The organism is Planobispora longispora, from assembly GCF_016863135.1.
GTDB classification, from domain to species: domain Bacteria; phylum Actinomycetota; class Actinomycetes; order Streptosporangiales; family Streptosporangiaceae; genus Planobispora; species Planobispora longispora.
This window is the reverse complement of record NZ_BOOH01000063.1, coordinates 57,672-111,355: the sequence shown is the minus strand read 5'-3', so window position 1 is coordinate 111,355 and position 53,684 is coordinate 57,672. Positions and strand designations below refer to the sequence as shown.

Genomic DNA, 53,684 nt, shown 5'->3' with positions numbered 1-53,684 from the left:
GCCGCTGACCGTACGACACGGGCAGCAGCCCGTCGCGCGGAACGGGCGCCACCTCGGCCGGGGCGGCGGCGCGAGCGGTGGTGCGGGCGGCGGCGACGCGCTCCGCCAGCCCGGCCACGGTCGGCGCCTCGAACAGGGCCCGGACCGGCAGCTCGACGCCGAACGCGGCGCGCAGACGGGTGACGATCTTCACGGCCAGCAGCGAGTGGCCGCCCAGTGCGAAGAAGCCGTCCTCCCGGCCGACCGGACCGGTCTCCAGCACCGCCTCGAACAACGTCGCGACCAGCTCCTCCACCGGGCCGCGCGGCGAGGTTCCCGAGGACTCCCGCCGCGCCTGACCGGGCTCGGGCAGGGCGGCGCGGTCGAGCTTGCCGTTGGCGTTGGTGGGGAGCTCGTCGAGGAAGGTGAACGAGGCCGGGACCATGTGCTCGGGCAGCCGCTCGCGCAGCAGGCCGGTGAGCGCCGCCGGGTCGGCCGCGCCGACCACGTAGGCGGCGAGCAGTCCCCGCACGGGCCGCACCACCGCGCTCCTGACCGAGGGGTGCGAGGCCAGGAGCGACTCGATCTCCCCCGGCTCGACGCGCATGCCGCGGATCTTGATCTGGCCGTCCATCCGGCCCAGGTAGTCGACCTCGCCGTCCGGCAGCCAGCGGGCCAGGTCGCCGGTGCGGTACATGCGCGCGCCGGCCGGGCCGTACGGGTCGGGCACGAACTGCCGGGCGGTCAGCCCCGGACGCCGCGCGTAGCCGTGGGCCACCCCGACGCCGGCGATGCACAGCTCTCCGGGGGTGCCGACGGGGACGCGGCGCAGGTCGGAGTCGAGGATCTCGATCCTGACGCCCCGGATGGGCGCGCCGATCGGCGTGCGGGGCTCGCCCGGCTCGGCCCTGTGCCAGGTCACCTCGATGGCGGCCTCGGTGGGACCGTAGAGGTTGTGCACCTCGACGCCCGGGAGCCGCTCGTGCGCCCGGGCGACCAGGGAGGACGGCAGCGCCTCGCCGGAGCAGTAGATCCGGCGCAGCGAGGGCAGGTCGAGGACCGGTTCGTCCAGGAGCGCGTCCAGCATCGACGGCACGAAGTGCACGGTGGTCACGCCGTGGTCCGCGAGCAGGCGGACCAGCGCGGCCGGGTCGCGGTGCGCGTCGGGGGCGGCGACCACGAGCCCGGCTCCGGCGATGAGGGGCCAGAACAGCTCCCACACCGACACGTCGAAGGTGAAGGTCGTCTTCAGCGGGACCCGGTCCCCGGCGGTGAGCCGGAAGGCGCGATCGGTCCAGGTCAGCCGGTTGACGATGGCCTCGTGGGAGTTGAGCACGCCCTTCGGCACGCCCGTCGACCCGGAGGTGTAGATCAGGTAGGCCGGGGCGGACGGCGGGATCGCGAGGTCGAGCGGCCCGTCCGCGGACGCGGTCGGGGCCACCGTGACGAGCCCCGGGAAGCGCTCGGGCTCCTCGGTGACCACCACGCCGGCGCGGGCGTCCTCGGCCATGAAGCGCAGCCGCCGGTCGGGGTGGCCGGGATCGAGCGGCAGGTAGGCGGCCCCGGCGGCCACGACCGCGTGGACGGCCACCACCAGGTCGGCGCTCCGCGGCAGGCAGACGCCGACCACGTCGCCCAGCCGTACGCCCCGCTCGCGGAGGGCCGAGGCCAGCCCGCGGACCCGCGCGCCGAACTCGGCGTAGGTCAGCCAGGAGCCGTCCCAGACGGCCGGAGCGTCCGGCGAGGCGGCCACCCGGCGAGCCAGCAGCTCGGCCAGGGAGGCGTACTCCTCCGGCGCGCCCGTGTCGTTCCACCGCTCCACCAGCGCCTCGTCGGCGGCGGTCAGCGCGGGCAGGGCCGACATCGGCTGCTCGGGCCCGGCCGCGACGGCGGCCAGCACCTCGGTGTAGAGCTCGGCGATGCGCCGGGCGGTGGCCTCGTCGAACAGGTCGGTGCGGTATTCCAGGATGCCGCCGACCCCGCCGGGCTCCCGGCGCAGGTACATGGTCAGGTCGAACTTGGCCGTCGAGGTGCCGGTCCCCCGCCACTCCATGGTCAGCCCGCCCGAGCTGACCGCCGGACGGTCGGCGTCCTCCAGGCTGAAGAGCACCTGGACCAGCGGCGTCGCGCCCAGGTCGCGCTCGGGCCGCAGCTCCTCGATGAGCGCCTCGAAGGGCACCTCCGAGTTGGCGAAGGCCTCCAGCACGGTGGTCCTGACCTGCCGGAGCAGATCCCGGAAGACCGGGTCGCCCGAGGTGTCGGCGCGCAGCACCAGCGTGTTGAGGAAGCAGCCGATCAGCGGCTCCAGCTCCGGCCGGGGCCGTTCGGCGGCGGGGGTGCCGACCACGATGTCCCGCTGCCCGGTCACGCGGGAGAGCGCGATCGAGAGGGCGGCGACCATGGTCATGAAGAGGGAGGCGTTCTCCTGCGCGCCCATGGCGCGCAGCCGCTCCACGACGGGACCGGGGATGGTGATCGGGACGTTCGCGCCCAGGTAGTCCCGGCGGGCGGGGCGCGGGCGGTCGGCCGGCAGTTCCAGGCGTTCCGGCATCCCGGCCAGCCGCTCGCGCCAGTAGGCCAGCTGCGTGCCGCGCAGCTCGCCCTCGACCCGCTCCCGCTGCCAGGCCGCGTAGTCGGCGTACTGCACGGCCAGGCCGGGCAGCTCGCGGCCCGCGTAGAGCTCGCCCAGCTCCCGGGCGAACATCACCGCCGACCACGCGTCGGTGACGACGTGGTGCAGCGTCACCAGCAGCTCGTGATCATCCGGTGCGTGCCGTGCCAGGGCGGCCCGGATCGGCGGCTCCGCCGTCAGGTCGAACCGGCGGGCGCCGCGGGCTTCCAGTTCGGCGGGCTCCACCGTCTCGAAGGGCACGGCGGCCTCGGCCGCCACCGACACGAACAGATCGTCGTCGCGCTGCACGAACCGCGATCGCAGCACCTCGTGCCGGGCGGCCACCGCCACCAGGGCGCGCTCCAGCGCCGCCACGTCCAGGACGCCGCGCAGCCGCAGCCGCACGTGCGTGTTGTAGACGGCCAGCTCCGGTTCCAGCTGGTCCAGGAACCACAGCCGGCGCTGCGCGTAGGAGGCGGGCAGCAGGCCGTCCCGGGGCACGGGGACGACCGGCGGGACCCGCTCGGCGTCGCGGCCCCGCGCCGCGGCCACCAGGGCGGCGATCCCGGCGACCGTGGGCGACTCGAACAGCGCCTTGGGCGAGAGGCCGACGCCGAACGCCTTGCGCAGGCGGCCCATGAGCTTGATGCCCAGCAGGGAGTGGCCGCCCAGCGCGAAGAAGCCGTCGTCCCGGCCGACAGGACCGGTCTCCAGCAACGTCTCGAACAGGCCGGCCACCAGCTCCTCCACCGGGCCGCGCGGGGGCACCCGCTCGGTGTGCGCGGCGTCGGGCGGGTCGGGCAGCCTGGACCGGTCGACCTTGCCGTGCGCGGCCAGCGGCAGCGCGGGCAGCTCGACCAGGTGCGCCGGGATCAGGTAGGCGGGCAGGCGCTCGGCCAGGTAGGCGGGCAGCTGCCGGGCGTCGCCGACGACGTAGGCCACCAGCTCGGGCTCGTCCTGCCCGCGCACGACCACCACGCAGTCGGTGACGGCGGGATGGGCGGCCAGGACGGCCTGCACCTCCCCGGGTTCGACCCGGTGCCCGCGGATCTTGACCTGGCCGTCCGCGCGGCCGAGGAACTCGATGGCTCCGTCCGGCAGCCGCCGTGCCCGGTCGCCGGTGCGGTAGAGGCGCGCGCCCGGCCGGCCGAAGGGATGGGGGACGAAGACGGCCGCAGTCTGCCCCGGCCGGCCCAGGTAGCCGCGGGCGACGGTGGCGCCGCCGACGCACAGCTCGCCGACCACCCCGTCGGGCACCGGGCGCAGGTCATCGTCGAGGATGTAGGCCTCGGCGTGGGGCAGCGGGAAGCCGAGGGGCGTGACCGCGCCCGCCCCGGCCGGTTCCCGGTCGCCCGCGAGGCCGAGCACGCCGACGGTCGTCTCGGTGGGACCGTAGTGGTTGACGACCGCGGGGCCGTCCGGGCGCGCGCGCAGCTGCCGTACCCAGTCCCAGCGGGACGCCTCGCCGCCGAGCACGAGCGTGCGCGCGGGAAGCCGGTCGAGCTGCAGGGCGGCCAGGTGCGAGGGCGTGATCTTCAGCAGGTCGATCCGGTCGCGCCGGAGGTGCTCGGCGATCCACGCGGCGTCGGTCGCGTGCTCCCGGGAAGCCAGGTGGAGCGTGCCGCCGGTGAGCAGCGAACCGTGGAAGACGGTGACGCCGAAGTCGAAGGTCAGCGGCTGCACCATCGAGTGGCGCAGTCCCGGGGCCAGGCCGAGCAGCCCGCTGACCCCGGCCACGTAGGCCGTGAGGTGCCGGTCGGCGACGCCGACCCCCTTGGGCAGGCCGGTCGAGCCGGAGGTGTAGATCACGTAGGCGAGCGTGTCCGGGTGGCGGGCGACCTCGGGGGCCGTCTCCGGCAGCCCGTCCGTCTCGCGCACGTCGATGACCGGGATGTCGGCGGCCGGGAGGCCGGTCGCGGATTCACCGTCGGTGAGCACGGCCGTCGCGCCGGAGTCGGCCAGCAGCCGGCGCAGCCGGCCCGCGGGGTGTTCCCGGTCCAGCACCAGGTAGGCGGCGCCCGCCTTGAGCACGGCGAGCACGGCCACGGCGAGCTCGACGCCGGTGTCCAGGAAGATCGCCACCGGGGTGTCCGGGCGGGCCGCCCCGGCCAGCCGGTGGGCCAGCCGGTTGGCCCTGCGGTCCAGCTCGGCGTAGGTCAGGCTGCGTCCCCGGGCGTCGGCCACCGCCACCTGGCCGGGGCGGGCGGCCACCTGGGCCGCGAAGGCCTCCGTCACGGTGGCGGGCTCGGCGCCGGACGGCGGCGGCGCCGCGGTGAGGCGCTCCTCCTCCCCGGGCAGCAGGAGCGGCAGGTCGGCCAGGGAGGTCTCCGGCGCGGCCAGCGCGGCGTCGAGCAGGTTGCGGTAGCGGGCGGCGAAATCCCGCACCCAGGCCTCGTCGAACAGCGCGGCCGCGTACTCCACGTGCCCGTCGATGCGCCCGTCCACCTCGGCGAGGTCGAGCAGCAGGTCCACCTTGGCGGTGCCGTTGCGCACCTGCCCGTTGGCCCCCAGGGAGGGCAGCAGGTTGAACACGACCTGGTGCAGCGGCACGCCGACGCCGCCCGACCGGTCCGGCCGCAGCTCCTCGACGAGCCGCTCGTAGGGCACCTCGGCGTGGTCGAGGGCGTCGAGGACCGCGGTCCGCACCCGGTCGACCAGCTCGTCGAAGCTCAGTCCCCGCTCGCACTCGGCGCGCAGCAGCAGGGTGTTGACGAAGTTGCCGATCAGCGGCTCCAGCTCGGGCAGCGACCGTCCGGTCACCGGGGAGCCCACCACCACGTCCGCCCGCCCGGCCAGGCGGGACAGCAGCGCCTTGAGCCCGGCCAGCAGCACCACGAAGGGCGTGGTCCGCCGCTCCCGCGCCATCCGGTGCACACCCTGCACGGTGGCGGCGGGCAGCTCGAAGCCGACGTCGCCGCCGGCGTTCCGGGGGAGGCCGGGGTCGGGCGCCCGGGGCGACAGGCGCAGCGGCTCGGGAAGGTCGGCGAGTTGCTTGCGCCAGTAGCCGAGCTGGCCGGTCAGCTCGCCGCTCTCCCACCGGCCGCGCTGCCAGGAGGCGAAGTCGCCGTACTGGATGGGCGGTTCGGGGAGGTCGGCCCCGCCGAGGCAGGCCAGGAAGTCCCGCTGGAAGATCGCCACGGAGGCGGCGTCGAAGGCGACGTGGTGCACGGTGAGGAAGAGGTGGTCGCGCTCGTCCCCGGTGCGGATCAGGCGCGCCCGCCACAGCGGGGCCTGATCGAGCGGGATGGACCGGGCGGCGTCGGCCTCGCGCACCCGGGCGAGCCGTACCCGCCGCTCCTCGGCGGGAAGCCCGCGCAGGTCGGTGACCGGAACCTCGATCGGGACCTCGGGCAGCACGATCTGGACCGGCACGCCGTCGCGGTTCTCCAGCGCGGTTCGCAGCACCTCGTGGCGGGCGACGACCCCGGCCAGGGCTGCGGTCACGGCCTCGGGTCCGGCGCCGGCCGGCAGGCTGGTGCCGAACGGGATGTTGTAAACGGCGTAGCCGGGTTCCAGCTGGTCCACAAACCAGAGCCGCTCCTGCGCGAAAGAGGCAGGAAGTGTGAAACCGGACGCCTGATCGGTAGGCGCGCTCACGCCCGCTCGGACTCCTGCATGGCCTCACGCAGGCTGCGGGGCCTCATGTCCGTCCACACCTTGTCTACATACTCAAGGCAGCTATTACGGTCGCCCGAAAACCCTTCATCCCGCCAGCCGGCCGGCGTGGGGCGGTCTGACGCCCAGATCGAGTATTGCTCCTCGTAGTTGATCACTACCTTGTAGTCGCCACTGGGCATGGGTACGCCTACTCCCTATTCGCCGTGTCAGGGGTCGCCGGACACGCCAAAGAACAATGTGGGACTTAGAGCCGCAAAACACGACAAATTACGGCAAACAACGGTCAGCAGGGCGCTTTGTCCGGCCCTGACAGCACCGGTAGTCGTCTTCAGACGAAGTGCCGCCGATTGAAGTCCACAGGAACCCGGCAAGTCAATACTTGTCGGGAGAACCGCATCCGTCGATCACTGACAGTGCTCATGACCGTAAACGGAGCATTGACAGCACCTGGGTGAACTGTGAAATATGGGCCGGGCCCAAACTCGTCACAACGGTTTGGGCCATTACGGGGAATCCATACACATTTTGTGGGTTCGTCCTTAATTCCGTGCTTACCAGCGTGGAGAGGGGCCCAGTTCAGCATGGCGGTGCACAGTTACCTCCCGTTACCGGCCAGCGCAGCATGACCGCACTCGTCGAGGTCACCGATAACCACGGTGATCCGATCACGGGGGATTCGACCACAGAGGAACCGGTCATGAGGCCGCCCGGGGAGGGCGCATGACCGAGCTGGCAGTCATCGGCACCGGTGGCCTGGCCAGAGCCGTCTGTTACGCCCTGGCCGTGACCGGCCCGCCGGTCCGGATCACCGTGATCGGGCGCGATCCGGCCAGGATCGCCGCGTTATGCCACATCGGCATGGCCAGAGCCGCGATCGCCGGCTCCGGCGTGACCTTCCGTCCCGCGCCGGTCCCCCTGCCCGAGGCCCTGCCGGAGGCCCTGGCGACCGCCGCTCCGGCGGGCGTGCTGCTGGCCGCCTCCAGCCAATCCCCCTGGGAGTCGCTCCGCTCCCCCTCGGCCTGGACCTCCCTGCTCCGGCGCGGCGGCTTCGGGCTCACCCTGCCCTTCCAGGCCGAGGCCGCCGTCCGCGCGGGCGCCGCACTCGCCTCGGCCGGCCCCGGCTCCTGGTTCGTCAACGCCTGCTTCCCCGACGCGGTCAACCCCGTGCTGGCCGCGTGCGGCGTCCCGGTGCTGTGCGGGATCGGCAACGCCGGCCTGCTGGCCGCGAGTCTCCAGAGCGCCCTCGGCCTGGCCGACCAGCGAGAGCTGCGGGTGCTCGCCCACCACGTCCACCTGCACGCGCCCGCCTCCCCCGGGGACGAGGCGCGGGTCTGGCACCGGGACCGCGAGCTCGCCGACGCCGGCGCGCTCCTCGCCGCCCAGCGGGCCGTCCCGCGCACCGAGCTCAACCACGTCACCGGCCTGACCGCCGCCCGGGTGCTCGGATGCCTGCTCACCGGCGGCGACCTCGACACCTCCCTGCCGGGCCCGCTCGGGCTGCCGGGCGGCTATCCGGTACGGCTCGCGGCCGGCCGGCTCAGCCTGCGCCTGCCGCCGGGCCTGGACCGGGACGAGGCCGTCGCCTTCAACCAGCGCTCAGCCGTACGGGACGGGGTGATCGTGGAGGGCGCACGCGTCACCTTCGGCCCCGCCGCCCGGGAGGAACTCTCCCGGGTCGCCCCCGACCTCGCCGACGGCTTCCCCGCCACGGATCTGGATCCCGCCGTCAAAGCCTTCACCCAGCTCAGAGATCGGCTCAGAGACCTCCCCGCCTACCCGTAGACAGAGGTGCGCCCGACGATGCACGCAGCGAACCTGCTAATCGACTACTACGACCGCCTCCCCGCCTCGATCGCCGCCTGCGTCGACGACCTCGAACCGGCCAGATCGGACATCGGCTTCTCCCCCGGCTACCACCTGCCCGCCCTCGACGCGGACGTGGAACGTTTCCTGTCGGTGGCCACCGCCCGCTGGGAACCGCTCGGCGAGTACGGCGAGCACCGGCTGACCCTGCTCGACCTCACCGGCAACCCCGCCACGGGCACCACCAAGACCTTCGCCTCACTGATGATCGTCGCCCGCGCGGTGGAGTACATCAGGCGGTACGGCGAGGCGATCACGATCTTCTCCCCCACCTCGGCCAACAAGGGCGTCGCCCTGCGCGACGCGGTGCTGCGCGCGATCGAGGCCGGGCTGGTCCGCCCCGACCAGCTGCGCACGGTGATCCTGGCGCCCGGCTCGTGCCTGGCCAAGCTCCGCTCCAGCCGGCTGTCCACCGACCCCGCGCTGCGCGAGCTGAACCCGATGCTCGTCTACGACGGCCCCGAACCGGAGCGGGTCAAAGCGCTCGGCCGGGCCTTCGCCGACAAGTACGCCGGCGACCTGCGGGCCAACGGCGAGAACCTGTGGTACTCGCTGGACCTGGCCAACTACCTCGTCGCCGACACCGCCAGGGCGTACTTCGAGCACGCCGCGTCCCCGGTCGCCGGGCCCCGGCTGCACGCGCACGCGGTCTCCAGCGCCTTCGGCCTGCTCGGCTACCACCGCGGCCGCGACGTGCTGGAGGAGTCCGGCGCCTCGGACCCGGAGCACCGGCCCGCCAGCCTGCTCGTGCAGCACCTCGGCACCCCCGACATGGTGCTCAACCTCCGCAACGGGTCCTTCGACCGGGCCGGTCTGCCCGAGTACGCCCCGGCGGACGGCCTCTACCGGCAGTCGGCCGACCCGCGCTTCCCCGCGGTGACCTACGACCCGGACGAGGTGCTCGACCCGACCTTCTACACCCACCGGCCCGCCACCTCGCCCTCGATGAACGCGATCATCGAGCGCTCGGGCGGCGACGGCATCGTGGTCTCGCTGGCCGAATGCGTGGCCCGCTACCCGCAGGTGCGCGGGCTGCTGGCCGGGACCGGCTGCGAACTGCCCGCCGACTTCCGGCAGCTGCGGGAATGGTCCCTGGTCATGGCCCTGACGGGCGTGCTCAACGCCGTCGACCGCGGCCTGGCCGACGACTGGCGCGACGTGGTGGTGCACGGGTCGGGCCGCTACACCTCGGCGGACTACGCGCCGCTCGAACCGGAGGCGATGACCGAGGTCGCGACCGTCGAGGACGTCGCCGCGGCGGTCTGCCGCTGATGTCCCCCCCGGAGGACGCGATCGCCGTCGTCGGCATGGCCGGGCGCTTCCCGGGCGCTCCCGACGTGCCCACGCTCTGGCGCAACCTGCTCGACGGCGTGGACGCCGTGCACGACTACACCGAGGCCGAGCTGCGCGCGCTCGGCGTGGGTGAGCGGCTGCTGGCCGATCCGGCGCACGTGCGGGCGGGCGGCCGCCTGCCCGGCGCGACCGCGTTCGACGCCGACTTCTTCGGCATGACGGCGGACGAGGCCGCCGCCATGGACCCCCAGCAACGGCTCTTCCTGGAGCAGTCCTGGGCCGCGCTGGAGGACGCGGGCTGCGACCCCGCGGCCTTCGACGGGCTGATCGGCGTCTTCTCCGGTTCCTCGGTCAACAGGCACTTCCTCTACCGGCAGTTCACCGGCGACCCGGACGAGCCGCTGGTCCCGGGCTTCGCGCCCGACTACGCGGCCGCCCAGACGGCCTACCGGCTGGGCCTGACCGGCCCCGCCATGGCCGTGCAGACCGCCTGCTCGAGCTCGCTCACCGCGGTCTGCGTGGCGGCCCAGCACCTGCTCGACTACCGCTGCGACCTGGCGCTCGCGGGCGGGGTGAGCGTCACCGAACCCCGCTTCCGGCACACGCCCGGTGGCCTGGTCTCCCCCGACGGCCGCTGCCGCGCCTTCGACGCCGCCGGTCAGGGCGGCGCCTACGGCAGCGGCGTGGCGGTCCTGGCGCTCAGACGCCTTCGGGACGCGGCCGAGAGCCGGGATCGGATCCTCGCCGTGCTCCGCGGCTGGGCGGTCGGCAACGACGGCGCCCGCCGGGCCGGGTTCGCCGCCCCCGGGCTCGACGGGCAGGCGGGCGTGGTGGCCGAGGCGCTGGCGGACGCCGGGCTGACGCCCGGCGCGATCGGCTTCGTCGAGGCGCACGGCAGCGGCACCGCGGTCGGGGACGCGATCGAGGTCGCCGCCCTGGTCCAGGCCTTCTCCGCCGACCCGCTGCCGCCGGGAACCGTCGCGCTCGGCTCGATCAAGACCAACCTCGGCAACCTCGACGCGGCGGCGGGCGCGGCGTCGCTGATCAAGGCCGTGCTGGCGGTACGGCACGGCGTCGTCCCGGCCAACCTCCACTTCGAGCGGGCGGCTCCGGACGTCGAGTTCGGCCCCTTCTCCGTGCCCGTCAAGAACGTGGCCTGGGAGACGGAGACCCGGCGGGCCGGGGTGAGCTCCTTCGGCCTGGGCGGGACCAACGCCCACGTGATCGTCGAGCAGGCCGCCGGCGGACCGCCGCGCCCGGCCTCCACCGGCTGGCACGTCCTGCCCGTCTCGGCCCGGACGCCCGAGGCCCTGCGCCAGGCCCGCACGCGGCTGGCCGACTGCCTGGAGGCGGCGCCCCGGACCGACCTGGACGACGTCGCCCACACGCTGACCGCCGGACGCCGGGCCTTCGCCCACCGGACGGCGATCGTCTGCCGGGACCTGGCCGAGGCCGTCGCCCGGCTGCGCGGCCTGCCCTACGGCGCGCCGTACGACGCGCCGGAGGACCTGACGCGGGCGGCCGAGGGCTGGGCGGCGGGCGGCGAGCCCGCCTGGCCGCCGGCGGACGGCCGCGTCGTCTCGCTGCCCGCCTACCCGTTCCAACGGCAGGAGGTCTGACCATGAGACCCGGCACCGGCTCGCTCGAGCACTGGTTCTCCGTCCCGCAACCCCGCCACGCGGCGCCCATGCAGCTGTTCTGCCTGCCGTGGGCGGGCGCCGGGGCGGGGGCCTTCCAGGGCTGGGCCGCCGCGGCGGGGCCCGGGATCGAGGTGCTGTCCATGGTCCTGCCGGGCCGGGAGGGCCGCTTCTCCGAGCCTTTCGGAGTCGACATCGGGGAGCTCGCCGACGCCGTCTCGGCCCGGGCCGACCGGCCGTACGCGATCTACGGGCACTCCATGGGCGGCACGCTGGGCTTCGAGGTGGTCCGCGAGCTGACCAGGCGGGGCGAGCGGCTGCCGCGGCGGCTGTACGTGGGCGCCTGCCGGCCGCCGGACCACGTGGAACCGCTCGCCGAGCTGGCGGAGGTGTCCGACGAGGAGATGCTCAGCCGGCTCATCGAGCTCGGCGGCCTGCCGGAGGAGCTGGTGGCCGAGCCGGAGCTGTGCGAGCTCGTCCTGCCGGTCCTGCGCGCGGACTTCACCTGGCTGCGCGAGTACGTCTACCGTCCGGGTCCGCCGATCGGGGTGCCGATCGAGGGCTTCGCCGGAGCCGACGACAGGTCGGTCCCCGCCGAGGTCATGCGGGACTGGGCCGGGCACACGAGCGCCGGGTTCACCCTCGGCGTCGAGCCGGGCGATCACTTCTTCCTGCGCGAGCGGCGTGACCACATCCTGGACCGGGTGCGCGCATGAGCGGCCACCGCATGCCGCTCGGCGACACCGGCTGGTGGGTGTGGCGCGAGGCGCTGCTGCGCAGCACCGGCTTCCCGGCCGACGGCCTGACGCGCCTGTCCGCCCCCGGCTGCGCGCGGGCGGCGGACGCGCTGCTCTCGGGCGAGCTCCCGGCGGAGGACTTCGACAAGATCCTCACGGAGACCGGTCAGGAGCTGGGCGACGAGCTGACCCGGATCGCCGCCGACCCGCTCTTCCGCGAGGCGATCACCTGGCAGAACCGGGGCGCCCTGGTCGCGCTGGACGCCCTGGCCCGCGGCGGCCGGCGCGACAGCAGGCGGCGCGAGCGGGAGCGCGTCGCCGTCAAGTACTGGCAGCGCTACAGCGCCAAGAACGAGACGGTGGGCTTCTTCGGGCCGGTGACCTGGGTCCGGTGCGCGGAGGACGGCCCGGCCCTGGAGGTACGGCCCGGCGGGCGGCCGCTGTCGGACCGCCGCGTGTTCTTCGAGGACTGGGCGGTGCGCGCGTACGCGGCGAAGCTGGCCGAGGACCCCGCGGTGCGCCGCTGGCTGCCGCCCGCCCTGCAGCCCCAGCTGACCCTGGACGGCCGCCGGGTGCTGCGGCCGGCGCAGCCGCCCGTCCCGGTGTCGGCCGCCGAGGCGCTGCTGCTGTCGCGATGCGACGGCAGGCGCAGGGCCGTCGACGTGGCCGCCGAGGTGACCGGGCAGGCGGGCATCCGCACCGAGGCCGACGCCTTCCTGCAGCTCGACCTCCTGGCCGGGCGCGGCCTGCTGACCTGGCAGGGCGACGTGCCGCAGAGCCCGCACGCCGAGGAACACCTCCGGCGGCTGCTGACCGGCATCGAGGACCCCGCCGTGCGCGGGCGGGCCCTGGCCGGGCTGGAGCGGCTGGCGTCCGCCCGAGGGGAGGTGGCGCGCGCCGCGGGCGACCCGGACGCCCTGCGCGCCGCGATGGAGGCGCTCAGCGCGGTGTTCGGCGAGGTCACCGGCGCCGACCCGGTCCGCAGGAGCGGCCGGACCTACGCCGGCCGCGGCCTGGTCTACGAGGACACCACGCGCGACGTGCGGGTGACCGTGGGCCGGCCGCTGATCGACGGCGTCGCCGAGCCGATGGCGCTCATGCTCCGGGCCGCCCGCTGGCTCACGGCCGAGCTGGCGACGGCCTACGGCCGGGCGCTGCGCGAGCTGTACGAGGAGCTGCGCGCGGACGGCCCGGTGCTCCTGTCCGACCTGTGGTACCTCGCCCAGGGCATGCTGTTCGGCGCCGGTCCCCGGCCCGTGGACGCCATCGCCGAGGAGTTCGCCCGCCGCTGGTCGGAGCTGTTCGGCCTGGACCGGGTCCCCCCGGACACCGCCGAGCTGACCTTCACCGCCCGCGGGCTGGCCGCCTCCGACGCGTTCGCCGCCGCCGGCCCCGGCTGGTCGGACGGCCGGCTGCACAGCCCCGACCTGCAGATCTGCGCCGACAGCGTCGAAGCGGTCAACCGCGGCGACTACCTGGTGGTCATGGGCGAGATGCACGCGGCCTGGGCGACCTTCGACTGCGCCGTCTTCACCCTCGCCCACCCCGATCCGGGCCCGCTGCGCGACGCGCTGGCCGAGGACCTGGGACCCGACCGGGTCAGGCCCCTCTACCCGGTGGAGTGGCCCCGTTACACCGGCCGGGTGACGCACGGGCTGGACCACCCGACCGACATCGAGCTGGGCTGGACGGCCGCCCCCGGGGCCGACCCCGACCGGCTGGTGCCCGCCACGGGCGTGCCGGTCGACGAGGTGGACGGGGAACTGGTGGCCACCATGCCGGACGGGAGGACCCGGCCGCTGCTGGAGGTCTTCTCGCAGCTGGTGTCGATCCACGCCGTGGACGGCTTCAAGCTCGTCGGAGGCGACGGGCACACCCCGAGGATCACCATCGACCGGCTGGTCGTCGCCCGCCGCACCTGGCGGACCACCGTGGACGCGACGGGGCTGGCCGACGCCGGCGGCGAGCGCGCGCGGTACCTGGCCGTGCGCCGCTGGCGGCGTGAGCTCGGCCTGCCCGAGCAGGTCTTCGTCAAGCTGTCCACGGAGATCAAACCGCTCTACGCCGACCTCACCAGCCCGGTCTTCGCCGACCTGCTCTGCTCGATGGTCCGCTCGGCCCGCCTCACCGCCGGGCGGGACGTGCGGCTGACGGTCTCCGAGATGCTCCCCGGCCCGGACCAGACCTGGCTGTCCGACGCCGAGGGCCGCCGCTACTTCACGGAATTGCGCATGCACATGGTCGATCCCCTTCCTGGAGGCGCGGGATGACGACGCTGCCCGATCTGGTGCTGGCCCAGGCCGAGCGCCGCCCGCAGGCGCCCGCTGTACGGCAGTGGCAGGAGACCCTCACCTACGGCGAGCTGGCCGCGCGGGCGGGCGGGCTGGCCGCCCGGCTGCCGGACGTGGGGCCGGAGCAACTGGTGGGGGTCTGCCTGCGACGCCGGCCGAGCATGGTCACCGGGGTGCTCGGCGTGCTTCTGGCCGGGGGCGCGTACGTGCCGCTCGACCCCGACGGCCCCGCCGCGCGCAGGGAGCAGATCATCCGGAACGCGGGGCTCCGCCTGATCGTGGTCGACGAGTCCACCGCGGAGCTGTTCGACGGGGTGCGGACCGTCCCGGTGGAGGGCCCGCCCGCCGCGCCCGGACGGTGCCCGGCGCTGCCCGGCAACGCGGCCTACGTGCTGCACACCTCGGGATCCACCGGCGCGCCCAAGGGCGTGGTGATCAGCCACCGCAGCGCCTGCGCCTACGTGCTCAGGAACATCGGACTGCTGGGCGTCGACGAGGACACGCGCGGCCTCGCCTTCTCCTCGCTCGGGTTCGACGTGTCGGTGCACGACCTGTTCGTGCACCTGGCCGCCGGGGCCGCGCTGATGCTGGCGGGCGAGGACGACCGGCGCGACCCCGTACGGCTCCAGCGTTTCTGCGCCGAGCACCGCGTCACCTGCGGTGACCTGCCGGTCGCCCTGCTGCCGATGCTCGATCCGGCGCGCCTGCCCGAGTGGCGGGTGCTGGCCACCGGCTCCGAGGCGCCCGGCCCCGAGCAGGTGGAGCGCTGGGCGGGCCGCCGGTTCGTCAACTACTACGGCCCGACCGAGACGACGGTGTCGGTCACCGCCTTCGAGGCCGCCGGGAGCTGGGACCGGCCGCTGCCGATCGGCACCGCCCAGCACGGGCACCGCGTCCACGTCGTCGACGGGGAGCTGCGCGAGGTCCCGGCGGGCGTGCCGGGCGAGCTGCTGGTCGGCGGGGTCGGGCTGGCCCGCGGATATCTGGGGCGGCCCGGCCTGACGGCCGAGAACTTCGTTCCCGACCCGTTCGGCGGCGACGGCGAGCGGCTCTACCGGACCGGCGACCTCGTGACGCTGCAGCCGGACGGGAACCTGATGTTCCTGGGCAGGATCGACCGGCAGATCAAGATCCGCGGGCAGCGGGTGGAGATCGGCGAGGTGGAGACCGTGCTGCGCGGGCACCCGCGGGTCGGGCACGCCGTGGTGGAGGCGGTCGAGGGTCCGGCGGGCGTCCGGCTCGTGGCCTTCTGCACCGCGGACGGCGTGAGCCCGGACCTGCTGCGGGAGCACTGCGCCCGGCGGCTGCCCGAGGTGATGGTCCCCGCCGAGGTGCTCATCCTGCCCGGCCTGCCGATGTCCTCCTCGGACAAGGTCGACGTCCGGGCGCTGCGCGCGCTGGTGCCCGACGCGCCGGCCCTGGGCGCGCCGCCGCGATCGCCGGCCGAGCGCGCCGTGGCCGGGGTGTGGGCCGAGGTGCTCGACCGCGTCCCCGGGCTGGAGGACGACTTCTTCGCCTCCGGCGGGCATTCCATCAGTGCCATGCGCCTGGTCAGCGGCCTGCGCGCGGCGCTGGGGCGCGAGGTGGCGGTGGAGGACGTCTACGCCGCGCGCACCCTCGGCGCGCTGGCGGCGCTGGTGGAGGCGGCGCCTCCCGTGGCCGGGGAGCTGCCCTCCGGCAGCCCGCCCGCGCTGACCGCGGCGCAGCGCCGGCTGTGGTTCCTGGAGCGGCTCTTCCCCGGCAGCGTCGCCTACAACATCGCGCTCGCCGAGCGCCTGCGCGGCCCGCTCGACGTGACGGCGCTGGAGCGGGCGCTGACCGCGGTGGCCGAGCGGCACGAGGTGCTCCGCTGGCGGGTGCCCGACGACGACGGCGTGCCCCGCGTGGAGGTGTCCGCACCCGAACCCGTGCGGGTGGCCGTCGAGACCCTGGACGGCGCGCCGGGCGGCGGGGCGGACGGGCCTGGCGGACCCACCGGACCCGGCGGCGCACCGGGCAGTGGGCCGGACGGGCCGGGCGCGTGGGCGGACGGGCTGAGCGCCGGATCCGGCGGCGGGGCGGACGACCTGCCGGACGGGGTCCGCGCCTGGCTGGACCGGGCCGGCGCCCAGCACTTCGATCTGGCGCGCGGCCCGCTCTGGCGGGCCAGGCTGCTCCGGCTGGGCCCGGACGACCACGTGCTGGCGGTGACCTTCCACCACGCCGTCTTCGACGGCTGGTCGGAGGGCCCGTTCTTCGACGACCTGGCCCGCGCCTACGCCGGCGAGGTCCTGGACCCGCCGGAGGCGACCTTCGCCGACTACGCCGCCTGGCGGGCGGCGCGGGACGGCAGGCGGGCCGGGGAGGACCTGGCCTGGTGGACCCGCTCGCTGGCCGGCGCCCCCACGACGCTCGACCTGCCCAGGGACCGCCCGCGACCGGCCGTGCAGAGCCACGCCGGCGCCCTGGTCACCGCCACGCTGAGCGCGGAGACCACGGCGGGCGTCCGCGAGCTGGCCGTACGGCTGGGCGCCACCGCGCCGAGCGTGTGGCTGGCCGCCTTCGCCGAGCTGGTCCGGCGCGTCACCGGCCGGGACGACATCGTGGTCGGCGTCCCCGCGGCGGACCGCAGGCACGAGGCGTTCCAGGACCTGATCGGCTTCTTCGTGGACATCGTGCCGATCCGCCTGCGCTCGGCCGGGGACGCCTCCTTCGCGGAGCGGGTGCGCGGCTGCGCCGACGCGATGATCGACGCGATGGCCAGGCCCGGCGCCGCCATCGAGGACATCGTCGGGGCGCTGGCGATACGCCGCGATCCCGGCCGGGCGCCGCTGGTGCAGGTGCTCTTCAACGTCTTCAACTTCCCGGAGCCGCGGCTGGAGCTGAAGGGGCTGAGCTCCGCCGGCATCGTGCCGGCGCCCGCGGGTTCCCCGTTCGACCTGACGGTCTACGTCGTCGAGCGGGACGGGAGGTACGCGGTCGACCTCGTCTACAACACCGACCTCTACACCGCCGAGCGCGTCGGGCTGCTGCTGCGGTCCTTCACCGACCTGCTCGGCCGGGCGGTGGCCGAGCCGGACGCCCCCGCGGCCGGCTTCGAGCTGAGGCACGCCGCCGCGCTCGCGCACGGCGTGGCGGACGAGCCGGAGCGGGCCGTACGGCCGGAATCCGGGCCCCGCGCGGAGCCCGCCACCGACACCGAGCGGCTGCTCGCCGGGATCTGGCGGGACGTGCTCGGCCGCGACGGTGTGCTCGCGACCGACAACTTCTTCGACGTCGGCGGCACCTCGATGGCCGTCGTCGTGGTCCGCGACCGGCTGGCCGCCCTGACCGGGCGCCAGGTGACGGTCGTGGACCTGTTCCGCTACCCGACCGTACGCGCGCTGGCCGCCCACCTCGACGGCGAGGCCGCGAATCCGGAACTGAGCCGCGCCGACCGGCGTGCCGACACACGCCGCCAGCAGCGGGACAAGCGCAGGAGGAGACAGTGACAGAGTTGTCCAACGACTCGGGCGCCGAGCCCATCGCCATCATCGGCATGAGCGCCCGCGTGCCGGGCGCGAACGATCTCGGCCGGTTCTGGCGCAACCTGGTCGACGGAGTGGAGTCGGTGACCTTCTTCACCGACGAGGAGCAGCTCGCCGGGGGCGCGACTCCGGAGGAGCTGGCCCGCCCCTCCTTCGTCAAGGCCGCGCCGGTCATGATCGACATGGAGGGCTTCGACAACCGCCTGTTCGGCATGAGCGCGCGCGAGGCGGAGCTCGCCGATCCGCAGCAGCGGATCTTCCTGGAGCAGTCGCACGCCGCGCTGCAGGACGCCGGCTACGACCCGGGCACCTACGAGGGCGCCATCGGCGTCTACGGCGGATCCGGGCCCAGCCAGTACCAGTGGCTCAACCTGCAGACCAACCCCGACCTGGACAGCAACGCGGTCAAGCTCGGCATGTCGATCGGCAACAACATCGACTACGTCGCCACCACGGTCTCCTACCGGCTCAACCTGCGTGGGCCGGCCATGACCGTCACCACCGCCTGCTCCTCCTCCCTGGTCGCCCTGCACCTGGCCTGCGAGTCGCTGCGCAACGGGGAGTGCGACATGGCGCTGGCCGGCGGGATCTGCGTGGAACTGCCGCACGGCGCCGGCTACCCGGCCATGGACGGCTTCACCAGCTCCGACGGGCACGTCAGGCCGTTCGACGCCCGCGCGGACGGCACCATCTGGGGCAGCGGCGTCGGCGTGCTCGTGGTCAAGCGCCTGGAGGACGCGCTGGCCGACGGCGACCACATCCGGGCCGTGGTGCTGGGGAACGCGATCAACAACGACGGCAGCAACAAGATCGGCTTCTCCGCGCCGAGCCACGCGGGCCAGACCGAGGTGATCGCCGAGGCGCTCGGCATGGCCGGGGTGGATGCGCGCACCATAGGCTACGTCGAGGCGCACGGCACCGGCACCGCCCTCGGCGACCCCATCGAGGTGGCCGCCCTGAGCGAGGTCTACCGGCGCAGCAGCGGCGATCGCGGCTGGTGCGGCATCGGCTCGGTGAAGTCCAACATCGGCCACCTCAGCCAGGCCTCCGGCGTCGTCGGCGTGATCAAGGCGGTGCTCGCCATGGAGCACGGCCTGATCCCGCCCAGCATCAACTTCGAGCGGCCCAACCCGGCGATCGACTTCGACTCCAGCCCCTTCTATGTGGTCTCCGCCCCCACCAAGTGGGAGGACGGCCCGCGCCGGGCGGCGGTGAGCTCCTTCGGCATCGGCGGCACCAACGCCCACGTGATCCTGGAGCAGGCGCCGCCCCCCGCCGCGGCCACGAGCGTGCGGGAGCCGCAGGTGCTGCGGCTCTCGGCCCGCACCGAGAGCGCGCTCGACACCATGCGGACCCAGCTCGCCGAGCACCTCGCCGAGCACCCCGAGCTCTCCGTCGCCGACGTGGCCCACACGCTGCGGGTGGGCCGGCCGGAGCTGCGGCACCGCGTCGCCGTCGTGGCCGCCGACCCGGCCGGCGCGGTCAGCGCGCTGACCGACCGCAGGCGGCACCCGTCCGGGGACGCGGGCGGCGCGCCGCCCAAGGTGGCCTTCCTCTTCTCCGGGCAGGGCGCGCAGTACGCCGGCATGGGCGCCGCGCTCTACGCGGCCCGGCCGTCCTTCGCCGCCGCCGTCGACGAGTGCGCGGAGCTCCTCCGCGCGGAGCTGGGCGAGGACATCAGGCAGCTGATGTTCGCCGAGGGCGGCGACGACAAGCTGCGCGAGACCCGCTTCACCCAGCCCGCGCTGTTCACCGTGGAGTACGCGCTGGCCAGGCTCTGGCAGGAGTCCGGCGCGCAGCCCGCAGGCATGATCGGCCACTCCGTCGGGGAGTACGTCGCCGCCACGCTCGCCGGGGTGTTCACCCTGCCCGACGCGCTGCGCCTGGTGGCGGCGCGCGGGCGGCTGATGCAGTCGATGCCCGCCGGCTCGATGCTCGCGGTGATGAAGGACGAGCGGGAGATCGCCGATCTGCTCGTCGACGGGGTGAGCGTGGCCACGGTGAACGGCCCGGGCACCTGCGTGGTGGCCGGGACGGAGGAGGCGATCACGGCCTTCGCCGAGCTGCTCGACGGCAAGGGCGTCAAGGCCACCTTGCTGCGCACCTCGCACGCCTTCCACTCGCCGATGATGGAGCCCGTCCTGGCGGAGTTCGAGTCCCTCGTGGCCGCCGTGCCGCGGCAGCGGCCCGCCCTGCCGTTCCTGTCCAACGTGACCGGCGACTGGATCACCCCCGAGCAGGCCGTCGACCCGGCCTACTGGGCCGGGCACATCCGCCGCCCGGTGCGCTTCGGCGACTGCGTGGCCCGGCTGCTGGCCGACAAGGACTGGGTGATGCTGGAGTGCGGGCCCGGCAAGCAGCTGGCCCAGCTCGCCCGCATGCAGCTGCGCGGAGCCAAGGACGTGCTGCCCCCGCTCGCCAGCCTGCCCGGCCCCGGCGAGAGCGCCGGCGACCTGGAGGTGCTGTACGGCTCCGCCGCCCGGCTGTGGTCCGCCGGGGTGCCGGTCGCCGTGGACGGCGGCCGGGGCCGCCGGGTGCCGTTGCCGGGCTACCCCTACGAGCGGGAGTACCGCTTCATCCCGCCGGGTGAGGCCGGGGCCGCACCGAAGGCGCGGCCCTCCGGCCCCCGGGCGCTGGAGGACTGGTTCGAGATCCCCGCGTGGCGGCAGCTCGCGCCCTCCCCGCTCGGCGAGCCGGTCACCCGCTGCCTCGCCTTCGTCAGCGGGGAGCGCGGCGAGGAACTGGTGGCGGCGCTCCGGGCGCAGGGCGCCCAGGTGACCGTGGTCCGCCCCGGCGCGGGCTACTCCGGCGAGTCCGGCGCGGACCACCCCGGCGCGGACCACTCGGGCGAGTCCGGCGCGGACCGCCCCGGCGGGTTCACCGTACGGCCCGGCGAGCGCGCCGACTACGACGCCCTGATCGGCGCGCTCGGCGACTCCCCGCCCCCGCGCGTCGTGCACGCCTGGGCGCTGGACAGCGACCCGGCCCAGGCGCAGGAGCACGGCTTCTTCAGCCTGCTCTCCCTGGTCCAGGCCCTGGCCGCGGCGCAGCGGGCCGACGGGGTCCGCCTCGACGTGCTCACCTGCGGCACCGAGGACCCCCTGGGCGGCCCCGACCTGACCCGGCCGGAGTACGCGCTCGTGGCGGGCATCGCCCGGGTCGTGCCGCTGGAGGTCGAGGGCCTGCGGGTGCGCCACCTCGACCTCGAGTCCGGCGGCACCCCCGCCGCGACCGTCCTGGCCGAGCTGCGCAGGGAACCGGCGGACGACGTGCTGGCCCTGCGCGGCAGGCGCCGCTGGGTCCGCGAGTTCCAGCCGGTGCGGCTGGGCGAGGGCGGGACCGGGCTGCGCGAGGAGGGCGTCTACCTGATCACCGGCGGCCTGGGCGGCATCGGCCTCACCCTCGCCGAGCACCTCGGCACCCGGCTGCGGGCCCGCGTGGTGCTGATCGGCCGCAGCGGCGCGGTGACGCCGAGGGCCGCGCGCGCGATCTCCCGGATCGAGCGGGCGGGCGGCGAGGTGACGGTCCTGGCCGCCGACGTCACCGATCCCGCCCGGCTGCGCGAGGTCAGGCAGGAGGTCCTGGCCGTCCACGGCGGGCTGCACGGCATCGTGCACGCCGCGGGCCTGCCGGGCGGCGGCATGGCCGAGATCAAGGAACGGGCCGTCGCGCAGGCCGTGCTCGACCCCAAGGTCACCGGGACCGCCGCGCTGTTCGACGTCTTCGGCGACCTCGACCTGGACTTCGTCGCCCTCTGCTCGTCGGTCACCGCCGTCAGCGGCGGGTTCGGCCAGGTCGACTACTGCGCGGCGAACGCCTTCCAGGACGCCTTCGCCCGCGCCCGGCACGACACCCGCGTCCTGAGCCTCAACTGGGGTGCGTGGCTGGAGGTGGGCATGGCCGCCGCCGCCGACGCCGCCGGCCCGCCCGCCACCGGTCCTGCCGCCACCGGTCCTGCCGCCACCGCCGAAGCCGCCGCCGCCGCCGGGGGGACGCCCGTCGACCACCCGGTCGTGCGCAGCCGTACCCACGACCGGGCGTCGGGGCCGCTGGCCGCGGACACCCACTGGGTGCTGGACGAGCACCGCATCGGCGGGGTGCCGGTGCTGCCCGCGACCGGGCAGCTGGAATGCGCCAGGGCGGCCTTCGCGGCCGTCGTCCCGGCGCCCGGGGAGGACCACGCGGTGGAGCTGCGCGACGTGGTCTTCCTGGAGCCGCTGGCCGTGCCGGACGACACCGCGACCGAGCTCGTGGTCGCCTTCACCGGCGGTTCGGCCTTCGAGGTGCGCGCCGGCGAGCGGCTGCACACCCAGGGCGCGGCGGCGTGGGTGCGGCCGGCGCCGGTCGCGGCCGTGGACGTGGCGGCGCTGAAGGCCGCGATGACGCCGGAGACCGTACAGGACGACGAGTACGCCGGAGTGCTGACGTTCGGTCCGCGGTGGCGCTCGCCCGAGCTGGTCTGGCGGGCCGAGGGCGAGGAGCTCGCCTTCGTCGAGGGGACCGGGCCGGTGGCGGCGGAGGCCGGCGACTGGGGCCTGCACCCCGCGCTGCTCGACGTGGCCACCTCCTTCGGCCGGGGCAACGGCGGCGGCGCCTACCTTCCGCTGAGCTACGGCCGGCTGCTGGTCAGGTCCCCGCTGCCGGACCGCTTCTACAGCCGCCTGCGGCGCAGGGGCGACGGCGGCGCCGAGGTCGTCACGGCCGACCTGACGCTGATGGACGAGGCGGGCAGGGTGCTCGTGGAGATCGAGGAGTTCGTGCTGCGGCGCATCGACGCCTCGGCGGTGACCGGGGCGCTGAGCGCCGGGGACCGGAGCCCCGGCACCGGCATCCGCCCCGCGGACGGCGCCGAGGCGTTCTTCCGCGTGCTGGCCGCGGCCGACCTCGGCCCGCAGGTCGTCATCAGCGCGACCGCGCTCGACGAGATCACCCGGCGGGAGCGGCTGACCCGCCAGAGCCTCGAGGCCCAGGCCCCGGCGGTCCGGAGCGAGGACTTCGTCGCGCCGGAAGGCGAGGTGGAGGCGGCGCTGGCCCGGGTGTGGAGCGAGATCCTGGGCGTGCCCGACGTGGGCGCCGACGACGACTTCTTCGAGCTCGGCGGGAACTCGCTCATCGCGGTCCAGCTGATCGCGCAGGCCCGGGCCGCGGTCGGCGTCAAGCTGCCGATGCGCACGCTCTTCGAGGCTCCGTCCGTACGGCAGATGGCCGCCCGGGTCGAGCAGATCCGCGCCGAGCAGCCGGCGGCCCCGGCATCCGGTCCGGCGGCCCCGGCGTCCGCCCCGGCGACCCCTGCCCTCACGATCCCGCGCGTGGCGCGAGAGAGGTAGCCCGATGCACGCCGAGCACCGCGAGTTCCGGGCGGAGTGGCTGGAGGAGTCCGTCGCCGCCCGGTTCTGGGCCGTCGTCGCCGAGCATCCCGACCGGGTCGCGGTGCTCGGCGAGGAGGGCCCGCTCACCTACGCCGAGCTGGCACGGGAGGTCCAGGCCGTGGCGGCGGCGGTGCACGGCGCCTCCCGGGTCGGGCTCCTGGTCGGGCACGGTCCCAGGATGGTCGCCGCCATCCTGGGCGTGCTCACGGCCGGGGCCGCCTACGTGCCGCTCGATCCGGCCTATCCGCGCGCCCGCCTGGAGGGCATGGCCGAGCTGGCCCGGCCGGAGCTGATCGTGACCGTGCCCGAGCACAAGGACCTGCTCGCCGGCGACCTCGTCGACCTCACCTCGGTGCCGCCGGCGGCGGATTTCCGGCCCGTCGCCGTGGATCCGGGCTCTCCGGCGTACATCCTGTTCACCTCGGGCTCCACGGGACGCCCCAAGGGGGTCGTGCAGACTCATCGGGGGGCGTTGTTCCAGATCCGGGCGCACACCAACAACCTGCGCATCCGTCCTGCGGATCGGATCAGCGTCGTCTCCTCCTTCAGCTACGACATGGCGGTGACGGACGGCTTCTCCGCGCTGCTCAACGGGGCCGCCGTGGTGCCGGTCGACCTCCGGCTGCACGGCCTGGGGCGGCTGAGGGAGGCGCTCGTCGCCGGACAAGTCACGATTTATCACTCGACGCCGACGGTCTATCGGTATCTGCTGGACTCCCTCTCCGAGGGAGAGGTGCTGTCGAGCGTCCGGGTCGTCGTCCTCGGCGGCGAGGAGGTCGTCCGCCACGACCTCGACCGTTTCCGGCGGCACTTCCCCGCCTCCGGCGTCTTCGTCAACGGCTACGGGGCCACCGAGATCTCCTTCGTCGCCCAGAACCACCTGACCGCGGCCGAGATGGGCGACGAGCCGGTCGTGCCCATCGGGCGGCCCCTGGACGGCGTGGAGATCGAGCTGCGGCCGGACCCCGCGGAGGGCGAGATCGTCATCCGCAGCCCGTACCTGGCCGGCTATCTGGGCGCCGCCGAGCGGGACCGGGCCAGGTTCGGCGTCGATCCGGACGGCATGCGTTTCTACCGGACCGGCGACCTGGGACGGTGGCTTCCCGATGGCCGGCTGGCCTACCTGGGCCGCCTCGACCGGCAGGTGAAGATCCGCGGCCACCGCGTCGAGCTCGGCGAGATCGAGGCCGTGCTGGCCGCTCTGGCGCCGCGGGCCGCCGTCGTCACCCGCGAGGTCCGGGGCGAGCCGCAGATCGTGGCCTACGTCCTGGGAGACGGCACCTCGGGCCTGCGCGAGCGGCTGGCCGAGGTGCTGCCCGACTTCATGGTCCCGGCCGAGATCGTCGCGGTCGGCACGCTGCCGCTGACCCCCACCGGAAAGATCGACACGGCCGCCCTGCCGGACCCGCACCCCGGGCCCGCCCCGGCGCGGACGGTGAACCCGCCCGCGGAGGCCGGGCCCGCCGCCGAGATCGCCGCCGAGATCGCCACCGAGATCGCCGCCGCCTGGAGCGCCGTACTCGACGTGCGGGAGGTGGACCGGGAACGGTCCTTCTTCGACCAGGGCGGGCACTCGTTGCTCATGGCGAAGGTCCAGCAGCGGCTCGAAGGCGTCCTGGACCGGCGCATCCCGCTGACCACCCTCTACGCCCACCCCACCGTCGCCGCCCTCGCGCGCCACCTCGCGGCGGGGGAGGCGGAGACGGCGAGCGGTCCCGCAACGGGAGGCGACGCCCCCGCGGCTCGTGCGGCTCTACGACGGCGGCGCCGGCGATCCTGACGCCACTCGACCGGATCGCGGCCTGCACGCCGCGAACCGGCGCGGTGAGATCGAGGAGAGATGACGAATAGTGATCAATCCCCCGAATCTTTCGTCTAGCATCACCGTCAGAGTGATCAGACAGGGTCGGAAGAGAGCGTCATGGACGACGAGCAGGCGCCGGTGGGGATCGATCCGACGATCCCCAGCGTGGCCCGGATGTACGACTACTACCTGGGCGGCAAGGACAACTTCGCCGCCGACCGCCGGGCCGCGGAGGATTTCATGGCCGCGGTCCCCAACGTCCGGGCGGTGGCCCGGGCCAACCGCGACTTCCTCCGCAAGGCGGTCACCGAGATCGCCGGCCGGGGGGTGCGCCAGTTCCTGGACATCGGCTCGGGCCTGCCCACCCAGGAGAACGTCCACCAGGTCGCCCACCGGGTCGTCCCGGACGCCCAGATCGTCTACGTCGACAACGATCCCATCGTCATGTCGCACGGCCGGGCCCTGCTGGAGGACAACCCCCACACCGTCGTCGTCCAGGCCGACATGCGCGAGCCGAAAGCGCTGCTCGACCATCCCGAGATCCTCGCGCGCATCGACTTCGACCGGCCGGTGGCCGTGCTCCTGGTGGCCATGCTGCACTTCGTCCCCGACGACGACGCCGCCGCCGCCATCGTCGCGGCGATCCGCGAGAAGCTGGCCCCCGGCAGCCACCTGGTGATCTCCCACGGCCACCTCGGCACCACCTCGACCGAGCAGCAGACCAGGGCGAAGAACACCTACCGCCCCACCAGCGCCGGACCGCTCACCCCGCGGGGGCCCGCCCACCTGGCCGCCTACACCGACGGACTGGAGGTGCTCGAGCCCGGCATCGTCCCGGTCCAGGCCTGGCGCCCGGAGTTCGAGGGGGACGCCGAGGTCGACCTGAGCAAGCCGGGCATCCTCGGCGTGGTGGCCAGGGTGCCGTAGCCGTCCGACGACCGTCCCGGCGTGCCCCGCAGATCGCAGTGATTGGCTAGCTGTACTATCCAATAATGCGGATATCCCAGCTCAGCGCCGCCTCGGGCGTTCCCATCCCGACGATCAAGTACTACCTGCGTGAGGGGCTGCTCCCCGCCGGGGAGCAGACCTCCGCCACCCGGGCGGAGTACGGCGAGCGCCACGTGCGGCGGCTCCGCCTGATCCGGGCGCTGCTGGAGGTGGGCCGCCTGCCCATCGCGGCCATCCGCAAGGTCCTCGCGGCCGTGGACGACGAGACCCTGAGCATGCACCTCGTCCTCGGCACCGCCCACTACGCCCTCGCCCCGGAGATCGAGTCCCACCCCGACGACGAAGCGTGGCACGAGGCCCGCTCCGAGACCGACCGCCTCATCGCCGAGCTGGGCTGGCGGATCGCCCCCCGCGCCCCCACCCGTGACGAGCTCGCCCAGGTCATCCTCACCCTCTCCCGGCTCGGCCTGCCCGCCACCGGCGAAGCCCTGCGCCCCTACGCCGAGGCGGCCATGGAGCTGGTGATGGAGCACGAGATCGGCACCATCCCGTTCGACCGCACCCGCGAGGAGGCGGTGGAGGCCCTGGTCGTCGGCACCGTCGTGCACGGCCGCGCCCTCGACGTCCTGCGCCGCCTGGCCCAGGAGTCCACCTCCGCCCAGCTCTTCGGGGCCTCGGCGGCCTCCCCGGAGGAGTAGGGGGACGACGCGGCGCCCCGGCGGTCACTCGCTGAAGGCGACCGGGCGTTTGAGGAGCCACAGGGCCGCGCGCTGGAGGATCGTGCGGTGGATGGGGCTGTCGTAGGAGCGGGTGTCGTGGCCCAGGGCGTCGTAGAAGACCCGGCCGCGCCGTATCGGGCGGGCCCAGATCAGGGGCTGGCCCAGGGAGGAGGCCAGCGGCTGCACGCCGGGCAGGACCGACAGGTCGCTGTAGACCTCGTCCACCAGGTCGAAGTCCCGCAGGCCGTCGACCACCGGGTGGCCGTCGTGGATCCGCACGCTCGCCCAGCCCAGCGGCGGGTGGTGGGACTTGGCCCAGTCCCAGCAGCCGCCCAGCACGCGGGGCCAGCCCTGCCAGTCGTCGAAGCAGATCGCGGCCGTGTGCATGCAGAGCAGGCCGCCGCCCCGTTCGAGGTGGTCCAGGAGCGCCGTACGGGCCGCGGCGGGCAGTTCGAAGCGCCAGCGGGGCCGGTGCTCGGCGAAGCGGTCCTGGCGCATCCGCCAGCGCAGGGCGTTGATGGTGATCAGCTGGTACTCGGGGGCGTCGGCCAGGCCGCCGACGATGTCCTCGGTGACGTCGGACTCCACGCCGACCTCGGCGAGGGTCCCGGCCAGAGCCGCGGAGGTAGCGGCGAAATCGTGGAACATCCCTCCGGAGAGGATCAGGTTTCGGGCCACGGCTCCACCTCACCACGGAAGCGGTCCGCGTGCCAGCGGATGACCGCAGCTCACAACGGTGCACTCAAGGGTGTGAAACCTCGCCGTAACCCCCCTGCCTGGCAAAACGGACCTATGTAACATCCCGTTCACATATGGGCAATGGCTGCGAAATCGCGACTTGGGACTCTCTAGTGGCAGCACACCACTCCCTCACCAAGGACACCGGCGATGACCTTCAAGGCTGAATACATCTGGATTGACGGCACCGAGCCGACCGCCAAGCTCCGCTCGAAGACCCGGGTCCTCGCGGACGGCGACGAGCTCCCGATCTGGGGCTTCGACGGTTCCAGCACCAACCAGGCTGACGGCCACTCCTCCGACCGTGTGCTCAAGCCGGTGTTCACCTGCCCGGACCCGATCCGCGGCGGCGACAACGTCCTGGTCCTGTGCGAGGTCCTGGACATCGACATGACCCCGCACTCCTCCAACACCCGCGCGCTGCTGACCGAGGTGGCCGAGAAGTACGCCGACCAGGAGTCCTGGTTCGGCATCGAGCAGGAGTACACCTTCTTCAAGGAGGGCCGCCCGCTCGGCTTCCCGATCGGCGGCTTCCCCGCCCCGCAGGGCGGCTACTACTGCGGCGTCGGCGCCGACGAGGTCTTCGGCCGCGAGGTCGTCGAGAAGCACCTCGACCTGTGCCTGGAGGCCGGCCTGAAGATCTCCGGCATCAACGCCGAGGTCATGCCCGGCCAGTGGGAGTTCCAGGTCGGCCCGGCCGGCCCGGTCGAGGTCTCCGACCACATGTGGGTCGCGCGCTGGCTGCTCTACCGCGTCGCCGAGGACTTCGGCATCGCCGCCACCCTGGACCCCAAGCCGGCCAAGGGTGACTGGAACGGCGCGGGCGCCCACACCAACTTCTCCACCAAGGCGATGCGCGAGAACTACGACGCGATCATCACCGCCTGCGAGGCGCTGGGCGAGGGCGACAAGCCCCTGGAGCACGTCAAGCAGTACGGCCACGGCATCGAGGACCGCCTCACCGGCCACCACGAGACCGCCCCGTGGAACAAGTTCAGCTACGGCGTCTCCAACCGCGGCGCCTCGGTCCGCATCCCGTGGCAGGTCGAGGTCGACAGGAAGGGCTACATCGAGGACCGTCGCCCGAACGCCAACGTCGACCCCTACGTGGTGACCCGCCTGCTGGTCGACACCTGCTGCTCCGCGCTGGAGAAGGCCGGCCTGGTCTGATCCACGCGCCGCCCCGATCCGCTCCGCGCGCCGCGCGGAGAAACCCGGCCCCGCGACACGCGGCGGCCGGCCCGGGCCGCACGCCGAGGCCGCGGACACTCTGCCGGGGGTGTCCGCGGCCTTTCGCGTTCCTCCGGCGCAGGCCCCCGCCCTCGGGGGGCGGCCGTTTGCCATGTCCGGTTATGACATGCTTCGAGGGAATTGCCGATAACGCGGGGGAAGGCAGGCATGGACAAGCCGGTCATCATGACGGTCGATGACGATCCGGGCGTCTCACGCTCCGTGGCGCGGGATCTGCGGCGCCGGTACGGACACTCCTACCGGATCGTCAGGGCCGACACGGCCGCGCAGGGCATCGAGGCCGTCCGCGAGATGCGCCTGCGCGGCGACGACGTCGCGGCGATCCTGGCCGACTACCGGATGCCGCAGATGAACGGCGTGGAGTTCCTGGAACAGGCCATGGACCTGTATCCGTACGCCCGCCGGGTGCTGCTGACCGCCTACGCCGACACCGACGCGGCGATCCAGGCCATCAACGTCGTGGACCTCGATCACTACCTGCTCAAGCCGTGGGATCCGCCGGAGGAGAAGTTCTATCCGGTGCTCGACGCCCAGCTCGACGCCTGGCAGCGGACCGACCGCCGCACGACCGGCGAGCTGCGGGTGGTGGGAGCGCGCTGGTCTGCCCGGTCCTACGAGGTCCGCGACTTCCTGGCCCGCAACCACGTCCCCTACCGCTGGCTGCTGGAGGACGACCCGGAGGGCGAGCAGCTGCTGGCCGCCGCCGGGACCGACGCCCTCGGCACCGACGCCGTCGGCACGGACACCCCCGGGCCGGACGCCCTCGGCACCGACGCCGCCCCGGCCGCGCTGCCGCTGGTGGTCACCGCGGAGGGCGCCGTGCTGACCGCGCCCGCCACCGCCGAGCTGGCCGCCGCCGTGGGGTTGTCCACCGCCCCGGCCACCGACTTCTACGACCTGATCGTCATCGGCGGCGGCCCCGGCGGGCTGGGCGCGGCGGTCTACGGCGCCTCCGAGGGGCTGCGCACCGTGCTGGTGGAGCAGCACGCCTCCGGCGGGCAGGCCGGGCAGAGCTCCCGCATCGAGAACTACCTGGGCTTCCCGGACGGCGTCTCCGGCTCCCAGCTCGCCGACCGGGCCCGCCGCCAGGCGCTGAAGTTCGGCGCGGAGCTGCTCACCGCCCGGACCGTGACCAGCCTGGAGGTCAGGGGCCGGGCCCGGGTGGTCGGCTTCGCCGACGGCGGCAGCATCGCCGCGCACACCGTGATCCTGGCGACCGGTGTCTCCTACCGGCGACTGGCCGCTCCCGGCCTGGAGGACTTCATCGGCGCGGGCGTCTACTACGGCGCGGCGCTGACCGAGGCCCCCGACTGCCGCGACAGCGAGGTCTACGTCGTCGGCGCGGCCAACTCGGCCGGGCAGGGCGCGGTCCATCTGGCGGGGTACGCCAGCAGGGTGCACATGATCGTCAGGAGCGACGGGCTGGAGAAGTCCATGTCGCACTACCTGATCGAGCAGATCGCGCGGATCCCGAACATCGTGGTGCACACCGGGACCCAGGTGGTCGGCGCGGCGGGCGGCGACCACCTGGAGCGGCTCACGCTGAAGGGCCCGGAGGGCGAGCGCACGGTCGAGACCGAGCGGCTGTTCGCGTTCATCGGGGCCGAGCCGTTCACGGACTGGCTCGGCGACACCGTCGAGCGGGACGCCAGGGGCTTCATCCTGACCGGGCCCGACCTGACCGTCGCCGAGAACCGGCCCCGCAACTGGCCGCTCCGGCGTGAGCCGTACCACCTGGAGACCAACGTGCCCGGCGTGTTCGCCGCCGGCGACGTCCGCGCCGACTCGATCAAGCGGGTCGCCTCGGCGGTCGGCGAGGGCGCGATGGCCGTGGCCCTGGTCCACCGCTACCTGGAGAAGGCATGATCGACAAGGGCGTGCTCCGCGGGCTGTTCCTCTTCGAGGGACTGGAGGAGGACAGGCTCGACCGGCTGGCCGCGCTCGGCGAGATCCGCCAGGCGGAGGCGGGCGAGCTGGTCGTACGGCAGGGCGACCCGGCCGACTGCTTCCTCGTGCTCGTCGAGGGCGAGGTCGTGATGTCCACCCTCACCCCGTCCGGCGCCGTCTCGCTGGCCCCCACCTCCCAGCCCGGGGTCTACGCCGGGGCGGTGGCCGCCTACCTCCGCGACCGCGCGCCCGAGACCTACCTCCACTCGCTCCGCGCGACCAGGCCCTCCCGGCTCTTCGCACTGCCCGCCGCGGAGTTCGGCCGGGTGATGAACGAGTGGTTCCCGATGGCGGTGCACCTGCTGGACGGCGTGCGCATGGGCGGCCTGGCCCAGCGGGACCTCATCGACCGCAGGCAGCGGCTGACCGCCCTGGGCACGATCACCGCCGGGCTCACCCACGAGCTCAACAACCCCGCCGCCGCGGCCGCGCGGGCCGTGGGCGAGCTGCGGGAGAAGGTCCGATCCTCCCGGCGGCGGCTGGCCGGGCTGGCGGAGGCGGGCATCTCCCCCGACCGGCTGCGCGCGCTGGTGGACCTGGAGGAGAAGTGCGCGGCCGGCATGGCGAACGTGCCCGCCCGGTCCCCGCTGGAGATATCCGACGCCGAGGACGCCCTGGGCGACGCGCTGGAGGACGCCGGGGTCGACGACGCCTGGGAGGTCGCCGCTCCCCTCGTCGCCGCCGGGTTCGGCGCGGAGAAGGTGGAGAAGGTCCGCGGCGAGGTCGGCGACGACCACCTGCCGGGGGCGGTGCACTGGCTGGCCGAGGCGATCGAGATCTCCCAGATGCTGGACGAGGTCGTCGACGCGACCGAGCGGATCACCTCGCTGCTGGCCTCCGCCAAGCAGTACTCGCAGATGGACCGCGCGCCGTACCAGACGGTGGACGTGCGCGAGCTGCTGGACAGCACGCTGGCCATGTTCCGCGGGAAGATCCCGCCGGGGATCAGCGTGGCCACCGACTACGACGCGGCGCTGCCGCCGGTGCCGGCCTACGCCGGGGAGCTCAACCAGGTGTGGACCAACCTGATCCACAACGCGCTGGACGCGATGGCCGGGACGGGCACGCTGACCGTCCGCACCCGCCTCGAACACGACACCACCGCGCTGGTCGAGATCTGCGACACCGGCCCCGGCGTCCCCGAGCACCTGCGCGAGCGGATCTTCGAACCGTTCTTCACCACCAAGGCGGTCGGCGAGGGCACCGGTCTGGGCCTGGACATCTCCTTCCGCATCGTGGCCGGGCGGCACGGCGGCGACCTTCGCGTGGAGTCCGGCCCCGGCGACACCCGCTTCCAGGTCCGCCTCCCCCTCACCGAGCAGCCGGCCTGATCCCGTCCGCGGGCCCGGCGGAGGTTCCCGGAAGCCCATGGAGATCGAGGGCTTCGCTTTTGGTTTTCAGGGTTTTTCGGGATCCACGGTGAAATTAGCCTGAGAAGAACGTCCGGCACGCCGCCGGTCCAGTTCTTCCAGGAGGCAGCCATGGCGAAGTTCATGGACGTCCACCACGGCATGAAGGGGATCACCGCGGAGCAGCTCCGCGAGGCGCACGACGCCGACCTGGCGATCCAGGGCGAGGAGAGCGTCACTTTCGAGCAGGCGTGGGCGGACCCGGAGTCGGGCCTCGTCTACTGCCTGTCGGACGCGCCCAGCGCCGAGGCCGTACAGCGCATCCACGAGCGGGCCGGCCACCCGGCCGACGAGATCCACCCTGTGCCGCTGGTCGTCTGACCATCCGGACCTCACGATCCGGACCACGGCTCAGGAGCCGTGCAGGCCCTTGACCGTGTCCATCAGCCGGGCGAGGACCTTGCCGCCGGAGACGCGCACGCCGTCGTGCTCCCACTCGTTGGTCACCCAGGCCCGCACGTTGCCGACCGCGCGGGCGGTCTCCATGGACAGGCGCTCGTCGACGTACATGTCGTCGTAGTAGACGGCGGCGGCCACCGGGACCCGGTTGGCGGCCAGCCGTACCGGGTCGTAGAGGGCGGGCCAGCCGCCGTCGGCGGCGAGGATCTCGGCGGCCCCCCTGAAGGGGCGCAGAGCCGCGATCTCGTCGAACATCCAGGGGTAGATCATTTCCCCGGTGGGCAGCAGCGGGCGGGCGTCCTCGGCGAACTCCTCCGGCAGCAGGCGGTGCGCCGCCCACGCGGGGGCCGCGCCCTGGGCGTAGATCGGCTCGTGCAGGACCGCGTAGAGCGGGTTGCCCACGAAACCGGTGGCCGTCATGACCTCGTAGCGGAAGGCGGCCGACAGCTCGTCCCCGGTCCACGCCTCGTCGAGCAGCCAGTGCAGGTATTCGGCTCCGTCGCCGGTGCCCAGGGACATGCCCAGCGTCTGCAGGCGGCGCACGGTCAGCCGGTCCCCGTCGGGCAGGAGGACCTTCTCCCGGCTCAGGTGGTCGGCGATCGCGTCCAGCCGGGCGCTGTCGCCGGGGTAGCGGGCGAAGAAGCGGGCCGCCTTCTCGCGGACCCTGGGGTAGGTGCGGGAGTAGACGTCGCCGGCGGTGGCCGTCAGACCGGGCAGGCCGCCGGTGACGTAGCAGGCCCTCAGCCCTTCGGGTGCCCGCGACAGGTAGGTGAGCGTGATGAACCCGCCGTAGCTCTGGCCGAGGATCTCCCACGGCCGGTCGTCCCCGCAGAGCCGCCGCCGGATCAGCTCGGCGTCGGCGACGATCGCGTCGGCCCGGAAGTGCCTGAGATAGGCGGCGATCTCCTCATCGGTCGCGGCGGCGGGCCCGGACGAACCGGCGGACCCGGCAGCGGGAGCGGGAGCGGGAGCGGGAGCGGGAGCGGGAGCGGGAGCGGGCCCGGCGGTGGGAGCAGATCCGGCGGTGGAGACGGATCCGGCCCGGACGGCGGCCCCGGCCAGGGTGGCGGCCGTGACCGGAGTGCTCCGGCCGGTCCCCCGCTGGTCGAGCAGGAGCACCCGGTGGGTCTTCAGCGCGTGTCCCAGCCAGCCGTCGGCCCCCCTCGGCCGCGGGGCCTTGCCGCCCGGACCGCCCTGCAGGAAGAGCAGCCAGGGCAGATCGTGGTCCCGCCGGCCCGGATCGACCGCTTCCCGGGCGAAGACCTCGATCGTCGGCCCGCCGGGATCGGCGTGGTCGAGGGGAACGGCGAAGACGTGGTCGGTGAGCTCGACACCGGGCAGCTGGACGGTCACCCGCGAAACGGTACCCGTTCGCGCCTCTCCCGATGACGCGGCCACTCCCGGGCCCGCCGGCGCGCCCCCGTCACCTGGACCGTCCGCGCCAACCACTGATACGCTCCCAAGCGAGCGCTTGGTTTCGTACGGTTCGCCGTACCCGGAGCGCGGCACGGGACACACCGAGACGACCGCCAGGGGACGCCGATGAAGTTCTCGACCTTCCACCTCTTCCACCGGTTCGACGGCCAGAGCTTCAAGGACGTCTACGACTACCACCTGGAGCTGGCGGAACTCGCCGAGGAGCTGGGGTTCACCGGGGTGCGACTGGCCGAGCACCACTTCCGCGACTACGGGGTCGTGCCCAACCTGTTCACCATGCTGTCCCACCTGGCCGCCCGGACCGAACGGCTCCGCCTCGGCACCGGGATCGTGGTCCTGCCGCTGCACAACCCGGTCCACGTCGCCGAGGAGGCGGCCATGGTGGACCTGCTCTCCGGCGGACGGCTGGAGCTGGGCATCGGGCGCGGCTACCAGAGCTTCGAGTTCGAGGGCTTCGGCATCGACCTGGCCGAGGCGCGTGACCGGTTCAACGAGGCGCTGGAGGTGATCCTCGGCCTGTGGACCAACCCGGTCTTCCGCTACGACGGCAAGTTCTACCGGACCGGCACCGAGGTCGAGCTGGTCCCCCGGCCCGCGCAGAGCCCGTACCCGCCGGTCCACGTGGCGGCGGTCTCCCCCGAGACCGTGACCATGTACGCCGAGCGCGGCCTGCCCGTCCTCGCCGACCCCGCGGCGCCGTTCCGCAAAGTGGTCCAGGCGGCCGAGACCTGGCGCGAGACCGCGGGGCGGGCCGGGCACGACGTGGCCGCGGCGGAGCTGGTCGTCGCCCGCAGCGTCTACGTCGCGCCCACCGTCGAGCGGGCCCGCGAGGACCAGGCCCGCTTCGAGGCGATGTTCGACCGGGCCCGGATCTTCAACGAGAAGAGCGCGCCGATCGACCCGAAGACCGGCAAGGCCGCCCAGGGCTTCGAGTACTACCAGGACCGCTATCTCAAGGGCGGCTCGGTCTCCAACGACTTCCGCTGGGAGCAGCTGGAGGTCATCGGCGACCCGGAGCGGGTGATCGGCCAGATCAAGCTCCTGGAGGAGGCCGGTTTCGCCAACCTGCTCTGCGACTTCGGCAGCACCCGGCCGATGCCGCTGGACGAGATGAAGAAGGTCATGCGGTTCTTCGCCGCAGAGGTCATGCCCGCGTTCCAGTAACCCCCCGTCCCAGGAGGCGCGATGATCCACCAGCTGACCCTGTCCGACGTCCTCGCCGAGCACGCCCGCAGCCGCCCGCAGGTGACGGCCGTGGCGGACGGCGAGGTGCGGCTCACCTATCCCGAACTCGACGAACGGGTCACCCGCCTGGCGAACGCGCTGGCCGCGCGGGGGGTCACGGCCGGGGAGCGGGTGCTCTGGCTCGGTCAGAACGCGCACGCGGTGCTGGAGCTGCTGCTCGCCTCGTCCCGGCTGGGCGCGATCTTCTGCCCGGCCAACTGGCGGCAGTCGGCCGACGAGCTGTCGTTCGTCCTGGAGGACCTGACGCCGAAGGTCGTGGTCTGGGAGCGGTCCGAGGCCGCCGCCCCGCTCAGCGGGGACGGCTGGATCCTCGCGGGCGCCGACTACGAGGCGTTCCTCGCGGGCGGATCCGCCGAGGCCGTCGCGGAGTTCGCCGACGACACGGCTCCCGTCCTCGCGCTCTACACCGCCGCCTTCGACGGGCGCCCGAACGCCGCCCTGCTCAGCAGCGCCGCGCTGGTCGCGCACAGCGCCTCGCTGCTGGTCGTCCGGCAGATGGAACCGGGGTTCACCTTCCTGAACAACGGCCCGCTCTTCCACGTCGGAACGATGATGTTCTGCCTGGCCACGCTCCAGATCGGCGGGACCAACGTGTTCACCCCCGCGTTCGACGCCGAGGAGGTCTGCCGCCTCGTCGACGCGGAGAAGGTCACCCAGGCCTTCCTGTTCGGGCAGATGATCGACGCCGTGGTGGCCGCGAACGCGGGCGGCAAGTACGACCTGTCCTCGCTGCGCTTCGTCTCCCACTCCGACGAGTGGGACGCGATGATCACCGTGGACGACTCCCCGTGGTGCCGCTCCAAGATGGGCGGGTACGGCCAGACCGAGGTGGGCGGCATGCTGACCTTCCTCGGCCTCGCCCCGGGCGCCGCCGGGTTCGCCGGGCGGCCCTCGCCGCTGGTCCAGGTCCGGCTCCTGGACGACTCCGGAGCCGAGGTGCCGCCGGGCGAGGCGGGCGAGATCTGCGCGCGCGGCAAGTCGCTCTTCTCGGGATACTTCAACCGCCCGGAGCTGAACGCGGCCAAGACCCGGGGCGGCTGGCACCACACCGGGGACCTCGGCCGCCGCGAGCCCGACGGCACGATCACCTTCATCGGGCCCCGGCTCCGCATGATCAAATCGGGGAACGAGAACGTCTACCCGGCCGAGGTCGAGCGGGCGCTGAAGACCCACCCCGCCGTCGCCGACGCCGCCGTGATCGGCGTCCCCGACGAGAGGTGGCACCAGGCGGTGAAGGCGGTCGTGGTGCTCAAGGAGGGGCGGGCCGCCTCGGCGGAGGAGATCGTCGAGCACGTGAAGGGGGCGCTCGCCTCCTACAAGAAGCCCCGGGACGTCGTCTTCGCCGAGTCCATCCCGAAGAGGGGGTTCACCCCGGACTACGACGCCATCGACGCCGCCCACGGCGGCGGCAACTACCCCGGTTCCTGACCGCGCCGGATCCCGGCCGCCGGGGCAGCCGGGCCCGGGCCGGTCCACCGGGCGGCTGCTCCCCGGACCGGCACTCAGGACACCTCCCGGGGGCGGCCGTCAGGACGGCCGGCCCCGGAGCGGGGCGCGGGTCACGCCGCCTCGGCGCCGTGACGCACGCCCCCCTCCAGGTTGTCGATGAGGTCCGTGGTGTGGCGCAGCAGCTGACGGGCCAGCTCGCGGCTCTCGCTGATGGCCACCTCCCACATGTCCCTGTCGGCGTCCTGGCGGCGGGCCATCACCACCAGCGCGGAGGTGGACGACAGGGCGATCAGGAAGCCGTGGGTCAGCAGCGGATGGTCGTCGGGCAGGTTCGCCCCCCGGACCCGCCAGTTGCTGTGCTGCGCCACGTCGGAGCCCAGCACCAGCGTCAGCGGGCAACGGGCCAGCAGGATGCGGTAGACGACCGCCAGCTCGGTGTTCCAGCTGTGGTTCTCGGGCATCAGGAACCCGACGACCGGGGGCACCGGGGACTGGGCGAGGGGACCGGCCATGGTCAACGTGATGGTGTTGACCTCGTCCCAGGCCAGCCCGCTGGAAACGTGCGCGCCGGACTGGACGGCCAGGTCCCAGAAGGACACGTCGTCGTCGCCGGAGACCTCGCGCAGGCGGATGGGCGCCTTGGGCATGGACAGGCTGTCGGGCAGCGCGCCGGGACGGCCGTGGAAGTATCCGCGCTGGTAGTTGCCGCCCAGGCTGCGGCCCATCATGAAGCCCGACTGGTCCTCGACGTTCTCCACCAGCAGCGTCGCCCCGGTGTGCTGCACCTCGCCCAGCGCCGCCGCCACCGCCTGGCCGGCGTACGCCCGCCCGTAGGTGAGCAGGTGGTGGTCGAGCTTGACCACGTCGGGCTCCAGCACCGGCAGCATCGCCATGCCCGCCTCGCTGAACTCGATGTCGCCGATCGACACGCCCCACCGCGCGGCGCGGGCGCGCCGTACCGTCTCCAGCACCTGCCGGGGGTAGCGGCCCATCGCGTCGCCGGAGAGCTCGACGAGCACCCGGAGTTCGCGGGTCGCCTCCCACACCGTCGGGAGCAGGTCCTCCGGGCACTCCACGATGAGCGAGTCGGAGGCGACGTTGACGAACAGCGACACCGCCCCCGGGAACCGGCGGGCCAGCATCTGCCGGAACGCCTCGGCGCGGCAGATCCAGTCCAGCTCACCGGCGCGGCCCACCGCCCGCGCCGCGGAGAACAGCCGGTCCGGAGCGCGCAGCGGCGAGTTCTGCGGGCCGCGGCTGAGCGCCTCGAAGCCCACCACCTGGTTGTGGACCACGTCCAGCACCGGCTGGAACTCGACCTCCACCATCCGGTTGTCGATGATCCAGTTGATCAGGTCGGTGTGCTGGGTGATCCCCAGCGCGTGCTCGTGCGGTATCCGTGCCGAAGGGATCGCGTCCCGCCCCGGCGCGGAGTCCCGCGGCGGCACGACCAGGGCGCCGGAGACGGGCGAGGAGGCGGAGCCGGGCCCGTGACCCGGCGCGGAGTTCGCCGACCCCCCGCCCGCGCCGAGGGCCTGCCGCGCCTTCCCCCACAGCGTGGGCTCCGAGCGGGCCGGAACCGAGCCAGGCGGACCCTCCGGACGCTCCCAGAGAATCCACCGAGCAGAACGGTCTTCTGACATGGTCGGGCCCCCCTCCTCGGGGACATGGGTGCCGGGGAAACGGTGACTCCGCACGCCATCCGGTGGCACGTTTCCGGTGACCGCGGGGCAGGTTCTGCCTGCGTCGTCTCATCGACCGCGCCCGTTCCCATCTGACCCAAAACGCATGGAGCGTCACGGAAGGCGACCATCAGCCGGTCCGGACCCCGCCTCAGAGGATCGCCAGGGGGTTGATGGGGCTGCCGGTGCCCCCCTCGATCCTGAGGGGGGCGGCCACGAAGACGAAGTCCCTCCCCGTACGGCCCGCGCAGGCCTCGCCCAGCTCCTCCAGCCAGAGCATCTCCGCCAGGTGGACGCCGTGCCGCCAGAGCAGGATCAGGTGAAGGTCGTCCTCCAGTCCCTCGTCGGCCAGCTGGCGGGCGTTGAGGCCGCCGATGGCCGCGTTGTCGGAGGCGACCACGGAGACGTCGCGGGCGGCGAGCCAGCGGCCCGCGCCGGCGGACAGGCCGGGCTGGCCCGACCAGTACTCCTGCGGGGACCTGTCCCAGGTCAGCGGCCAGCCGGTGCGGATCACGACCGCGTCGCCGGGCCGTACGTCGTCGCAGATCTCGGCCAGGAGCTCGCCGGGGACGCGGAAGTCCGCCGGGAGGTGGTCGAGGCCCAGGTGCCTGGGGACGTCGAAGAGGATCCCCCGGGCCACGACGCCCCCGGCGTGCTCGATGCCGCAGCGGGTCGCGCCGTACGATCTGACCCGGGCGGCGGGGTGGCCGTTGTAGAGCTCCTCCCCCGCCCACATGTGGCACAGCGCGTCCATGTGTGTGGTCGTGCCGTGCGGGGTGATGACGACGGCGTCGTCGGCCATCCGGAGCCCGGCCCCGATCGGGCGGGTGCCCGCCGCGTAGTCGCCGCCGTCGACCGACATGAAATGCTGCGGGAGCGGGCGGCCCCGCAGGTGGGGGATCGTCGCCGGGGCGGCGGAGGAGGTGGCCCCCCTGATCGGCATCGCCAGGCTGAGCACCTGCCCGGTGACGGCCGAGGCGAGGGCGGCCAGGACCGCGGCGGGCGTCAGCAGGTTGAGGGTCCCGCGCTGATCGTCTGGGCCGAAGCGGCCCCAGTTGTTAGGCTCGTAAACCAAGCGATTGCTCACTTTCTTGAGAACGTAAAGGCGGGCCATGACGGCGGATGACGAGGTCCGGGAGCACCCCGGCACGAAGACGAGCGGGCGGTGCGACCCCCGCTTCTCCCGCGTCCGCGAGGTGTTCGACAGGCACTTCGCCGACGGGGCGGAACTGGGCGCGGCGTTCGCGGTCCACCTGGACGGCGAGGCGGTCGTGGACCTGTGGGGCGGCGTCGCCGACCGGCGTACCGGGCGCGCCTGGGAGCACCACACGCCCGCGCTGGCCTACTCCTGCACCAAGGCGGTGACCGCGACGGCCGCGCTGCTGCTGGCCGAGCGCGGGCTGCTCGACGTGACCGCGCCGGTCGCCGACGTCTGGCCGGAGTTCGGGCAGCGGGGCAAGGAGCGGATCACCGTCGAACACCTGTTCACCCACCAGGCCGGGCTGCCGACGGTCGAGGAACCGGTCCCGGTGGAGGAGTTCGAGGACCACGCGGCCATCGCCGACCGCCTGGCCCGCCAGGAGCCGATCTGGGAGCCGGGCACCGCGCACGGCTACCACGCCCTGACCTACGGGTTCCTCCTCGGCGAGGTGATCCGCCGGGTGTCGGGCAAGAGCGTCGGCGAGATCGTGGCCACCGAGATCGCCGGGCCGCTGGGCCTGGAGCTGTGGCTCGGGGCGCCGGACGACGTGGTGGCGCGGGCGGCCCGCCTGTCCGCCGGGGACCGCGCACGGCCGGGGGGCGCGGGGGCATCCGGTACCGCCGGGACATCCGGGACTTCCGGGGCTTCCGGGGCTTCCGGGGCTTCCGGGGTCGGGGAGCCGCCCGCCCCGGCGGAGACCGACGCCGGGGCGCCCGCCTCCCCCGTCGTGGCCGAGCTTCCCGGCCGGGGAGCCGGCGACCCGCTCTACGAGATGGCCAGGGCGTCCCTGGACAAGGACAGCCTGATGAACAGGGCCCTGGGCAACCCGGCGGTCCACAAGCTGTCCGGAGGCGCCAACCACCCGGTCGTCCTGCGGGCGGGCTGGCCCGCGATGGGCATCGTCACCACGGCCCGGGGCCTGGCCGGTTTCTACCGGGAACTGGTCGCCGGGCGGATCCTGCGTCCCGAGACGCTCCGCGACGCCATGCGGCGCCGCGTCAACGGACCGGACCGGGTGCTGTTCGTCGACAGCTCCTTCGGCCTGGGGTACATGCGCCCGGCTCTGACCTTCCTCACACCCGCCCGGGGCGCCGAGACCGCCTTCGGGCACACCGGCATGGGAGGCTTCCTCGGCCTGGGCGACGTGGAGAACGGGCTGGCCATGGGATACACGATGAACAAGATGGCCAACGCCGTATCCGGCAGCATGCGCGCCTACCACCTGGCCGAGGCCGTCTACGACGCGCTCGGACGGGAAGGCCGTTAGCGCGGGGGCGCACGTTCCCGGCGCCGTCCGGGCGTGCGCCTCCCCGCCGGTGATCGCCTGCGCGTACGGCCACGCCGCACGCTTCACCGCACGCCGGTTCACCGCACGCCGGTTCAATGCATCGTGACGCCGCCGCTGACCGACAGGGTCTGGCCCGTGACGTAGGCCGCCCTGTCGGTGCAGAGATAGGCGACGAGCCCGGCGACGTCCCCGGGGCTGCCCAGGCGGCGCAGCGGGATGCCTCTGGCGATCTTGTCGACCAGCCCCGGCTTCTCGGCGTCGATCCTGCGCAGCATCGGGGTGTCGGTCGGCCCGGGACAGACCACGTTCGAGGTCACGTTCCCCCGGGCCGCCTCCCGGGCGAGGGTCTTGGCCAGACCGAACAGGCCCGCTTTGGTCGCCGCGTAGGCGCCCTCGCCCCCCGATCCGGCCCTGGCCCCGTCCGAGGAGATGAAGACCAGCCGTCCCCACCCCCGCTCGACCATGCCGGGCAGGAGAAGCTTCGTCAGCAGCATCGGGGCCCGCAGGTTGACCCGCCACATCAGGTCCCAGTTCTCCGGGTCGCTGGTGACGAACGGCTCCACGATCGACACCCCGGCGTTGTGGACCAGGATGTCCACCGGCCCCGTCCGGGCGCAGAACGCCTCGATGGACGCCGGATCCGCCAGATCCACCGGCAGGTGCGTGGCGCGCGCCCTCGCTCCGCTCGGACCACCGGGAACCGGCGCGGCGGAGGAAAGCGTGCCCGGCGACACGGGGAACGCATCGGCCGGCGCGGCAGAGGAGGACGTACCCGGCGATGTGGGGAACATGTCGGTCAGGGCGGCGGCGGTCTTGGCGGCGGCGGGCTCGTCGATGTCGGCGACGATGACGTGGGCGCCGAGTGAGGCGAGGTCGGAGCAGATCGCGGCGCCGATGGCGCCGCCCCCGCCGGTGACGACGGCCGTCCGGCCGTCCAGGCTCAGGCCGCGCATCGTCCCCACGCCTCCACGAGGTCGGCGGAGGTCACCCGCGCGGCCAGCAGGCTGACGGTGTTCTTCAGCACGGCCTGCGCGTAGTCGTCCGGCACCCCGGCCACCGCGTCGGTCACCACCGCCACCCGGTATCCCAGGTTGACCGCCTCCAGGGCGAGGCCGGGGATGCCGAGGTTCAGCGAGAGCCCGGCGGCGACGACGGTCGAGACGCCGAGGGAGCGCAGGGTCATGTCCAGCGAGGTCCCGGTGAACGGGGAGAAGCCGTGGTAGCGGCGGGACTCCAGATCCCCCGGGCCGAGCAGGGCGGGCAGCACCTCGACGGCCCCGGTGCCCTCCAGCATGTGGGCGGGGTCCTTCAGCAGGGCGGCGATGAAGGGGCAGTTGCCGGTGTGCGACCCGGCGCGGTCGGCGCGGAAGGCGGCGGTGCAGTGGATCACCGGGATCCCGGCGGCGCGGGCCGCGGCCAGGACCGCGGCGGCCCGGGCGACCACGTCGCGGCGCTCGCACACCTCCACCAGCTCCGGGAACCGCGTCAGATCGCCGGCGACGCCGCGTTGCATCTCCATGACCAGCACCGCGGTACGGCCCGGCGCGGCCATGGACCCCAGATCGACCGGCATCCGACCTCCCCACCCCGCACTCGGATTAAACACGAGCGCTTGCTTGGTTACCGGCAGAGCGTAGCACGACGGAAACCGAATGATCGTCCACTCATCGTGACATCCACGTCGCATACCGCCAAAGTTCGCTAAGCATGACAACCGACCCCAGGGGTGAGACCGTCGAACATGGCGAGGGCACTCGGAAGGGGACTCAATTGGTTCCGGGATACCGCGAGGTTCGGGAGCTCGGCACTGGGGGCGGCGGCCGCGTCGTGCTGGCCACCTACACCGAGACCGGCGCCTACGTGGCCATCAAATACCTCAACGCCACCCTGAAGGACGATCCCGGCTTCCTGCGGCGGTTCCGCCGCGAGGCCCGGGTCATGGTCGAGCTCGACGACCCGAACGTCGTCAGGCTGTACGAGTACTACGAGGACGTGCTCGACGCCGCGATCGTGATGGAGCTGGTCGACGGCGTGCCGCTCCGCAGGATCCTCGCCGGGCGCCGCACGACGAGTCCGGAGGCGGCCCTGGCCGTGCTCAAGGGCTCGCTGCTGGGCCTGTCCAAGGCCCACGCGCTGGGCGTCGTGCACCGCGACTGCAAGCCGGAGAACGTGCTGGTCCAGGCGGACGGGGCCAGCAAGCTCTCGGACTTCGGCATCGCCGTGCCGGCCGGGGAGGCGGACACGCCCGCGGGCACGCCTCCCTACCTGGCGCCCGAGCGGTGGTCCGGGCGCCCGGCGGACCCGGCGTCCGACGTCTACGCCGCCGCCTGCGTGTTCTTCGAGTGCCTCACCGGGCGCGCGCCGTACCGGGCCGACCGCCCCGCCGCGCTGGCGCACCTGCACCGGACCGCGCCGGTCCCGGTGGAGGCCGTCCCCGACCCGGTACGGCAGCTGGTGGCGCGCGGCCTGGCCAAGGACCCGGCGGACCGGCCGCCGACGGCCCGGACCTTCCTCGCCGAGGTGGAGGTCGCCGCGCTGGCGGCCTACGGGCCGCAGTGGGAGCAGCGCGGGCGGCGCCACCTCGCCGAGCTCGCCACCCTCCTCGCCCTGACCTTCCCGCTGGCCAAGCCCGCGCCGAAGGCGGGCGCCTCGGTCGCCCGGACCGTGCTGGACCGGATGGGCAGGCTGCGCCATCCCCGGCGGCCGGGGACCCGGCTGGTGGCCTCGGCCGGCGTGATGACCGTCGCGGTCGCGATCGCGCTGATCTCCGCCGGGCGGCCCAACGGCCCGCTCGCCTCGGACAGGGTCTTCACCCCCGCACCGGGGATCCCCGGGGCCGACCGGGCCGGCGCGCCGCGGGGAACGACGGAATCCCCGCCGCCGGGGCCGCGACGGTCCCGGAACGTCGCGGCCGACGGTCCCGCGCCTCCGGAGGAGACCTCCACCGCGGCCACCGGCTCCAACCGCTCCCCCGCCACGGCGGAGAACGGCTCACCGGCCGCTCCCGCGAGGCCCTCCGCCCCCGCCACCCGCCCGGGCACACCCCCCGCCCCGACCGGCCGCCCGTCCTCGCCCCCTTCCTCCTCCCCGACCGGCACGCGCGCGCCCACCCCCCCGGAGCCGACCGGCCCCGGCCACACGGTCAGCGGCCTGGCCGTGGCCGGGATCGACGGGGAGGGCGCCACGATCGCCCTGCGCGCGTCCACCACGGCGGAGGTCGTCCTGACCGTCCGGTTCGCCGAGGGCCCGGCCCCGGACCGGCTGACCGAGGCACCTTCGCGCACCCTCACGCTCTCCGGCTCCGAGACCTACGTCCAGGTGGTCGCGCACCGCTTCAGCGCCCCGCCCTGCGGGCAGACCCTCGTGCGCCGGGTCACGGTCTCCACCTCCCCCCAGGCCCCCGACGGCGCGCACGAGCTCACGGCGGAGGCCACGGGCGAGCCCTGCCAGAGCCCCGACCCCACGGGCGGGACGTCGGGCGGCCCGGAGGCGGGCGGGGACCCGGACGGGGAGCCGGACGGCGACGGCGGACGGGATCCGGTGGACGAACCCCCGCACGACCCGACGGAGCCGGACGGCCCCGGCGGGTACGACACCCTGTGAGCCCGCCCGGCGCGGCGTTCGCGAGCCCGCCGGGTGCGGCATCTTGTGAGTGAACCAAGCGTGCGCTAGCTTGACGATCGATGGCCAGTGACACGCTCTCCTACTGGGATGCCTGCCGCCGCGGCGAGCTGCTCATCCAGCGCTGCGCGGCCTGCGACCGGCGGGTCCATCTGCCCGCGCCCGAGTGCCCCCACTGCGGCGGCGCCGACCTCCCCTACGAGCCCGTGTCGGGCGAGGGGACCGTCCACACCTTCACCGTGGTGCACCGTTCGTTCGTGCCCGAGTTCCGGGGGCGGGAGCCGTACGTGCTGGCCTGGATCGACCTGCCCGAAGGGGCGCGCGCGTTCGGGCGGGTCGTGGACTGCCCGCCCGAGCGGGTGCGGATCGGCATGCCGGTGCGCGTGACGTTCATCGACGACCTACCCCAGTGGAGACCAGCGTGAGCAAGCTCGGCAACGTCCTCGTCCCCGTCGACGACATGGAAGCGGCGATCGCCTTCTACGCGGGCACACTGGGCCTGACGATCAAATTCCGCGACGGCGACCGGTTCGCGGCCCTGGACGGCGGGGGAGCCACGGTGGCGCTCGTCACGGCCGCCGAGCAGGTCGCCGGGGCGGCCACCGCGCCGTCCTACAAGGTCGACGACGTGACGCGGGCCGTGAAGGAGCTGACCGGGGCGGGCGCGGAGGTGGTGCGCGAGGCCGAGGCCGGGCCGCACGAGACCCGGGCCGTCCTGCGCGACCCGTCGGGCAACGTCTTCGTCCTCTACTCGCCCCTGCAACCGTGACGGCTCCCCGCCCCGGCCGGTCCCGTCCCTCCTCGCCGTAGCCCCCTCTCCCCGTCCCCCAGCCGGAGTCATCATCGGCACGGCCCACCGCGGCCGCCCCAACCCCCGTCCCCCCGTCCCCGCCGGAGGCCACAATGGCGCGATCCCCCTACGGCAACTACGCCTACGCCATCCTCACCGCCAACGCCCTGCGCACCCCGGACCGGGTGGCGCTGACCTACTGCGGCACACAGAGCTTCACCTACGAGCAGCTCAACCGGGTCGTCAACCGGCGCGTCCACGCACTGACGGAGGCCGGGGTCGAGCCGGGACGGCGGGTGGCGGCGCTGCTCAACGAGACGCTGCACGTGGCCGAGGTCTACCTCGCGGCGGCCAAGCTCGGCGCGGTCACCGCGGCGCTCAACCCCTACTGGCCGGTGGAGACCCTCCAGGCGGTCGTCGCCGCCTCCGGCGCCACCGCGTTCGTCTACGACTCGACGGTCGAGCAGACCGTGGCGCAGATCAAGCCGGAGCTGCCCGGCGTCACCACCTGGATCAAGGTCGGCGGGCCGGGCCAGGACGCCGTGGACCTGGACGCGCTGAGCGCGGCGGCCTCCGAGGAGGAGCCGGAGCCGGGCGCGGCCGGGGACGACCCGCTGGCGCTCTACTACACCTCCGGGACCACCGGCCTGCCCAAGGCCGTGGTCCACACCCACGCCTCGTCGCTGGCCACCGCGCAGATCTGGCTGGACGTGCCGCGCTCGGAGGAGTCGGTGCTCGGCACCGGCGCGATCATCTGGGGGATCGGCTTCCCCGCCCTGGTCGGACCCGCGCTCTACGCCGGGATGCGGCTGGTGCTGGAGCAGGACTGGGGACCGGCGAACTTCCTGAAGGTCGTCCCCCGCGAGAAGGTCACGCACGTCTCGCAGATCCCGTCGTTCTACGCCGCGCTGCTCGGCTCCGACGACCACGCCTCCGCCGACCTGTCCTCGCTGCGGGTCATCATGCTCGGCGGCGAGCCGCTCCCGGCCGCCCTGCTGGCCCGGATGAAGGAACGGCTGCCGGACGCGGGCGTCTACTGCTACTACGGCCAGACCGAGGCCCCCTACACCTGCTTCGGCCGGGTCGACGACGGCAGCACCCCGCTCGGTTCGTCCGGCCGGGCCCGCACCGGCAACGCGGTACGGATCACCGGGCCGGACGGCGCCCGGCTGATCGGCGAGACCGGCGAGATCAACCTGGCCGGGCCGCACCGGATGACCGGATACGACGGGCTGCCCGACAAGACGGCCGAGGTCCTGCGCGGCGGCTGGTACGTCGGCGGCGACCTGGGCGTGCTCTCCGAGGACGGCAACCTGACCGTGCTCGGCCGCCGCGAGGACGCCATCCTCAAGGGCGGCCTCTGGTCGCAGCCCTCGGCGATCGAGGAGGCCGCGGTGGCGCTCGACGACGTCGCCGAGGCCGGAGTCGTGGGCGTGCCCGCGCACGTCGAGGGCGCCGGGGCGGTCGAGCAGAAGATCCTGCTCGCGGTGGTCCCCCGTTCCGGTCACTCGCTCGACGCCTCGAAGATCGCGCTCGCGCTGGACGACTCCCTGCCGGGGCACCAGCGGCCGGACCGCATCGTGATCACCGACGAGCTGCCCCACTTCCAGGACGCCTCCGGCGGTCCCGGCAAGCTGCTGCGCCGCGAGATCCGCGAGAAGTACCAGCACCTGGTCGACTGAGCGGCCGATCGCCGGGGGTTCCCGGCCGGGAGAGCCGGCCGGGGCTCCCTTTCGGAAAAAGAAGGACCCCTCGCCGCGAGAGAGGACCGGATGATCCCCGAGCATGAGGTCAAGGCACTGCTGCGCGAGACCGGGGTGGCGGTGCCGCGCGGCGTCGCGGTGGCCGTGTCCCGGGAGACGGTCGCACCCCGAGACGGGATCGCACCCCGAGAGGGGGTCGCCCCCGGGGAGACGGTCACATCCCGGCAGGCGGCCATGCCCGGGGACGGGGCGACCGTGCCCGCGGGGACGGCGATCGCCCTGGCCGCCGAGATCGCCGAGGCGGCCGGGGAGCTGGTTCCCCCGCTGGTCCTCAAGGCGTACGGCCCCGATCTGGTGCACAAGTCGGACGCCGGCGCGGTACGGCTGGCGCTCGGTGACGCGGCCGAGGCCGGCGCGGCGGCGGCCGAGATGCTGCGGGCCCTCCTCAACCAGGGCATAACACCCGACGGGTTCCTGGTCGAGGAACAGGCCGCTCCCGGGATCGAGCTGATCCTGGGCATCGTGGACGACCCCGGGTTCGGGCCGGTGCTGCTGACCGGGCTGGGCGGCGTCTGGACCGAGGCCATGCGCGACACGGCCCTGCGGCTCTGCCCGGTCTCCGAGGCCGACGCCCGGGAGATGCTCGCCTCCCTGCGCGGCGCTCCCCTGCTGGAGGGCTACCGGGGCCGCCCGGCCGTGGATGTGGACGCCCTGGTCGAGCTGCTCGTCACGGTCGGCGGGCCCGGCGGACTGTGGGAGCGGCTGGAACTCGGCGAGTTCGAGCTGAACCCGGTGATCGCCACGGAGAAGGGCGTCATCGCGGTCGACGCCCGCTACATCCCGGCCGACCCGGCACACCCCCGACACCCGCCGCCCACGGTCCCTCCCGGGCCGGGGGTGACGGACTTCGCGGCGTTGTTCGAGCCGCGGGCGGTGGCCGTGGTGGGGGCGTCCACGAGCAGGCCGAACTTCGGGAACATGTTCCTGGAGTTCTACAAGACGACCGGGGTGCCGCTGGTGGCGGTGCATCCGGAGGCGGACGCGATCGACGGGGTGCCCGCCGTGCCGTCGCTGGCCGGGGTCGAGGCCGACTACGCGCTGGTCGCCGTGCCCGCCGGAAAGTGCGCCGAGGTCGTACGGCAGGCCCGCGGCATCCCGTTCGTCCAGGTGATGAGCGGCGGGTTCGGCGAGGCGGGACGGCCCGACCTGGAGGCCGCGCTGATCGGGGCGGCGGCCGAGGCCGGGACCCGGCTGCTCGGGCCGAACTGCATGGGCGTCTACAGTCCGCGCGGCCGGCAGACGTTCGTCGGCGGCGAGCCCGGGCCGCCCGGCCACGTCGCGCTGATCTCGCAGAGCGGCGGGCTGGCCGGAGAGGTCATCAAGGTCGGCGAGCGGCGCGGGCTGGCGTTCAGCCGGGTGGCGACGGTGGGCAACTCCGCCGACGTGACCCCGGCCGAGCTGCTGCGCTGGCTGGCCGCCGACGAGCAGACCTCGGCCGTCGGCATGTACCTGGAGGATCCCCGGGGCGGCCGCGCCCTGTTCGAGGCGCTGATGTCCGTGCGGGGACGGCTTCCGGTGGTGCTGCTGGTCGGCGGCCGGAGCGCCCAGGGCCGGCGGGCCGCCGCCTCGCACACCGGCGGCATGGTCGGCGACGCCCGGGTCTGGCGCTCCCTGGCCGACCAGACCGGCGCCACCCTCGTCACCGGCCAGGACGACCTGATCGGCGCCCTGTCCTTCTTCCAGTCCCACGCCGCCCGCCTCCCCGCCGCCGGCCCCGGCGAGGACGCCGGGGTGCTGGTGGTGGGACCGAGCGGCGGGGCGAGCGTGCTGGCCGCCGACGTCTTCGACGGGGCCGGGCTGTCGCTCGGAGCCCTGCCGGGGGCAGCCCTGGACGGGCTGAAGGCGCTGGGGGTCGGGGTGGGAAGCTCCCTCGCCAACCCCCTGGAGATCCCGGTCGGCCCTCGCGGGCGGGCGGATCTCGTGCGGGAGGCCGTCGGGGCGATCGTGGCGCGGCGGCCGTACCCGGACGTCGTGGCGCACGTCAACGTGCAGAGTTTCTTCACCTACGGGACCTCCGCCGATCCCCTCTACGCCTACACGCGCGCCCTGGCCCGGGCCCAGGAGGAGCTGCCCGGCGTGCGGGTCACCCTGGTCACCCGGAACGGCGAGTGCGCGCCGCACGGGGTCGAGGACGAGGTCCGCGTGATCGCGGCGGGGGCCGGGATCCCCGTCTACCGTTCGATGGAGGCCGCGGCGGTCGCCGTCGCCGCCGCCAGGCGTTTCACCCGGGGCATCCGGACCGTTTGAGTCGCCCGAGTCATCCGAGGAGCTTGAGATGGGTCTGCTGGACGGCAAGGTCGCACTGATCACAGGGGGTGCCCGCGGCATGGGCGCCTCCCACGTGCGACTGTTCATCGAGGAGGGCGCGCGGGTCGCGTTCGGGGACGTGCTGGACGAGGAGGGCAAGGCGGTCGCCGAGGAGACCGGGGCGCTCTTCGTCCACCAGGACGTGACGCGGCCCGAGGACTGGCAGCGGGCGGTGGACGCCACGGTCGAGGCGTACGGCAGGCTCGACGTCCTGGTCAACAACGCCGGAATCCTGAAATTTCGTCGGATCGCGGATATGACGCTGGAGGAGTACGACCGCATCCTCGACGTGAACCTCAAGGGCACCTGGCTCGGGATCAAGTCGGTGATCGAGCCGATGAAGGCCGCCGGGGGCGGCGCGATCGTGAACATCTCCTCGGTCGAGGGCTTCATCGGCGCCGAGGGCATGTCGGCCTACGCCGCCTCGAAGTTCGGCGTGCGCGGCGTCACCAAGGCCGCCGCCCGCGAGCTCGCCCGGTTCAAGATCCGGGTGAACTCCGTGCACCCCGGCGCCATCGACACCGCCATGGTCGCGGATCCGGAGATCGCGGCCGAGGTGGACGCCGAGGCGTTCTTCAAGTCCATGGTCATCAAACGCTTCGCCAAGCCGGTCGAGGCCTCCCACGTGGTGGCGTTCCTGGCCTCGGACCGGGCGAGTTACTGCACGGGCAGCGAGTTCACGGTGGACGGGGGAATGCTCACCGGCGCCGGTTACTGAGCCGGTGGAACACTCGCCGTCCCCGGCACCGGACACCGGGGCCGGGGACGGCCGGTCGGCAGGCACGACCGACGGGGCGGCCCGCGCGGACGGTCCCGGCCCGGGTGCGCTGAGATCGTCCGGACGCGTTTACCCCGGGGACGCCGGGGAAGGCGCTGCGGATGTTACGGACGACTGTGACGGCCGCAGCTGTGCTCGCCGGGCTGCTCGCCGTACCCCCACCCTCATCCGCCTCATCCGTTCCCCCTCCTCCCCCCTCCGCCTCTCCGGCGATCCCGCCCTCCACCCACGCCTGCGCCGCGGCCACGCAACGGTGCGAGGGGCGGATCTCGGTCCCGCTCGACTGGGACGACCCGGGATCAGAGCGGATCGACGTGGCCTTCGCCTGGGTTCCCAGGAAGGGCGCGACCTCCACCGTCCTGGCCAACCCCGGCGGGCCGCTGCCCGCCCTGCCGATGCTCCCCATGCTGGAGCGGACCGTCGACCGGCAGAACCTGCTGGTCGTCGAGCCCCGCGGGCTGGGCGAGTCCAGCCCGCTGAGCTGCCCGGATCTGGATCTGAATCGTCCGGAGACCATCGCCTCCTGCGCCGGGCAGGTAGGCGCCCGGGGCCGGTTCTTCACCACGGATCAGGCCGTCGCCGACATGGACGCCGTCCGGAAGGCGCTGGGCGTGCCCGAGGTGACGTTCTACGGCATCTCCTACGGAACCGTGTTCGCCCAGGCCTACGCCGCCCGGTTCCCGGAGAGCACCGCCGGGGTGTTCCTCGACAGCCTCGTCCCGGTGCGGAAGGACGGCTACGCGATCGAGCCGATCCGATCCCGCACCGACCTGCTCGGGCTGACCTGCCGGTCATCCCGCGACTGCGAGGCGACCTGGTCGGCGCTCGTCCGGCGGCTGCGCGACCGGCCCGACGCGGAGATCTCCCTCAAGACGCTGTGGAGTCTGCTGCCCCGCCTCTCCGAGCCGGTGTTCGGACGCGAGCTCAACGCGGCGGCCACCGCCTACCTGCGCGGCGACCCGCTGCTGCTGCGCCGGCTGGCCGCCGCTGCCGCCAAGGCTCCGACCCAGCCGCTGCGCGGACCCCAGTTCGCCGGAATGCTCGCCTACAAGTGCGGTGACGCGAAGTTCCCGTTCGACCGGGACGCGCCGGCCGCCGAACGGCGGCGCCAGCTCGACCGCTTCTACGCCGTGAAGCGGCCGCTGCGGCCGTTCACCGTGGCGGAGGCCGGCGGCGTGACCGGGTGGGCCGACTGGTGCGTCCACTGGCCGACCCCGCGGAAGAACCCTCCGGTCCCGCCCCGCGCCGACCATCCCGACGTGCCGACCGCGACGGCGGCCGGGGACTACGACACCCACACCCCCGCCGAGGTCGCTCGGCGCTTCCCGCACGGCTCCCTGCTGCGCGTCGTCGGCGGCGGTCACAGCACGACGCTCAGCGTGCCCTGCGCCCGTGAGGCGTTGCGCGCCTTCCTCGCCGACCCCGGCGAGCCGCCCCGATCGTGCGATGCCCGGACGTACCGCCCGATCGCGTCCTTCCCCCGGACGGCGGAGGACCTGCCGGAGGCCGGCGGCCTCGACCGCCGCGTCGTCGCCGCGTTCGCCACGGCGGCCGACGCCGTGGTCAGGCGGAATCCGGGTTCGGGATCCTACCGGCCGCTGAAGGAGGAACCCGGCCTGCGCGGCGGGAAGCTGGTCTTCGACGACGGAGCGGCGGTCATCCGCCTGGAGGACGTGCGCTTCGTGAACGATGTGGCGGTGAGCGGCCAGATCTCCCTGGGACGCGACGGGACCGCGACGGCCCGGCTGACCGCCGGCGGCGCCGAGGTGACTCTCTCCTGGCCCGCCTTCCGGCCGCTGGATCCCGTCCCGGTCTCCGGCAGCCTCGGCGGACAGCCCTTCACCGCGCGGATCCCCGTCTGAGGGAATCCGCCGTCCCCCGAGGGAGCCGCCGTCGCGGCGGCGGGCTCCCGAGGGGGACGGCCACCGGGGAGGTCCGGCGGCCCGTCACGCGGGATCGAACCGGCCGACCCAGTCGGAGGGGGTGATGAACAGGCCGGTCGCCTCGACGAGCACCGTCCCGTCGGGCAGGGCGATGCGGCCGTCGACCCAGCTCTTGCGCCCTTCCGACCGGGTGTGCTCGGCGGTGGCCAGCAGCGGCTCGCCGTACGGCACCGGCCTGCGGTAGCGGACGCTCAGCGTGCCGGTCATCCCGGCGGACCCGGCCACCGCGGCGGCATGGCCCAGCAGGTGGTCCATGATCATCGCGGTGACGCCGCCGTGGACCCAGCCGGGCGGGCCCTCATGGGAGGGTCGGAACGCCAGCTCGGCGCGGACCGTGCGCTCGGGAGTGCTCTCGATGATCAGCGGGAGGGCGTGCGGGTTGACCGGACCGGCCACCGCGTTGCCCACGTGCCGGGGGGTGCCGTCCGGGCCGATCTCGAACGGCTGAGGCGAGGTGCGCCGGAGCGCGCGGAGGCGTCCGGTCAGGGCGGCCAGCTCGGCGGTGACGGAGGTGATCTCGTCCTCGGGGACCTCGGTCAACACGACCGCGTCGATCAGCTCGCGGGTCTGCTGGCCGAGCGCGGCCAGCGCGGCCTGGCGGGCCTCGGCGTTTCCGGCGGAGGCGAGGTCGATCGTCATGCCGCCATAATAGAACACGTTCTACAGAATCCCGTTCGGACGGCCCTTTGACAACGGACATCTGTAGATCTTTTTGCCTGTTGCGGCGTTCAGGTAAAAGGCACATAAAGGCCGCTGACGTGGGCTTTTACCCCTTCCCTCCGATCCTCGAGGGCCTTAGCGGGCGCTTTGATCCGTCTTGACCTGTTCTTTCCTCCGGGTAGCCTCCCTGCCCACGGAAGACAACAGGCCAATGGTGCCGCCACACGCGCCCCGGTCGTCCCTTCGGATCGACCCGCGTGAACGCGCCATCGTTCGACCCAACCTCTTTACAGCCCGGTCGCGGGGCGGCGCGACCATGCCTTGCGGGCTCCCAGAGGTTCCGAGGTTCCCCACTTCCCATGATCCCTGAGATGCAGAAGTTCATCGAGCTGCTGGAGAGCGAGCTCGGATACTCCGAGAAGAGCGGCGGCTACACCAAGTTCGGTGACTGGTACGGCAAGACCGTCGAGTTCGACGCGGACTACTCCGGGGCGCCCTGGTGCGACATGTACCTGTCCTGGGCGGCCAAGAAGCTCGGCTACGAGGACTGGATCGGGCAGTTCGCCTACACCGTCTACCACGCCGAGTGGTTCCGGGATCAGGACGCCTGGGGCACCACGCCCAAGCCGGGGGCCATCGTGTTCTTCGACTGGGGCGGCTCCCGCGAGATCGACAACATCGACCACGTCGGGATCGTCACCAAGGTGGACGGCGGGACCATCCACACCATCGAGGGCAACATCGACGGCGGTGTCGCCAAGCGCAAGGAGCGCGACACGGGCAAGGTCGTGGGGTACGGCTACCCGGAGAAGATCAAGGCCCGGCTGGACGAGGAGGCGGCCGAGCAGCAGGAGGTCAGCGCCTCCACGGCCACCTCCACCGCGCCGGACAACTTCGTGGCCCTGCTCCCCCGGCCCGACCTGCTCTCGATCCTCACCACGCCGACCCTCGTGGACGGGCAGGCCGACGCGGAGCAGGAGTCCGCCTCCGGCGCGACGACGGCCGCGACCGGAGAGGAGACCGCGAAGGCTCCCGGCACGGAGACCTCCGGCGCGAAGTCCACGCGGGCGGAGTCCACCGAGGCGGTCTCCGCGAAGGGCACCGGGACGGCCCCCGCGACGGCCTCCGGACCCGAGACCGGCGAGTCCGCCGCGGCCACCGGGACCTCCTCGTCCTCCGGGACCACCAGCGCGGCCACCGCCCGGCCGCAGGTCTCCGCCGGCCGCCCCGCGACCGGCAAGCACGCCAAGCCCACCACGGCGGACACCGCCTCCTTCACCGCGACCCCCACCGCGGTGAGCGCCGACCTGGCCACGACCGCCACCGATCTGAGCACCCCCGCCATGATCGGCCCGGTCCTGATCGCCGCCGCCGCGATCATCGCCCACGCCAAGGCCAAGC

The 53,684-nt window shown here is 73.9% G+C and carries 34 protein-coding genes (1 of these 34 only partly in view); 25 read left to right on the top strand and 9 right to left on the bottom strand.

Features of this window, described 5'->3' with window-relative positions; all coding sequences use genetic code 11:
• A partial coding sequence (locus tag Plo01_RS35595) for a non-ribosomal peptide synthetase (RefSeq protein ID WP_203895173.1) occupies window positions 1-6,115 on the bottom strand: 6,115 nt, incomplete at its 3' end.
• A gap of 68 nt (window positions 6,116-6,183) precedes the next feature.
• Window positions 6,184-6,387: an MbtH family protein gene (locus tag Plo01_RS35590; protein ID WP_203895172.1), complete on the bottom strand. Its 204-nt coding sequence runs from the start codon at window positions 6,385-6,387 to the stop codon at window positions 6,184-6,186.
• Between the two features lie 541 nt (window positions 6,388-6,928).
• Between Plo01_RS35590 and Plo01_RS40710 the strand changes: the two genes are divergently transcribed.
• The 10 genes from Plo01_RS40710 to Plo01_RS35550 all read left to right on the top strand — a co-directional run bounded on the left by Plo01_RS40710 (window position 6,929) and on the right by Plo01_RS35550 (window position 26,354).
• Window positions 6,929-7,990 carry a Rossmann-fold NAD(P)-binding domain-containing protein gene (locus tag Plo01_RS40710; RefSeq protein ID WP_239317710.1) on the top strand — a complete coding sequence of 354 codons (1,062 nt, stop codon included), beginning with the start codon at window positions 6,929-6,931 and terminating at the stop codon, window positions 7,988-7,990.
• A gap of 18 nt (window positions 7,991-8,008) precedes the next feature.
• The gene (locus Plo01_RS40705; protein ID WP_239317707.1) at window positions 8,009-9,343 is read left to right on the top strand and encodes a DUF6002 family protein; all 1,335 of its coding nucleotides are present in this window, start codon (window positions 8,009-8,011) and stop codon (window positions 9,341-9,343) included.
• Window positions 9,343-10,983, top strand: a complete 1,641-nt coding sequence (locus Plo01_RS40700; protein ID WP_239317704.1) for a beta-ketoacyl synthase N-terminal-like domain-containing protein — start codon at window positions 9,343-9,345, stop codon at window positions 10,981-10,983. The genes Plo01_RS40705 and Plo01_RS40700 overlap by 1 nt, the downstream gene beginning before the upstream one ends.
• Window positions 10,984-10,985: 2 nt before the next feature.
• Window positions 10,986-11,717: a thioesterase II family protein gene (locus tag Plo01_RS35580; RefSeq protein WP_203895171.1), complete on the top strand. Its 732-nt coding sequence runs from the start codon at window positions 10,986-10,988 to the stop codon at window positions 11,715-11,717.
• Entirely contained in the window at window positions 11,714-14,008 is a 2,295-nt protein-coding gene (locus Plo01_RS35575) for a lantibiotic dehydratase (RefSeq protein WP_203895170.1), read from the top strand. Before Plo01_RS35580 ends, Plo01_RS35575 begins: the two co-directional genes overlap by 4 nt.
• Entirely contained in the window at window positions 14,005-17,499 is a 3,495-nt protein-coding gene (locus Plo01_RS35570) for a non-ribosomal peptide synthetase (RefSeq protein ID WP_203895169.1), read from the top strand. Before Plo01_RS35575 ends, Plo01_RS35570 begins: the two co-directional genes overlap by 4 nt.
• Window positions 17,496-22,862: a type I polyketide synthase gene (locus tag Plo01_RS35565; protein ID WP_239317702.1), complete on the top strand. Its 5,367-nt coding sequence runs from the start codon at window positions 17,496-17,498 to the stop codon at window positions 22,860-22,862. Before Plo01_RS35570 ends, Plo01_RS35565 begins: the two co-directional genes overlap by 4 nt.
• Window positions 22,863-22,866: 4 nt before the next feature.
• Window positions 22,867-24,684 (top strand): AMP-binding protein, encoded by a 1,818-nt coding sequence (locus Plo01_RS35560; protein ID WP_203895168.1) that lies wholly within the window; start codon window positions 22,867-22,869, stop codon window positions 24,682-24,684.
• 141 nt (window positions 24,685-24,825) lie between these two features.
• Complete coding sequence (locus tag Plo01_RS35555; RefSeq protein ID WP_203895167.1) at window positions 24,826-25,635, top strand: SAM-dependent methyltransferase; 810 nt, start codon at window positions 24,826-24,828, stop codon at window positions 25,633-25,635.
• A gap of 65 nt (window positions 25,636-25,700) precedes the next feature.
• Window positions 25,701-26,354: a MerR family transcriptional regulator gene (locus Plo01_RS35550; protein ID WP_203895166.1), complete on the top strand. Its 654-nt coding sequence runs from the start codon at window positions 25,701-25,703 to the stop codon at window positions 26,352-26,354.
• Between the two features lie 24 nt (window positions 26,355-26,378).
• Here Plo01_RS35550 and Plo01_RS35545 read toward each other — a convergent pair whose 3' ends face one another.
• On the bottom strand, window positions 26,379-27,053 hold the full coding sequence (locus Plo01_RS35545; protein ID WP_203895165.1) for a ThuA domain-containing protein: 675 nt from the start codon (window positions 27,051-27,053) through the stop codon (window positions 26,379-26,381).
• A 210-nt stretch (window positions 27,054-27,263) separates the two neighbouring features.
• On the opposite strand from Plo01_RS35545, the gene glnII reads away from it, so the two are divergent.
• From glnII to Plo01_RS35525, 4 genes are all read left to right on the top strand, one after another.
• On the top strand, window positions 27,264-28,283 hold the full coding sequence (gene glnII, locus Plo01_RS35540; protein WP_203895164.1) for a glutamine synthetase: 1,020 nt from the start codon (window positions 27,264-27,266) through the stop codon (window positions 28,281-28,283).
• 228 nt (window positions 28,284-28,511) lie between these two features.
• Entirely contained in the window at window positions 28,512-30,230 is a 1,719-nt protein-coding gene (locus tag Plo01_RS35535; protein ID WP_203895163.1) for an NAD(P)/FAD-dependent oxidoreductase, read from the top strand.
• Window positions 30,227-31,642, top strand: a complete 1,416-nt coding sequence (locus Plo01_RS35530; protein WP_203895162.1) for an ATP-binding protein — start codon at window positions 30,227-30,229, stop codon at window positions 31,640-31,642. Before Plo01_RS35535 ends, Plo01_RS35530 begins: the two co-directional genes overlap by 4 nt.
• A 150-nt stretch (window positions 31,643-31,792) precedes the next feature.
• Entirely contained in the window at window positions 31,793-32,041 is a 249-nt protein-coding gene (locus Plo01_RS35525) for an SCO4226 family nickel-binding protein (RefSeq protein ID WP_203895161.1), read from the top strand.
• Window positions 32,042-32,071: 30 nt separating this feature from the next.
• Here the strand turns inward: Plo01_RS35525 and Plo01_RS35520 are convergent, their stop codons facing one another.
• Window positions 32,072-33,472 carry an alpha/beta fold hydrolase gene (locus Plo01_RS35520; RefSeq protein WP_203895160.1) on the bottom strand — a complete coding sequence of 467 codons (1,401 nt, stop codon included), beginning with the start codon at window positions 33,470-33,472 and terminating at the stop codon, window positions 32,072-32,074.
• Between the two features lie 189 nt (window positions 33,473-33,661).
• Between Plo01_RS35520 and Plo01_RS35515 the strand changes: the two genes are divergently transcribed.
• Window positions 33,662-34,720, top strand: a complete 1,059-nt coding sequence (locus Plo01_RS35515) for an LLM class flavin-dependent oxidoreductase (protein WP_203895159.1) — start codon at window positions 33,662-33,664, stop codon at window positions 34,718-34,720.
• A 21-nt stretch (window positions 34,721-34,741) separates the two neighbouring features.
• Entirely contained in the window at window positions 34,742-36,229 is a 1,488-nt protein-coding gene (locus Plo01_RS35510) for an AMP-binding protein (RefSeq protein WP_203895158.1), read from the top strand.
• A gap of 131 nt (window positions 36,230-36,360) precedes the next feature.
• On the opposite strand, the gene Plo01_RS35505 is transcribed toward Plo01_RS35510, so the two are convergent.
• On the bottom strand, window positions 36,361-37,893 hold the full coding sequence (locus tag Plo01_RS35505; protein ID WP_203895157.1) for an EAL domain-containing protein: 1,533 nt from the start codon (window positions 37,891-37,893) through the stop codon (window positions 36,361-36,363).
• 190 nt (window positions 37,894-38,083) lie between these two features.
• Entirely contained in the window at window positions 38,084-39,007 is a 924-nt protein-coding gene (locus Plo01_RS35500) for a cyclase family protein (protein WP_203895156.1), read from the bottom strand.
• Window positions 39,008-39,044: 37 nt separating this feature from the next.
• Here Plo01_RS35500 and Plo01_RS35495 point away from each other — a divergent pair, with 37 nt between their 5' ends.
• The gene (locus tag Plo01_RS35495) at window positions 39,045-40,400 is read left to right on the top strand and encodes a serine hydrolase domain-containing protein (protein WP_203895155.1); all 1,356 of its coding nucleotides are present in this window, start codon (window positions 39,045-39,047) and stop codon (window positions 40,398-40,400) included.
• Window positions 40,401-40,513: 113 nt separating this feature from the next.
• Here the strand turns inward: Plo01_RS35495 and Plo01_RS35490 are convergent, their stop codons facing one another.
• Window positions 40,514-41,374, bottom strand: a complete 861-nt coding sequence (locus tag Plo01_RS35490; RefSeq protein WP_203895154.1) for an SDR family NAD(P)-dependent oxidoreductase — start codon at window positions 41,372-41,374, stop codon at window positions 40,514-40,516.
• Window positions 41,362-41,994 (bottom strand): isochorismatase family protein, encoded by a 633-nt coding sequence (locus tag Plo01_RS35485; protein WP_203895153.1) that lies wholly within the window; start codon window positions 41,992-41,994, stop codon window positions 41,362-41,364. The genes Plo01_RS35490 and Plo01_RS35485 overlap by 13 nt, the downstream gene beginning before the upstream one ends.
• A 197-nt stretch (window positions 41,995-42,191) precedes the next feature.
• Here Plo01_RS35485 and Plo01_RS35480 point away from each other — a divergent pair, with 197 nt between their 5' ends.
• From Plo01_RS35480 to Plo01_RS35450, 7 genes are all read left to right on the top strand, one after another.
• The gene (locus Plo01_RS35480; protein WP_203895152.1) at window positions 42,192-44,024 is read left to right on the top strand and encodes a serine/threonine-protein kinase; all 1,833 of its coding nucleotides are present in this window, start codon (window positions 42,192-42,194) and stop codon (window positions 44,022-44,024) included.
• A gap of 80 nt (window positions 44,025-44,104) precedes the next feature.
• On the top strand, window positions 44,105-44,467 hold the full coding sequence (locus tag Plo01_RS35475; protein WP_203895151.1) for a Zn-ribbon domain-containing OB-fold protein: 363 nt from the start codon (window positions 44,105-44,107) through the stop codon (window positions 44,465-44,467).
• Entirely contained in the window at window positions 44,464-44,811 is a 348-nt protein-coding gene (locus Plo01_RS35470; protein ID WP_203895150.1) for a VOC family protein, read from the top strand. The genes Plo01_RS35475 and Plo01_RS35470 overlap by 4 nt, the downstream gene beginning before the upstream one ends.
• Window positions 44,812-44,945: 134 nt before the next feature.
• A complete protein-coding gene (locus Plo01_RS35465; RefSeq protein ID WP_203895149.1) occupies window positions 44,946-46,514 on the top strand; it encodes a class I adenylate-forming enzyme family protein in 1,569 nt (522 codons plus the stop codon).
• A gap of 90 nt (window positions 46,515-46,604) precedes the next feature.
• Window positions 46,605-48,842 carry an acetate--CoA ligase family protein gene (locus Plo01_RS35460; RefSeq protein ID WP_307837424.1) on the top strand — a complete coding sequence of 746 codons (2,238 nt, stop codon included), beginning with the start codon at window positions 46,605-46,607 and terminating at the stop codon, window positions 48,840-48,842.
• Between the two features lie 28 nt (window positions 48,843-48,870).
• On the top strand, window positions 48,871-49,620 hold the full coding sequence (locus tag Plo01_RS35455) for a glucose 1-dehydrogenase (RefSeq protein ID WP_203895148.1): 750 nt from the start codon (window positions 48,871-48,873) through the stop codon (window positions 49,618-49,620).
• A 176-nt stretch (window positions 49,621-49,796) separates the two neighbouring features.
• Window positions 49,797-51,542, top strand: coding sequence for an alpha/beta fold hydrolase (locus tag Plo01_RS35450; protein ID WP_203895147.1), 1,746 nt, complete (start codon window positions 49,797-49,799; stop codon window positions 51,540-51,542).
• Window positions 51,543-51,626: 84 nt separating this feature from the next.
• On the opposite strand, the gene Plo01_RS35445 is transcribed toward Plo01_RS35450, so the two are convergent.
• Entirely contained in the window at window positions 51,627-52,262 is a 636-nt protein-coding gene (locus tag Plo01_RS35445) for a PaaI family thioesterase (RefSeq protein WP_203895146.1), read from the bottom strand.
• Between the two features lie 392 nt (window positions 52,263-52,654).
• Between Plo01_RS35445 and Plo01_RS40695 the strand changes: the two genes are divergently transcribed.
• Window positions 52,655-53,684 carry the 5' portion of a CHAP domain-containing protein gene (locus Plo01_RS40695; RefSeq protein ID WP_239317700.1) on the top strand. 770 nt of this gene lie beyond the right edge of the window, so the window shows 1,030 of its 1,800 coding nt (coding positions 1-1,030); the start codon lies at window positions 52,655-52,657; its stop codon lies off the right edge, out of view.

Bases quoted from the DNA above. Each gene is read 5' to 3' on its own strand.
- Plo01_RS35590 (WP_203895172.1), bottom strand. From the start codon at position 6,387: ATGCCCAGTGGCGACTACAAGGTAGTGATCAACTACGAGGAGCAATAC.
- Plo01_RS40710 (WP_239317710.1), top strand. From the start codon at position 6,929: ATGACCGAGCTGGCAGTCATCGGCACCGGTGGCCTGGCCAGAGCCGTC.
- Plo01_RS40705 (WP_239317707.1), top strand. From the start codon at position 8,009: ATGCACGCAGCGAACCTGCTAATCGACTACTACGACCGCCTCCCCGCC.
- Plo01_RS40700 (WP_239317704.1), top strand. From the start codon at position 9,343: ATGTCCCCCCCGGAGGACGCGATCGCCGTCGTCGGCATGGCCGGGCGC.
- Plo01_RS35580 (WP_203895171.1), top strand. From the start codon at position 10,986: ATGAGACCCGGCACCGGCTCGCTCGAGCACTGGTTCTCCGTCCCGCAA.
- Plo01_RS35575 (WP_203895170.1), top strand. From the start codon at position 11,714: ATGAGCGGCCACCGCATGCCGCTCGGCGACACCGGCTGGTGGGTGTGG.
- Plo01_RS35570 (WP_203895169.1), top strand. From the start codon at position 14,005: ATGACGACGCTGCCCGATCTGGTGCTGGCCCAGGCCGAGCGCCGCCCG.
- Plo01_RS35560 (WP_203895168.1), top strand. From the start codon at position 22,867: ATGCACGCCGAGCACCGCGAGTTCCGGGCGGAGTGGCTGGAGGAGTCC.
- Plo01_RS35555 (WP_203895167.1), top strand. From the start codon at position 24,826: ATGGACGACGAGCAGGCGCCGGTGGGGATCGATCCGACGATCCCCAGC.
- Plo01_RS35550 (WP_203895166.1), top strand. From the start codon at position 25,701: ATGCGGATATCCCAGCTCAGCGCCGCCTCGGGCGTTCCCATCCCGACG.
- glnII (WP_203895164.1), top strand. From the start codon at position 27,264: ATGACCTTCAAGGCTGAATACATCTGGATTGACGGCACCGAGCCGACC.
- Plo01_RS35535 (WP_203895163.1), top strand. From the start codon at position 28,512: ATGGACAAGCCGGTCATCATGACGGTCGATGACGATCCGGGCGTCTCA.
- Plo01_RS35530 (WP_203895162.1), top strand. From the start codon at position 30,227: ATGATCGACAAGGGCGTGCTCCGCGGGCTGTTCCTCTTCGAGGGACTG.
- Plo01_RS35525 (WP_203895161.1), top strand. From the start codon at position 31,793: ATGGCGAAGTTCATGGACGTCCACCACGGCATGAAGGGGATCACCGCG.
- Plo01_RS35515 (WP_203895159.1), top strand. From the start codon at position 33,662: ATGAAGTTCTCGACCTTCCACCTCTTCCACCGGTTCGACGGCCAGAGC.
- Plo01_RS35510 (WP_203895158.1), top strand. From the start codon at position 34,742: ATGATCCACCAGCTGACCCTGTCCGACGTCCTCGCCGAGCACGCCCGC.
- Plo01_RS35505 (WP_203895157.1), bottom strand. From the start codon at position 37,893: ATGTCAGAAGACCGTTCTGCTCGGTGGATTCTCTGGGAGCGTCCGGAG.
- Plo01_RS35495 (WP_203895155.1), top strand. From the start codon at position 39,045: ATGACGGCGGATGACGAGGTCCGGGAGCACCCCGGCACGAAGACGAGC.
- Plo01_RS35490 (WP_203895154.1), bottom strand. From the start codon at position 41,374: ATGCGCGGCCTGAGCCTGGACGGCCGGACGGCCGTCGTCACCGGCGGG.
- Plo01_RS35485 (WP_203895153.1), bottom strand. From the start codon at position 41,994: ATGCCGGTCGATCTGGGGTCCATGGCCGCGCCGGGCCGTACCGCGGTG.
- Plo01_RS35475 (WP_203895151.1), top strand. From the start codon at position 44,105: ATGGCCAGTGACACGCTCTCCTACTGGGATGCCTGCCGCCGCGGCGAG.
- Plo01_RS35465 (WP_203895149.1), top strand. From the start codon at position 44,946: ATGGCGCGATCCCCCTACGGCAACTACGCCTACGCCATCCTCACCGCC.
- Plo01_RS35460 (WP_307837424.1), top strand. From the start codon at position 46,605: ATGATCCCCGAGCATGAGGTCAAGGCACTGCTGCGCGAGACCGGGGTG.
- Plo01_RS35455 (WP_203895148.1), top strand. From the start codon at position 48,871: ATGGGTCTGCTGGACGGCAAGGTCGCACTGATCACAGGGGGTGCCCGC.
- Plo01_RS35445 (WP_203895146.1), bottom strand. From the start codon at position 52,262: ATGACGATCGACCTCGCCTCCGCCGGAAACGCCGAGGCCCGCCAGGCC.